Here is a 53952-nt window from a genome sequence, read left to right as displayed (position 1 = left end):
ATATTTGCCAACTGGTTTTGCTGATTTGCCTTCCATTGTATCAAGGTGGCCGATATTGTAGTGAACATTTATCTTATCAAGCACTTTTAAATTTTTATAGTCCCATTTTACGATTTGACTATCAACATAAAGTGAAGTATAAAGTACACCATCTTGTGAGTCAAATGATGTATGCAGTGGTCCAAGGCCAAGTTCGACTTGTCCGTGCATTGACTTTTCTCTATCTAAGATAGGAATTCCGTATGGGTCAGTGCCAGCATACTCTTTTTTATCAATTAGCTCTTTGATCTTTCTAAAGTCATAAACTGATGCGTGAGTATCAAGCTTACCGCCAATAATGATGTATCTACCATCTGGGCTTACGTCACAACCATGTGGGCTCTTTGACTCTGGGATCAAAAATAGTGCACCTGCTTTTACAGCAGCGTCTATTGTAACTACCTTGTGACCATTTATAACTTTGTAGTTTTTCTTGTCTTGAACAAGTTTTTCTAAAATTTTCCAGTTATAAACGTGTAAGAAGTCAGTGTCATTTCTACTTGCACCTGCTTCAAATGGAGGAAGACCTTTTTCGATACCGCCAGTATACATCTCAGTATTTATTGAGTTTGTAAAGCCCCAGCCGTAGCTTTCGCCTTTACCAGCATCACTTAAATCTTGCCAGTATGGTGGGAGCTCAAGAGAAAATGACTCTTTCTCATCGATCTTGCCTTTTGGATAGTCAAATTTCCAAAAAGTTACAGCGCCTCTATAGACTGCTTCATAGTCGTCTATTGAGTGATAGTTGTTATCAAGCGGAGCTGCATATTGGCTAGCTTCGATAACATACTCGCTATTTGGAGTGATGAAGCTACCGCCGTGCTCACTCTTCATGATAGGGTTTACAACGATTTGAGTTGTCTCAAAGTCATGCAAATTTATAACTGCGATTCTTGGGTTAGCTTTATCGTTGATAAATAGATAATCACCAACATACTCACCATTTTTCTCACTGAAATTTGGGTGGTGTGTATCGCCCCATGTTATCTCTTTGCCCCTAATGTTGCCTTGTTTCAAAACAGCTTTTGACTCATTGTCATAGCCATATCCTTGCCAAGGCTCTGGCGTGAAAACGCCGATGTATTTATAAATTCTCATCGACGGAACGCCATAAACTAGCACTTGACCGCTTTGCCCACCAGATGAAAAGACGATGAAATCATCTTTTTTACCGCTAGGCTGATAAGTTTTAGCAGCTGCAAGGACATCTTTTTCGCTTAGCCCGCGCTCTTTCATGACTTTTTCAAGGTCACTACTAGCAGCACAAGCAGTCGTTAAAGATAGCCCAAGCAAAGCAGCACTTGCGACACAAAATAACTTTTGCATTTACTCTCCTTTTTAAAATGAATTTATCTCTAAACTCTTTATCTCATTGTCTAAATTTACGCCATTTAAGACGCCTTTATCTATAAAAATTCTTTTTATCTCATTGCTAAAAAGAGCCTTTTGCCCTTTTAGCTTAAGATCTTTGTCAAATTTATAGACTACTCCATCCCCATCGCCTATAAAAATTTCATCCTCCATGCACGCAAGAGCTGAAATTTTAGATTTTAAAACTTGCTTTTTGATTCCGCTTTTAAAATCTAAAATTTCTCCATCTCTAAAGCCAAGTAAAATATCATTTCCTTTAAATTTACAGGCGCTAAGCGGAGCAAAGCCAACACGCTTTTTCTCTTTTAAATTAAGCTCTTTATCAAGCAAAAATGCTTTGCCATTAAAGCTCGTAAAAAATAGTTCATCATCAATTGGCAAAAGGCTTGAAATTTTATAAACATCTTTATAATTTTTAGTTAAAAGTTTATTTAGATTTTTATCAAAAACGCCTATGCTGACTTCATTTGCCATATCGCAAGCTACGTAAATTTTATTTTTAATTGCCACAATTTGTGAAATTTTACAGCCAACATTTGGCATAGCAAATAAGAAATTTTTCTCATTTGCCACTTCAATAATCTCATTGTTTAAATTTGCGATATAAAAGGATTCTCCATCATTTCCGCACTCTTGATTTTTATAAATCGTATCTTTTAGATCCAAATCTTTAATCTGTCCATCTTTTATAAAGACGATGCTTTGGTTGCTTTCATTAATAAAGCAGCCTAATTGCTGGGCAAAAGCTGTTATCAAAAACAAACTTATACAAAGCAGAAATCTCATAATCCAAGGCACTTTCATCATAAATTTAATAAACAAAAAAACTATACATACTTAACTCTTAAAAGCAAATTAGCGATTAATTTATTTTTTTAAGCTTTTAAAGAAAAATATCAATAAATTTTTTTAAATTTTATTATTTACATTATATAGACATTATGATTTAATCAATACTAATATGGCTTTAATAAAATTTATTATTTATTAAATCACTTATTTTTAGTGCTAATTTGTATAATAATTTAAATTTGAATTATTTCTTAAGAAAATTATTTAAATTAAATAATTATATTAAGTAATGAGAAATCTTTAGCATTTAAGTAAAAGCCAAAATTTTATGCATTTGGTATATTTTTAGCTTAAAACCATTGGTAATTTAAATTTGTTTAAATAGGCTATAATCCGCCAAAAAAGGAGAGATAATGCTAACGCATTTAGATGAGAAAGATCGTCCAAAAATGGTCGATGTGAGCCCAAAAGATCCTACAAAAAGAGTAGCAACTGCTAGCGGGATCATCAAAATGAGCAAAGAGGCCTTTAGGGCGATAAAAGAAAATACCGGCAAAAAAGGTCCAGTCATTCAAACAGCTGTCGTTGCTGCGATAATGGGTGCAAAAAAGACAAGTGAACTAATCCCGATGTGCCATCCACTAGCTATTCTAGGTGTGGATTGTGATATCGAGGAGCTATCTGAAATTTGTGCTTTTAAGCTTTATGTGAGTGTAAAAATAGAGGGTAAAACAGGCGTTGAGATGGAGGCATTAACTGGCGTTAGCGTGGGACTTTTAACCATTTATGATATGGTAAAAGCTATAGATAAAAGCATGGAAATAAGTAATATCGTATTAGTGAGTAAAACAGGAGGAAAAAGTGGCGAGTATATGCGATCTAAATAACAAAAAAGCAAAAATTGATTACCCAACACATTGGGAATATAAAATAATATTTGATGCAGATGTCAATGTAGAAGAAAAGGTAAAAGAGATAGTAAAAGATAGAGAATTTAAGCTAGTCTTTTCAAAATTTAGCAAAGATAAAAAGTACGCAAGCTATGACTTAGCCGTGCTAGTTTTGAGCGAAGAAGAGAGGCTAGAGATATTTTCTGCACTAAAACACGAAGCAAAATACGTTTTATAAGGTAAAAGATATGAATAATTTAGAACAAAATTTACATGATTATAAAAGCAGCGATGGCTTATTAATAAGCATAAAAGCTCTTTGCAATAACTTCTTTCAAGATGCTGCAAACAAAGATATAAATGCTTTGCCAGAAATTTTAAAGGCTAAAATGAATGAGCTTTATGACAAAATGAACAAAGAAGATCTCATAAATGCAAAAAATCTAAAAAGTGCCATGGAGGGAATAAATCAAGCCATTGTCGGTGCTGAAGAAAAGGCACTTTACGAGCTACTTGATAAAAAAGATGAGCTAAATCGTGCAATAGAAGCAAAACGTGAAGAGATAAAAAATAGGCTCAAAATTTCATTTGAAGCAGCTGAAGAGGTCGTAAAAGATAGAAATTTTAGTGAAAAAGAGGAAATTTTAGAGCTTTTAAATAATGCGATCATTAGAGAAACAAGGCTTCTTGGTATCTTAAAAGAAAGTGCTCAAATCGCATTTTTAACAACTCTTGAAGGTGCAAAAGATGTCGAGGAAACAGCTGGTGCGATAGCTAAAAATATGACCTATGTTGCGATCATTGGAGGAGAGTTTAGCAAAGAGCGAATACTTGAAATTTCAAAAAACATCATCATAGCAGCGGCAAATTTAGCAGACGAGGGTCATATCTTTGCAAAAGAGTTGATAAGTGGAGCGATAAGTGGTACAAGAGATGGCATTTTAAGAGCCATAGAAAAGCTCAAAGATGAGGCAAAATTTGCTCCGGATGAGCTTAGGCTAAACTCACAACTACTAAACTTAAAAAATATTGATGAAGAATTTATAACCTTGCTTAGGGAACTTGAAAAGGAATTTGAAGGTGTAGCAAGAAATGAGATCGAAAATGTGATAAATAGCGAGCTAGATACAAATCTAGCAAAATTTAAACGCATTAGCGATCAAGCAAGAGAGCAGATTATTTCAAGGATAGAAGAATTAAAATCAAACGGTATGGCAAAGCTTATGAGCGAGGCAAATAATAAATTTGAAGCCCTAAAACAAGAGCTAAATGACAAGAGTAAAAAGCTAAAACTAAATTTTGATACAAACGACAAAATCGAAGAGATCAAACAAGAGATCGCTAATCTTGAGAAAAAAGCCAACGAAAAATTTGAAGACATAAAACAAATTGATATCAAATCAGAAGCTAAGAAATTTGGAGATAGGGCTTATCAAGCTGCAAAAGATCTGCTAAATGTTATTAAAAAAGATAAAAAAGAGGATTAAATTACCAAGCTTATCTTGAAATTTTTCTTGAAAGATACTCACGCTAAATATTCTTGCCAAGTGTAAAAAATTTCTCCACACTTGGCTTTTACTTTTTAAAGCTTTAAAATCACAAAAATAGATAAAGTAAAAATGTTCCTAAAATCAAGCGGTAGATGACAAAAGGAAGCATCCTGATTCTTGAGATGATCCCCATAAATAGCTTAACGCAAACATAGGCACTAACAGCACTTATGATGACACCAAGGGCGATGTCGCTCCATGGCAGAGCATTTGGGTCTTTTATGAGCTTGATGCTCTCAAGTCCGCCGGCTAGGATGATGACTGGGATCGACATCAAAAATGAGAAATTCGCACTTCCCTTGTGGCTAAAACCTAAAAATAAGGCTGCCGTCATCGTTATACCTGATCTTGAGACGCCAGGGATAAGTGCGACAGCTTGAGCAAGGCCGATAATAAGCGCAAATTTTATGGTCATTTCATATTCGCTTTTGTTTGATGAGCGAAGATCAGCAAAGTAAAGTGCTATGCCAAAGACGATCGTAGTAATAGCGATCACAACGCCACTTCTTGCGTATTCTTCGATAATGTTGTTAAATAAAAGTCCAAAGATCCCAACTGGAATGGTAGCAAATCCCACGCACCAGACAAGCAAGCTATCGCCTACCATCTTTCGTTGTGCGATCGAGGCAAAAAAGTCGCGGAGTAGCTTAAAAATCGTATCTTTAAAATAAAAAAGTATCGCACTTAACGTACCAACATGTACTGCCACGTCAAAAGCAAGCCCTTGATCTGGCCAGCCAAGTAGCTTTGGCACCAAGATAAGATGGGCCGAGCTAGATATCGGCAAAAATTCGCTTATACCTTGCACCAAGGCCAAAACGATAACGTGAGAAATTTCCATAAAATGCCTTTTTTGATTTTAGATTGCAGTTGGGGATTTTACTCCCCAAGATTAAATTTATATAAGTTCGCTAGCAAAATTTGCAAGTTTTTGCGGAGTAAATCCAAAGTGATCAAATAGCTCGTTCGCCTTGCCACTAGCGCCAAAGCTATTCATGCCATAAACTGCGTCGGCAAATTTATACCACTCATAGCCAGTTGCAGCTTCAACTGCGATGATAGTCGTGTTTTTGTCTAAAATTCTAGCCACGTACTCACCTGGTTGCTCGCAAAGTAGGTCAAAACAAGGAGCTGACACGATATTTGCGCCAATGCCTTGTTGGCTAAGAATTTCAGCTGCTTTTACGCAGAGTGAGACCTCGCTACCGCTTGCTATAAATGTTATCTTTGCATCTTTTGCCGAGTTTAAAAGATATGCGCCGTTACTAACCTCGCCAAATTCGCCTTTTGCAAGTGGGTCAAGTCCTTGACGGCTAAGCACAAAGGCGCTTGGAGCGTTTAAATTTAGAGCCACTTGCCAGCTAGCTGCATTTTCGTTGCCATCAGCTGGGCGGAAAGTGTAGAAATTTGGCATCGCCCTAAATGTGCTAAGCTGCTCGATAGGCTGATGCGTCGGACCATCTTCGCCAACGCCGATGCTATCGTGTGTGAAGACAAAAAAGTGCTTGATACCCATGAGTGCTGCTATCCTTGCACTTGGCTTTAGATAGTCGCTAAAGATGAAAAATGTCGCTGAAAATGGCAAGAAAAGGCCGTATCTGGCGATGCCGTTGTTGATAGCTGCCATGGCGTGTTCTCTGATACCGTAGTGGATATTTTTGCCATTTGGGAAGTCGCCCATACCCTTTAGCTCGGTCTTATTTGACGGAGCAAGGTCAGCACTACCACCTATAAAGCCAGGGAGTTTTTTAGCTATCTCATTTAAAATGACATGGTTTGTATCTCTTGTGGCTAGCTTTTTGTCGCTAAAGTCTGGAAATTCGATCTTGCTAAAGTCTGGATTAAGAAGTGAGTTTAGTAAATTTTTGCCTTCAATGCTTAGCGCCTCAACCTTTTTGTTCCACATCGCCTCTTCTAGATCGCCCTTTTCAACTGCACCTCTAAATCTTAAAAGCACGTCCTCATCAATGGCAAATTTCTTCTCAGGATCAAAGCCAGCTGCAGCCTTTGCCTTTTTGATGATCTCTTCGCCAAGTGGCGCGCCGTGGCTGTGGTGTGAGCCTTCAAGCTCCATTGCACCGCGTGCTATACGTGTGTTTGCGATGATGAGATATGGCGACTCTTTCTCGTTTGCCTGCTCTAGTGCAAATTCGATCTGATCGTAGTCGTGTCCATCGATGCGCGCGACCTCCCAGCCCTGCGCCTCAAACCTGGCTTTGACATCCTCGCTAAATGCTATTGCTGTGTCGCCCTCGATCGTGATGTTGTTTGAGTCGTAAATGAGCACAAGGTTGTCTAGTCTTAAATTTCCAGCTACAGAACATGCCTCGTAGCTTATACCCTCTTCAAGATCGCCGTCGCCGCAAAGGCAGTAAATTTTATGATCGATTATTTTATTGTCCGGCTCATTTAGCACGTTTGCAGCGTATTTTTCTGCCATGGCTAGGCCAACTGCGTTTGCTACGCCTTGACCAAGCGGGCCAGTAGCAACCTCAACGCCTGGAGTGTGAATTTCTGGGTGTCCTGGGGTATTTGAGCCAAGTTGGCGAAAATTTTTAAGATCATCTAGGCTTAGATCGTAGCCACTTAGGTGCAAAAAGCTATAAACCAGACTTGATGCGTGACCACCGCTAAAAACTAGCCTATCTCTGTTTAGCCATTTTGGATTTTTTGGATTGTGTTTTAAAAAGTTGCTTAAAACCACCATAATATCAGCTAAACCCATAGGTGCACCTGGGTGTCCGCTGTTAGCGTTTTGCACCATGTCAGCGCACAAAAATCTTATAGTATCGGCTTGTTTTTTTAGCATATGATCTCCTTTTATTGCGCTAGATTATACAAAAAAGTGATTAAAACTTGCCTTGCGTTTTTGTCCAAAATGTCTAAATAATGATATAAATTTTTTAAATTTTTAGTAGTAAAAAGCTAGAATTTTCTAGCTTTTATCTAAGGTGTTTATCTGTAAGCTCTAAGATCATCTTAGCAATGCCAGTATCTATCTGTTTTAGTGCCTCTTCTATCTCGCAAATAAGCTCATCTTTTTTCTTTTTAGCGCCCTCAAGGCCAAGTAAATTTGTAAATGAGTTTTTAGCTAAGTCGTTATGCACAGGCTTTCCAGCGGCAACCTCGTCGCTTGTAAGATCGATGATGTCGTCTTGTATCTGAAAAGCAAGGCCAAGCTTTAGGCCGATATCATAAATTTTCTCGCACTCTCTTTCGCTTAAATTTACTATCACAGCGCCCATTTTTAGGCTTGCAGCGATTAGCTTTGCAGTTTTGTGGATATGTAAAAAGACTAGCTCATTAAGGCTTAGCATCTTGCCAGAGAGACCAAATTTAGCCTTTGCTCTTTTGATATCCTCTTTGTTCGTATTTTCAAAAAAACAATCCAGTGCCTGACCTAGCACCATGCCGCTAACGCCAGCATTTTCGCTTAAAATTTCTACGCATTTTATACGCGTTTCAGCTGGTAAATCGGCACGTGAAATTTCATAAAAAGCATGTGTATTTAGCGCATCTCCTGCAAGTATGGCAGTAGTCTCATCATATGTGACATGAAGCGTTGGGGTGCCGCGTCTTAGGCTTGCATTGTCCATCGAAGGCAAGTCATCATGGATAAGCGAGTATGTATGCATCATCTCAAGCCCCAAAGCCACTCTCATCGCCTTTTGCGTGAGGCTTTTATCCACATTTGCGACCACACCAAGAAGCAAAAGCGCCCTAAAGTGCTTGCCTCCAGCCTTTAGCATAACGCCAAGCGCCTCCTCGTAGTAAGGATGAAAGCTAGGCGCCTTTGGTAAATTTGCATTTAGAAATTTTACAAAGTCCTCAAGTAGGCTCATTTTGGCACTCTTGCAAAAAACTGAAAGTCATTTCTAGTAAATAAAAGCACGAAATTTTGCAGATCGCTTATCTTTTCTAAAAGCTCCTCGCGGCTATTCACACTCTCTTTGTTGTAGCCTAAAATTTTATCGCCGATCTTGATGCCAAAGATGTCGGCATTTGACTTTGGCTCGACCTTGGTAACTACTAAATTTTTATCAACCGTGATACCATAATCCACCAAAACTTTATCATCTAGCAAGCTCTCAGGCGATTTTGGCATGATGTTTAAATTTGGCAGATCAAGGCTTGAAGGGGCGTCGATGTCTAGGCTTTGGTTAAATTTCACATCCCCGCTTACTGGTACTTGAAAGAGTAGCTCCTGCCTATCACGCTTCACGATGATGTCCAGTTTTGCGCCCTTTGGAGCAAAAAGCACCATCTCGTTTAGCTCTCTTAGGCTCTTTGGCTTGATGCCATTTATCGTAACAAGCTCATCATCAACCATCATCATCTTGCCGCGGCCTAGTGGATCAACAAGACCCACAAAAAATTTATCCTCTTTTTGCAAAAATTTCACGCCGATATCACCGTAATATACGTCATCGTAAGATACAAAGTGCTTTAGATAGCGATTTGGTATAAATTTATCAGCTCCAACAGCTATGCCTATCATCTTACAACAAGGCGTGTTTATCTCGCCAGTTGCGTTATACTCGAAGCTTAGCGTGTCAAAGTCGCCTAAATTTTGCCCCAAAGACTTGATGTGTCCCATTACTGTGTTATTAGAGTCGTTTAAGATGCCAACCCAAGTGCTCTTTTTGATGCGCTCCTCGTTGGTCTCATCAGCCATCACAACAGGGCTTAGCTCCTTGCTAGAGCGCACTAAGAAAAGCTGCAAATATGGGTCAAATTTGACATATTCGCCAAGCGGAGCTCCGTCACTTTTTGGCACTGCGATCAAATTTTTAGTGATAGCCACGCCAAAGTGTTTATTTACTGAGACGATTGAGTTTTTGTTCTTTTCAAAGCAGGCGTTAAAGTCCTCTTGCGTAGGCCTAGGATCGGCGTTTAGGCAAAGCGCTGATAGCAAAAATGCAAGGGCAAATTTATATTTTAGTCTCATTTTATCCCCATCGAAGCAAGGCCGCCAAGCATCCTTGAAGCGGTGTTTTTCTTATCGGCCTCAACTGATTTTAGCACGTCATTTACGGCGCTTATTAGCAAAATTTGCATGCTCTCTTTATCTTCAAGCAAGCTATCGTCTATGCTAATATCAAGTATCTCGCCGCTGCCGTTTGCTCTCACGCTCACTAGTCCGCCGCCGCTTTTTGCGCCAAATTCTTTATTTTTGCTCTCTTCTTCCATCTGCTTGGCTTGTCTTTGCACATCCTCAAGCATCTGCCCCATCTTTGAAAAGTCAAATCCCTCAAACATCGACTACTCCTTTATGATCTCGTTTTTGTTATTTACGTGCACGATGGTTGGCTTAAATTTCTTAGCCTTTTTAAATTTCATACTAGCATAAGCTACGATGATGACCACGTCGCCAACACAGACCTTTCTAGCAGCTGCGCCGTTTAGGCAAATTTCGCCTTTTTTGCCCTTGATCACGTATGTGGCAAATCTCTCGCCGTTATTTACGTCTAAAATTTCAACCTTTTGATTTTCTATCAAATTTGCAGCCTTTATAAGCTCCTCGCCGATGCTGATTGAGCCAACATAGTTTAAATTTGCGTCTGTTACGACGGCCCTGTGGATCTTACTAGCTAAAATTTCTATATTCATTTTTACCTCTTTAAAAGCTCTTTTACTACTTCTTTGTCGCTAAATGGGTGCTTGACGCCATTTATCTCTTGATATGGCTCGTCGCCTTTGCCAAGTATGACAAGCGCCCAGCCGGGTTCTAGCTTGCTAATGGCTAGTGCGATCGCCTCTTTGCGGTTGGCGTTTCGTATCAAATTTTCATTTTGGCTCATGCCAGCACAAATTTCATCTATTATGCTCTCCGGCTCTTCGCTTCTTGGATTGTCACTTGTGACGATGCAAATTCTTGCGTATTTTTGGGCTATCGCTCCCATTTTAGGGCGCTTTGTCCTATCTCTATCGCCGCCTGCACCAAAGACCGCGATCAAATTTAGATGTCTAAGCGAGTTTAGCACCTTTTCGATGCCATCTGGCGTATGAGCAAAGTCAACGATGACTAGCGGATCGGTGCTAACTACCTCCATCCTGCCGCTCACACCTTTAAATTTACTTATCGCCTTTGAAAGTGCAGCTGCATCTGGACGCTCTAGCAGGCAAACAGCGCCGAGTGCTGCAATTAGATTATAAAGATTAAACTCGCCTTGCAAGCTTGAGTCTATCTCCACATCGCCATTTGGCGTCTTGATAACCGCGTCTATGCCACCCTTTAGCCCATAAACTACCGGCGCAAAGCTGGCTGGCTTTTTAAGCGAATACGTATAAGCGTTTTTTGGATTGAATTTAATGCCATTATCATCAGCATTTATAAGCTTCATGCAATCATCATCAAAAAAACTCGACTTTACCCTAGCGTACTCCTCCATGCTCTTGTGGTAGTCGAGGTGGTCTTGAGTCAAATTTGTAAAAATTTTTAGAGCAAATTTCAAGCTCTCTATACGCTTTTGAGCGATCGCGTGTGAGCTAACCTCCATCACGAAGTACTCGCAGCCATGCTCGCTAGCTGCTTTGAGGTAAGAAAGCGTCTTTAAAATAGCACTTGTCGTAAGCGCCTTGTCATCTATCTGCTTGCCCTCTATAAATGCCCCTCTGGTGCCACTTAGGCCGCATTTTTTGCCTAAATTTCGCAAAGTCTCATAGATAGTAGCAGCCGTTGTGGTCTTGCCATTTGTGCCCGTGATGCCAACTATCTTTAAGTTTTCGTCTATTTTTAAAAGCTTCTTGCACTCTTCAAGGCTGATTATCTTAGCGCCATTTTTTACCGCTGCCTCTGCAAATTTTGCGTTTGCAGCAGTTTGCACGAAAAATGAGCCCTCTTCGCACTCGTTTGAGTCATCCGTTATGAAGCTATTTTCTACTGATATTTTCATCGTTTTGTCTTTTTTGTATCTCTTTAAAAAGCTGATCTATGCGCTCATCACCGCCAAACATCACCGCTGCACTCTCAAGATAGTTTATACTCATTTCGATAAAGTCATTTTTTATCAAATTTCCTAAAAATTCTAAAAAATCATCTTTGTTTGAGATCATGACCTTGGTTGAGAACATGATATTTTCAAAGACCTTTTTGAAGCTCCCATCCTTATAAACAGCCTTTTTAAAGTCCTCGTAGCTGATCGCGTCTTGCTCTTCAAAATACTCATCGCTAGCCAATCTTGATTCTAAAATTTTTAAAATTTCATCCATTCCTTCATCATCTTCGCCAGCTCTTAGTTTATCCATAAAATAGTCAAATAAAAGCTTTGCTTCCTCTGCATTTTTCTCGCCAAGGGAGCAAATTTGTATCAAAAATAGTAAATTTTTATCCTGTGTCTTTTCGTAAGCTAGAGAGAAGTAAAAGATCGCTTCTTTAAATTTAGAACGTTTGAAGTGTTTAATGCCTATTTTTTTATAATCTATCAATGTCAAATTCCTCGCCGATCGGGATATTTACGACCTCAAGCTCTGGGTGAATATCCATACGAAGTTGTCTTTCGAGTCCATACTTTAGTGTAGTTGTACTAGCTGCACATCCATGGCAATGCCCTGTAAGTCTTACATAAATTTTGCCGTTTTTTATGCCAAGTAGCTCCATGCCACCGCCATCATTTTCAAGCATCGGTAATACCTTTTGCAAACTCGCACTGACTGGTTTTAAAAGTTCTTCATCGCTAAATGGGATCATATTTTTTCCTATTAAATTTTTGGGCTATTATAGCAAAATAAAAATGCAAAAAATAATGGCTATATTTTTGCTTAGTGCTAATTTTGCTTTGTAATGTAAACCCTTTTGACACACCTAGTCAGTTTTGATTATTAAATATTTGAGCTAAAATTTAGTAAATTTTTTGATTATAAGTTTTAGGATAAAAGGGCAAATTTGCCCTTTTTGTTTAATCTATTAGAAGCGATTTTATATCTACTTTTTGTTCAATCATCTTACTCTCAAGCATAAATTCTTGCGTAGCCTCAAGTGCTTTTATATCTTCAGCCGTAATCTTTGGACTAAAGTCATACTGCGGATACATACTCTTTACCGCCTCTATGCTAAGCCCGGTCTCTTCAGCTGTAAATTTTAATGCCTCTTCCTCATTTGCTTTCATAAAAGCCAAAATTTCATCTTGGGCCTTTTTAAATTTTTCAACTAGATCTTTATGCTTTTTGTAAAATTCTCCGCTTGTGGCAGTGACGATGACTGGAGTGATGACGCCCTTGCTTGTTGTTACGACACTAAGTCCTGATTTTTTAGCATTATAAGCAGCTGGGCCTGCAAGAAGTGCTGCATCAACGCTACCATTTTCAAGTGCAGCTTGTGCAGCTGGGATACCCATAGAAACGAACTCTACATCATTTATACCAAGTCCGCCAAGAGCAAGATATCTAACCAAAAGCTCATTTAATATCGTGCCTTTTGGGCCTGCTATTTTTTTACCTTTTAGGTCTTTAGCGGTTTTTATGCCTTTATCTTTAGCAAATATCGCAAAAGCTTCAGGTGCTCTTGAATAGGCACTTATGATCTTTATGTCAGCTTTGTTCGATGCAGCAAGTATGACTGAAGTTCCGCCAACACAGTTTAAAAACTGAAGTGAGTTTGAAGCTAGAGCTTGAGTCTGCTTTGCACCTGAGGTGATCTCGGAGTACTCGACCGGTACGCCAAAAGATTTAGCATAAAAGCCTTTAAATTTATCGACGATTGAGGGGACATTTAGCGGCGATTTGACGTAGGTCATGCCGATCTTATCTAGCTCGCTTGCGTTTGTGACTAGACAAAATAAAGAGGCTGCACACAAAATCTTAAAAAACTTTCTCATATTTGCTCCTTTAAAAATTTTTCAAATTATATAACTTTTTGCTTCGTTTTGGTTTTAATTATCATTTTATAAAATGCTAAATTTCGCTCAAAATTTTACGCTTTAAATTTATTAGTTTATCGCAAAGCAAATCTCTTGGCTTAGCTAGATTTGATAGATCATAGCTTGATTTCATCCCGCCTTTTTCAAGCAAAATTATCTCGTCTGCTAAATATAGGGCTTCATCGACATTATGTGTGACAAAAATGATGGTTTTACCGACTTGAAGCTTTAAAATTTCAGCCTGCATGCTGGCTCTCGTAAAAGTATCAAGTGCTGCAAATGGCTCATCCATAAGGATCAAATTTGCTTCGTATGCAAGCACTCTTGCAAGAGAAACGCGCGAACTCATGCCACCAGATAGCTGCGAAACAGCGGCGAATTTAAAGTCATTAAGCCCTATCATCGATATGAGCCTATCTATCTTTGCCTCGTCTATCTCACACTTTTTAAGCGCAAATACGATATTTTCATAGACATTTAAAAAAGGCATTAGCCTAGGCTCTTGAAATACAAAACCAATCTTTGCTTGCTCTTTAAAATTTATCTCGCCAAGGCTTACGCTCTCAAGTCCAGCAATAAGCCTTAAAAGAGTCGTTTTACCGCAACCACTTCTGCCAAGTATAACGGTGATCTTATCTTTTTTTATAGTTAAATTTAGCTCTTTTAAAACGTCGATACGCTTGTCATTAATAAAAAAATGCTTGGATAAATTTGAAATTTCTATCATTTTTCACCTCGCAAAAGGCTAAATTTAGATATCAAAAACAAAAATATCCTATCTATGAGCACGCCGCAAATTCCTATCGTAAAAATGCCTACAAATATCCTATCTGCACGCGAAAGCTCCTCAGCATCAAGTATGAGATAGCCTAGCCCGCTAGAAGCTGCGATCATCTCCGCTCCCACAATCGCTCGCATCGCGTAGCCAAAACCTATGCGCATACCTACAAAAATATCTTTTATGGCATTTTTTAGGATGATTTTGTAAAAAATTTCAAATTTACTAAAACAAAAAATTTTACCAACTTCAATAAGCTTCACATCGCAGCTAGTTAGCCCTTTTGAAATACTTAAAAACATTGGGAAAAACGATGCTAGGATGATAATAATAATTTTTGGAGTTTCGTTTATACCAAACCAAAGCACTAAAATGGCAATAAGGCTAAGTGGCGGAACATTTCTAAAAAACTCTAGTATCCACTCATAATAAATGCTAGCTTTTGGAAATAGCGCCGCCACTCCGCCAAAAATAAATGCCAAAACAAAAGCCAAAATATAACCAACAAATATACGCTTAAAGCTAATCATCACATGCGTTATTAGCTCGCCGCTTAAGCTCATATCAAACATCGTTTTAAGTGTCGTAATAGGACTTGGCAAGATATAGGGCGTGAAAATTTCTAGCTCGCAAACGACCTGCCAGAGAGCAAAGATCACTAGGATCAAAATGCTCTTTTTAAAAATTTCTATCACAGCCCATCTCCATTGTGACAGCCGTTTTCGCAGTATAAAAGCTCGATGATCTGATAGTTTTTAAGCTCGCTAAATTTATATGAAAATGCGTTTTGTATCTTTTCTTTACTGCATAAGCTTAGTGTTTTTATGCCTAAATTTTCAAAAAATCCAGGTGGGATCGGGCTTGATTCTATTTTGCTTATTTGTAAATTTATGTCGTTTAGCTCTTTAAAATTTTTCCATGTTAAAAATGTAGTTCGCTCTAATTTTAAAGAATTTCCAAGCTCAGCCAAGTCCTCACAAGGCGTTGTTATATAAAGCCACTCATTTTCTTTTAGATTTGAGCTAAGCTCGATGGCGCTTTCTATTAAAATGGGATTTAAGTTTGAAATATTGTTTGAAAATTCTTTAAAATTTGATCTTATAAAATTTACAGCTCTTGGACAGCGACTATCTAAAACCATGCCTTTAGAGCATAAATTTTTATATGAATTTTTGACATCACGAACATGATCTTTTTCGCACTCCACTATGTTAAAGTCCTTATTTTGCAAAAGCTCTTTTAACGCAGAGAAGTCATACATATTTTTTACAACGGGATTTAGCCAAAGTAGCTTTCTCACGAGTTCTCCGTAATTTTAATAATAGAAATCAAGATTCTATCATTTAAAAATTTAAACCAAGTAAAAAGAGCCTCTTATGACTAAAATCATAAAAGATAGGCGGTACAAAAATATAAATTTAGCCTATACTTTTATATCTAATTTCTGTTTTTGCTCCACTTTTTCCATTAGCTTTAGTATGTCAACTCCGTTTTTCTCAAGCTGCATTAGCTCCTTAAGATAGGCAAATTTCTCATCTTTGTTGATGTCGTAAGTAGCCAGTTTCTCGCTTCGTCCGATCACTGAAGCATAGACTTTGTTGCCATCAAGTTTGTCCGTATTTTGCACATTATAAAGCGAGAGCACGCCCTCTACCACCTCTTTAAAATCCGCCCCACTCTTCATGCCAGCTTTCATAAGCGTAAGAAATCTCTGTCTGCTCTCTTCATCAGTGAAATTTATATTTTGTAGAGTTTGATACTCAACTGGAGGCTTATTTGTACTAGTTAGCATGGAGATAGCCTTTTTACCTATTGTGATACTCTCCACACCGACTCTTTCGCCAAGATACTGCCTAAGCGCATAATCAATCCACTTATCTTTAAGCTCATCTATGCTTAGGTCTTTATCAAGTATCTCAAACCCTTCCACGTGGCTCTTGTGGCCAAGCCCAAGAAGTGTGTTACCATCAAGTTTTGATGTGTACTCTTTTGCAAAGAGATCGACATCTGTTGGATAATATCCTATGATCTCTTCGTGAGCTCTGCCAAAGCCAAGTGCTTTGGTCTGATTGATAAAATTTTTGAGATCATTTATCTCATCTTGGTTGACTTGTTTGTCATATCCCATGAGCTTGCCCCAGATGCTTATCTTGCCATTAGCAGCTATGCCTGATAACGAGAAATTGCTAGCAAATGTTAGATTCTCACTATTTTTTTGAAATTTTGTCGTATTTGTTTCATTTAAATTTATTGGCTCACCTCTAGTATCGGTATAACTTTTTCGTTCATCAACCAAACCGCTAGATAAATCATTTAAAGAATTTTTGTCTATATTGGATTTAGTATTTTTAGTATCAAGCTCTTGTGCTCTACTACTTTGTGAGCCAACATAAAAATTTGTCCCAACTCCATTTACACTACCTATCATCTCAAATCCTTTGAAATTTATAAGATATTTGAAACAAATATCGTCTTTATAAAATAAAAATTTAGTAAAGAGTTCAAAGGTAAAAATTAAATATGATTTTAGATTAAAAGATTTACAACTTTTAACTATAAAATTTTATGGTTTTGGTTAATAATTTTGATAGATAATTAAAGAAATTTATAGCTTTTGAAAACTTTTGAAAGAAAGGTCTATTTTAAAAATAGGAATTTTATATTCAAGAAATTAAAAAGAGAGCCGAAGCTCTCTAATAATTATTCAGCTACTAGCTCTATATAAGCCATCTCTGCCGCGTCGCCTCTACGAACACGAGTCTTGATGATTCTTGTATAGCCACCATTGCGCTCTTTAAATTTTGGAGCTACTTCAGTAACTAATTTATTTGTTGTTTCTTTATCTTGTAAAGAAGCAAATACTGCTCTATGAGCGTTAGAGTCACCTTTTCTAGCTCTTGTGATCAGCTTTTCAACATAGCTTCTAAGCTCTTTTGCTTTTGGTAAAGTCGTCTCTATCTTTTCGCTTTTGATGATAGCTATCGCCAAATTTTTAAGCAATGCAGATCTATGAGATGACGTTCTACCAAGTTTGCGATATCCGTGTTTATGTCTCATCTATTGTCCTTTTATTCTTTTACACTCATTTGTGCTTTAAGCTCGGTTATTTTCCTTCTTAGTTGCTCTTTGCCATCTTTTAACACATCGGCACCAACTGGATAGCCTATCTCTTCCATAACCGCTTTAATCTCTTCAAGAGATTTTTTACCTAAATTTTTAAGCTCTTTAAGCTCATTTTCGTCCATTAGCGCAAGCTCGCCGATAAATCTAATATCAGCTTTGTCAAGGCAGTTAAAACTTCTAGCACTTAAATTTAGATCTTCTACGCTAGAAAGTAACTTTGAAAACTCACCACCTGCACTTGAGCTAGCAACTGGAGTACTAACATTAATATCCAAAATTCCTTTAAATACTGACATTTGTTGATACATAGCTTCTAAACAATTTTTAAAAGCCTCTATCGGACTAACTTGACCATCAGTTGTTATAGTAAATACGATCTTTTCATAGTCTGGATCATCCTCAACCAAGACATTTTGTATATCATAAACTGCTTTTTTAACAGGTGTAAAGAAAGCATCAAGTGCGATATAGTCGTCTTCAATCTCTTCTCTGATCTCTTCACTAGGAACATATCCGATACCTTTTTGAATGATAACTGAAAAATTTAACTCAGCATCTTCGTTTATTGTAGCAAGGTATGCGTCTGGGTTAACGATCTCAACTAGATCATTATTTAGATCAGCCCCAGTTATCTCTTTTGGTCCTTTAAAGCTATACTCTATAACTTCGCGCTCGCTGGTGCTTTTTAATTTAAATCTGATCTTTTTCAAATTTATAATAAAAAAAGCTACGTCCTCTAGCATACCTCGCATACTATCAAATTCGTGACTAACGCCTTTTATCTTTACACCAATAGGAGCAAAACCTACTGTACTTGTGTAAAGAAGACGACGCAATGGGTGAGCCAAAGTAACAGCATAACCTGCTTCAAAAGGGTACGCTGTAATGTTAGCAACATTTTCACTAACACTTTTAACTTCAATTTCAGTTGGCATATAAGCTGATGTAGTAATCTTTCTCATCTTTATACCCTCTATTATTTTGAATAAAGCTCTACTATAAATCTTTCCTCAACAGGAATGATAACCTCTTCTCTTTCTGGATTTCTAGTGAAAATTCCAAATTTTTTCTCTTTTTCAACATCTACCCAAGCAACAATACCAGTTTGTGCTGTAAGATCTATCGCACGAACAATTTGTGGATTGTTTTTAGATTTTTCGATAATCTCTACTTTTGCGCCAGGTTCAACTCTGTAAGATGGTATATCTACTCTTTTGCCATTTACTAAAATATGTCCGTGAGTTACAAGCTGGCGAGCAAAACGACGAGTCGTTGCAAAGCCCATTCTATAAACAACATTATCTAATCTCTGTTCTAATAGTTGAACCAAAAGAGCACCAGTGTTGCCCTCGCGGCGTGCTGCTTCTTGGAACAATCTTCTAAATTGTTTCTCTGAAACACCATACATAAATTTAGCTTTTTGCTTCTCACGAAGTTGTAAGCCATATTCGCTTATTTTTGCTCTTCTTTGTCCGTGTTGTCCTGGCGCATAAGGTCTTTTTTCTAAAGCGCTTTTACCAGCAAGTCTTCTTTCGCCTTTTAACGCAAGAGACACACCAAGACGTCTTTCTAATTTTTCAACAGGTCCTGTATATCTAGCCATAATAATTTCTCCTAATTTTCTCTAATTATACGCGGCGGCGTTTTGGCGGTCTACAACCATTGTGTGGTAAAGGTGTAATGTCTTTAAAGAAAGATACTTTAATTCCTTCAACAGTTCCTACACTTTTAACAGCCGTTTCACGTCCGCTACCTGGACCTTGAACCTTAATACCAACTTCTTTTATACCATGCTCTTTTGCTTTATTTAGAGCATCTTCAACTGCCTGCTGAGCTGCATAAGGAGTTGATTTTTTACTACCTTTAAAGCCTAAGCCACCTGCACTACTCCATGCAATAGCATTTCCCATTTCATCAGTTACAGTTACCATAGTATTATTAAATGTTGCGCTGATATAAACGATACCTTTGGCTATACTTTTTCTAACTACTTTTTTCTTAACAATTTTTCTTTTCGCCATTTATTATCCTTTAACCCTTGCCTTACTTAGTAGCTGCACCGACAGTTTTACGTCTGCCTTTTCTGGTTCTAGCATTAGTTTTAGTCTTTTGACCACGAACAGGAAGACCTTTTCTGTGGCGAAGACCTCTATAACTTCCAAGATCCATAAGAGCTTTGATATCCATAGCAACTTGTTTTCTCAAATCACCCTCAACGATATGATGCTCTTGAATTTCTTTACGGATGGCTGCCGCTTCGTCTTCACTAAGCTCATAAACTCTCTTGTCGTAAGAAATTCCAGCTGCGTCAAGAATTTGACGAGATTTATAAAGACCTATACCATAGATATAAGTCAAACCATACTCTATTCTCTTTTTGTTTGGTAAATCTACACCTGCAATACGTGCCATGCCTTATCCTTGTCTTTGTTTATGTTTTGGATTTTCGCAGATAACACGAATTATGCCACTACGTTTGACAATTTTACATTTGTCACACATCTTCTTTACAGAAGGACGAACTTTCATTTTAGTCTCCTAAAAATTTATTCCACTTTTTTAGGGGCTGCATCAGGTCTAAAGAAAGAATCTAGACCAACTATTTTCAAAATAAGTGGGGAACTTTGAAAATAATTCTTCATACAGCTTTTCGCAAAGCTTGGATTTTATCCAAAACCAGCTTTAAATTTACTTAGCATATTTGCCAAGAGGCTAAATTTACTTATATCTATAAGTGATCCTGCCCTTATCTAGGCTATATGGCGTAAGTTCTACTTTTACGCGGTCGCCAGGCATTATCTTTATATAATGCATTCTCATTTTTCCGGCGATATGACATAAAATTATATGTTTGTTGTCAAGCTCAACTTTAAAAGTTGCATTTGGCAGTGCTTCAACAACATTTCCATCAATCTCAATGACATCGTCTTTTGCCACAAACTCTCCTTTCTTTAAATTTTTACTATAAATTTTATGCTTGGCTTAAAATTTCGGCTTTACCATTAACTATCGCCATGCAATGCTCATAATGGCTAGTTCTCAAACCATCTTTTGAGGTTACTTTCCAGTTATCACTTCCCAAAACTGGCGTGCCGTCTTTTTGGCAGATCATTGGCTCTATACAAAATACCATTCCTTCTTTTATCTTTGGTCCAGCTTTTGGGTTATGCCCCTCAAGATAGTTTGGAATTTCTGGCTCTTCGTGTGGCCTTTTTCCTATACCGTGACCGCAATATCCACGTAAAGGCACATAACCTCTACCAAGAATAAATTTCTCAAGCTCATAGCAAATTTCTTTAAAATGCATACCAGCTCTTATATAGTCAATCGCAAAATATAGTGCATCTTTTGAGCAAGCGATCAAAGCCTCGTCTTCTTTTGAAATTTTACCAACTCCAAATGTCCTAGCCGAATCACCAAAATAACCATCTAAATTTGAGCCGATATCAACGCTAACGATATCACCCTCTTTTAGCTTATACTCATTTGGGATTCCGTGGATCACCACTTCATTGACGCTTATGCAAGCTGCATTTGGAAAGCCATAAAGACCTTTAAAAGCAGGTTTTGCCCCAGCAGCCCTTATCATATCTTCACAAATTTTATCTATCTCAAGAAGGGAAATTCCAGGCTTTATAATCGTAGAAATGTGATCAAGAGTTCGAGCGACGATCTTGTTCGCCGCTCTCATTTTCTCTATCTCAACCGGTCTTTTTAGCGTGATAGCCATTTTATAGACCTACTGCACTTAGAGTTTGGTATTTGTTTGTATAAGACTGAGCTTCTATACGCCTCATAGTATCCAGAGCGACAGATACCACGATAAGTACTGACGTGCCACCAAAATAAAATGGTACACCCATAGTTTTTACAAGTACCCATGGTAAGGTTGAGATGATGCCTAGATATAAAGCACCGCCCAAAGTTAGCCTGCCAGCTACTTCATTTAGATAACTAGCTGTACTCTCGCCTGGTCTAACACCTGGGATAAATCCGCCTTGTTTCTTTAAATTTTCACTTATATCTTTTGTGTTAAATACGATCGATGCATAGAAAAACGCAAAGAAGATGATAAATAAAAATGTTAAAACGTTAAACATATAGCCATTTGGACTTAAAAAGTCGTTGATAGCTTGGATGATCGGATTTGTACTAGCTTGTAAAATAGTACTAGGAAACATCAAAATCGCACTAGCAAATATCGGTGGAATAACACCGCTCAAATTTACTTTGATCGGTATATAGTTCATTATACGTTTGTTTTGATTTTCCATTATCACTTTTCTTGAGTAAGAAATAGGGATACGCCTTTCGCCCATCTCGACAAATATAATAGCACCAATAGTAGCTAATATAATCACCAAAATAGCGATAACTGTTAGGAAATTCATCTCAGAAGTATTTACCAAATTTACAGTTCCACCGATCGCACTAGGTATACCAGAGACGATACCAGCAAAGATGATAAGACTTATACCATTGCCTATACCACGTTGTGTTATTTGCTCGCCTATCCACATAAGTAGCATAGTTCCAGTTAGCATAGACACGGCAGAGATCGCGATAAATAAATTTATATCTATCATGATAGCTTGTTCGCCACCACGTCCGCTTAAGCTTTGAAGTCCGATAGAAACACCGATTGATTGTACAAGAGTGATAACGATGGTTGCATAACGTATGATTTGCATATATTTTTGCATACCGTCACGCTCTTTTTTCATCTGACCTAATTTTGGAAATGTTGCTGCTAAAAGCTCCATAATGATCGAAGCTGTAATATAAGGCATGATACCCAGAGAGATAATACTTAAACGCTCAGCAGCTTTACCACTAAACATATTAAACAGACCCAAGGCATTGCTATTGTTTGAATTGAAGAATTCTTTAATTACGTCGACATTAACACCAGGAACTGGCACATAAGCCAGTATCCTGTATGCGAACAAAAATGCCAACGTGATTAAAATCTTGTTGGTCAGTGTTTTATCCATTATTTTGTTCCGCTAACGCTAACGTTCTCGTCTTTAATCTTTGAAGCAAGAGCTTTTGCACTTGCACCGATTAGTTTTATCTTAGTAACGCTCTTTGAAATTTTATGAACGCTAGCTATTGTTGCTATTGAAATTTCAGCAAGCTCTTTTATTGCTGCAATTTTCTCGACATTAATAACATAAGGTTTTTCAAATTTAGAAGTAAAACCTACTTTTGGAAGACGTCTTTGAAGTGGTTGCTGTCCGCCCTCAAAACCTCTTTTCTCATTGTAGCCTTTTCTTGCTCTTTGACCTTTATTACCTTTGCCAGCAGTTTTGCCATTGCCACTGCCTTGGCCACGACCTATTCTTTTGGTTGCATGAGTTGAACCTGCAGCAGGTGTTAATTTTTCTAATGCCATCTTAACTCCTTTCTCTTAGCTTTTTAGCAAACTAAGTGCTTTTATAGTAGCACGAACGACGTTTGCTGAGTTGTTTGAGCCAAGTGATTTAGTAAGGATATCCTTAATACCTGCAAGCTCGATAATAGGACGTGCACTACCACCAGCGATAACACCAGTACCCTCACTAGCTGGGCGAAGTAGCATTCTACTTGCGTTGTATTTTACCTCTACATCGTGAGGGATAGTTGTGCCTTTGATCTTAACATGGATAATATTTTTAAATGCGTCGTCAATCGCTTTTCTCATCGCATCTGGTACCTCTTTAGCTTTACCATAACCAAAGCCAACTAGACCATTTCTATTACCAACAACAACTAAAGCTGTAAATCTAAATCTACGACCACCTTTAACAACCTTTGTAACCCGACCGATATCGACGATTACTTCTTCAAATTCTTCTCTATTATATTTTTCCATCGATTTTCCTTTGGGTTATAGCTTGATGCCATTTTCTCTTAAAGCTTCAGCAAATGCTGCGATAACGCCATGGTATAAATAACCATTTCTATCAAAAACTGCAACATCTATCTTCTTAGCTTTTAAAGCCTTAGCAAATTCTTTAGCTAAAGTGACCGCACCTTCTTTATTTGCTTTTATGCCTATTTTTCTACCATCAACTGCAGCTAGTGTAGTAGCTGTAACGTCGTCAATCGCTTGAACATAAAGAGTTCTGTTTGATTTGAAAATAGAAACTCTTGGGCAAGTTGCAACACCAGAAATTTTACCTCTGATTCTTCTTTTTCTCTTAATTCTAAGAGCGATTTTTCTTTTTAATACTTTTGCTGTCATTTACCGCTCCTTACTTCTTAGATGTCTTGCCCGCTTTGCGGATGATGCGTTCTTCTAGATATTTAACGCCTTTGCCTTTATATGGCTCAGGTGGTCTAAATCCTCTAACTTGAGCAGCCACTTGACCTACTACTTGTTTGTCATCGCCTTTGATAGTAATAACGTTTTTCTCAACACTAGCTTCAACGCCTGCTGGTAGCTCATAGTTGATAAGGTGTGAAAAACCAAGAGAAAGCTCTAAAATTTTACCTTTTGCAGCTGCTTTGTAACCAACGCCGTTGATCTCAAGCTGACGAGTAAATCCCGCAGTGATACCAGTTACGATATTATTAGCAAGTGCTCTATATGTTCCCCAGTAAGCTCTACTTTGGCGATCTTCGCCTTTTGGAGCAAAAACTATATGACCATTTTCTATCTTGACATCAACGTGACCTTTTGTGTCAAGCTCTTTTATATGATTGCCCTTTTTAAATTTTAGGACATTATTTTCAACGCTAACGTCTACACCACTTGGGATAGCGATAGGCTGTTTTCCAATACGTGACATTTTTTTCCTTTACTTGTCTAGGGTGTTCCTACATTTACGAATAAACACCACAATGCCGTAAATTTTATCGTCAAATTTGACGAAACCTTCATTTGAATTTCTAAATTTAGCTTTGGCAAAATCTAAAATTTTACCAAGCTAAAGATTTAACCTTAAAATCATAAGGTTAAATAGCGTTTAATTCAGTTTATTACCAAACCGTACAAAGAACTTCGCCGCCAACTCCAGCTTTACTTGCTTCAATACCACTCATAACGCCTTTGCTTGTGCTAACGATAACTGTTCCGTAACCATTTTTAAAACGCTTAATGTCGTCTTTGCCTTGATAAACACGGCGACCAGGTTTTGAAACCCTTTTAAGCTCGTTTATAACGCTTCTGCCGTACTCATCATACTTTAAAACTACATTTATAAATTTCTTGTTACCTTCTTCGATAACGTTGTAGCTCTCTACATAGCCTTTTGCTGCAAGGATAGAAAGAGTAGCCTCAACAACCTTAGAATGAAGCAATTTCGCAGTTTCAAGCTTTCTCATACTTGCATTTCTAATGCGTGTTAATCCATCTGATATTAAATCGTTTAACATTTCTCTTCCTTACCAACTTGCTTTTTTAAGACCAGGTATTAGGCCTTCGTTAGCCATTTTTCTTAGGCAAACACGGCAAATTCCAAAATCTTTATAAACAGAGTGCGGACGACCGCAAATTTGGCATCTAGTATAGCCACGAACCGCAAATTTTGGCTTGCGTGCAGCTTTTGCTATCATTGATTTCTTTGCCATTTTACTTTCCTTTTGCAAACGGCACACCAAATAGCTCTAGCAATTTGAATGCCTCTTTATCATTTTTAGCCGTAGTAGCAATCGTAATATTCATACCATGAGTTCGTAAAATTTTATCATACTCAACCTCTGGAAACATTAGCTGCTCACTAAGACCGAAGTTATAGTTTCCACGTCCATCAAAACCATTTTTTGGAAGACCACGGAAGTCTTTAACTCTTGGAAGAGCAACGCTGATTAGCTTATCTAAGAAAGCATACATTTGCTCTTTTCTCAAAGTTACTTTGATACCAACAGGAAAACCCTCGCGAACTTTAAAGCCAGCAACTGATTTTTTAGCATCAGTGATAACCGCTTTTTGTCCAGCGATAAGTGAAATGGTATCAGCCATATTTTGAAGCACTTTCTGATCTTTCGCAGAGTCTCCAGCACCTACACTGATCACGATTTTCTCAAGCGCAGGGATAAGCATTGGATTTTTGATGTCAAATTCTTTTACGAGAGCTGGCTTGATAGTTTCGTTAAATTTATCTTTTAATCTACTCATATCTCTTATCCTTCAACTTTCGCGACATTTGATATGTCAATTGGCATCTCTTTATTTACGTGGCCACCATTTGGAGTTTTTTCGCTTGGTTTGATAGCTTTTTTAGCTATTTTGCATCCCTCAACTATAACCTGACCTTTTTTTGCAAGAACTGCTAAAATTTTACCAGTTTTGCCTTTATCGTCACCAGCGATGATCTTAACGGTATCGCCTTTTTTGACTTTAAATTTTACATTAGCCATTATAAAACCTCCGGAGCTAGCGAAACAATCTTCATAAAGTTAGCATATCTAACTTCACGTCCAACTGGTCCAAAAATACGAGTGCCGACTGGCTCTTTTTTGCTATCAAGTATAACAGCTGCGTTCTCGTCAAAGCGGATTAGCGAACCATTATCTCTTTGAACCTCTTTTTTAGTTCTTACAACAACAGCTTTTACAACCTGTCCTTTTTTGATCTTACCATTTGGAAGAGCTTTTTTAACAGAGCAAACTATGATATCGCCAAGTGTAGCGTATCTTCTTTTGCTGCCGCCAAGAACTTTTATACACATTAACTCTTTTGCACCACTATTATCAGCAACTGCAAGTCTTGTAAAACTTTGAATCATTACTCAACTCCCTTTGCCAATACAGCTTTTAAGCGAAAATTCTTGCGAGCTGAAAGTGGTCTGCACTCGATCGCAACAACCGTATCGCCTGCTCTTGTCTCATTTTTCTCATCGTGAACTAAATATTTTTTAAAGCGTTTTACAAATTTATGGTATCTTGGATGCATAACGCGTCTTTCTACCAAAATAGTAGCTGTTTTATCTCCAGCTTTTTGTAAAACAACACCTTGAATTTCTCTTTTTAATGCCATTTTACGCCCCTTGTCTTGTTGCACTAATTGCAGTGTTGATCTGAGCTATCTCTTTGCGAACAGCACTAATCTCATTAGGGTTGCTTAACTGCATAGTTTTTAGCTTTTGTCTTAAAGTAAATAAAAGCACCTTTTTCTCTTTTAGCAACGCGTTTAATTCTGCAACGCTCTTATCTTTTAACTCAGTATATTTCATTTTCACTCTCTCGCGTTACAAATTTTGATTTGAAAGGAAGTTTGTGTAAAGCCAAAGTTAGAGCTTCACGAGCTAGCTCTTCGCTAACACCAGCCATTTCAAATATTATACGACCAGGTTTGATATTCATAACCCACTCTTCAACTCCAGCCTTACCTTTACCCATACGAGTTTGTAGAGGTTTTTTAGTAAGTGGCTTATCAGGGAAAACCCTAATCCAAATTTTAGCCTGTCTTTTTACGTGACGAGTTAGAGCTTGACGAGCAGCTTCTATTTGGCGAGAATTTATTCTGCCAGCTTCAACAGCTTTAAGTGCAAATTCGCCAGTTGCTAAAGATGCTCCACGAGTCGCATAACCACGGTTGCGACCTTTCATTTGCTTACGAAATTTCGTTCTTTTAGGCATCAACATAATTATTTACCTCTTCTTGCTCTACGTGTTTTCTTAGGTGCTTCTTCTTCAGCTTTCTCAGGTTGAACACCTTTTTGAAGAACTTCACCTTTAAAAATCCATACTTTAATACCTATGTTTCCATAAGTCGTATGAGCCTCAGCTACACCGTAATCTATCTTTGCTCTAAGAGTATGAAGCGGAACGCGACCTTCTAGATACCACTCGGTTCTTGCCATCTCAGCACCACCTAAACGACCAGCAACTGAAATTTTGATACCTTTAGCGCCTGATTTTTGAGCACCTTGGATAACTTTTTTCATAGCACGTCTAAATGCGACACGCTTTTCAAGTTGCATAGCTACGTTTTCAGCAGCAAGTTGAGCTGAAGCTTGAGCTTTTCTTTCTTCTTTGATATTTACATTTACTTCTTTACCGATAAGTTTGCTAACTTCGTTCTTTAGGTTTTCAACATCTTGACCTTTTTTGCCGATGATGATACCAGGACGAGCTGCAACTACGGTTACACGAAGTTTTTTAGCCGTTCTTTCGATTAGAATTTGGCTGATTCCTGCATAGTAAAGTTTTTTCTTTAAAAATGCACGAATTTTGTAATCTTCACCGATATTTTCAGGAAGACTTTGTTTGGTTGGAAACCATCTAGATTCCCAGTTGCGGTTAATTCCTAGTCTAAGACCTATTGGATTTACTTTTTGTCCCATATTATGCTTCCTTCTTTTCAGGTTTAGATACTTCTACCATTACATGAGAAGTAGGTTTGCGAATTTTGCTCGCTGTTCCTCTTGCTCTTGGTCTAAATCTCTTTAATACAGGACCAGCATCAATGCGGCAACTAGTTACTACAACCTCTTCTGGCTCAAATCCGCCATTTGCTACTGCTGAGCTAATAGCGTTTGCTATAAATTTAGCACCACGATTTGGCATAAATTGCAAGCTTGCAAGCGCTAGCTCGGCATTCATGCCTTGAACTTCTCTTGCTATAAGTCTTGCTTTTGTAGGAGAAAGTCTTACGAATTTTATAATTGCTTTACTCATATTATCTCCCCTTACTTGCCGATTTTCTTTTGCACTGAGCCTTTGTGACCCTTAAATGTGCGTGTTGGAGCAAATTCGCCAAGTTTATAGCCTATATGATTTTCTGTAACATATACAGGAATAAAGCTCTTGCCATTATGAACGTTAAATGTTAGTCCAATCATTTCAGGTACAATCGTGCTACGTCTTGACCAAGTCTTGATTGGTTTGTTATCGTTTGCATTTTTTGCGGCAATAACTTTTTTCATTACATGATCATCTACGAAAGGACCTTTTTTGAGTGATCTTGCCATCTCTATTTTCCTTTCCTTCTTGAAATTATAAGCTTATCGCTAGCTTTTTTACGGCGAGTCTTAGCACCTTTAGTTGGTTTACCCCATGGAGTAACTGGGTGACGGCCTGAATTTTTCTTACCTTCACCACCACCGTGTGGGTGATCAACTGGGTTCATAGCAGAACCACGTGTTTGTGGGCGGATACCGCGGTGGCGATTACGTCCAGCTTTACCGATAGTGATATTAGCCCAGTCTTCGTTGCCAACTACACCAATACTTGCCATACACTCAGCTAGTACTTGTCTCATCTCGCCACTTGGCATTCTTAAGATAACATACTTCTCTTCTTTACCCATTAGCTGAGCATAACCACCAGCTGAACGAGCTATCTGAGCGCCTTTACCAGGTTTTAGCTCTACGTTATGAACGATAGTACCAACTGGGATAAATCTTAATTTCATAGCGTTGCCTGGCTTAATATCTAGTGAACCCTCATCAATAGATGCGATAACATCGCCAACATTTAGGCCATTTGGTCTAATAATATAGCGCTTTTCACCATCTTTGTAAGCTATAAGAGCGATACGGCAGTTTCTATTTGGATCGTACTCGATCGCTTCAACTTTACCTTCTATACCAAATTTACGACGTTTGAAATCAATGATACGATAAAGTTTTTTTGCACCTGCTTCTTTGTGTCTTGAAGTTATACGACCATTGTTATTTCTGCCACCAGATGCAGGTATTTTAACAAGCAAGCTTCTAACGCTTGGTTTAGCTGTTATATCTTCAGAGCTTAGTCCAGTCATATATCTACGACTAGGTGTATATGGTTTATATGATTTTATAGCCATCTTACGCCTCCGTATTTTCTAGGCTTACGCCTTCAGGTAACTTAACGTAGAATTTTTTTATCTCGTCACGCTGACCTGCTCTTCCTCTAAAACGCTTAACTTTGCCGCTAATTCTAAGTGAATTTACGCGAACAGGCGTTACTCCAAAATACTCTTGTAAAACCGCTTTTAAGCTGTTTTTTGTAACTCTTGGTGAAGTTTGGATAACAACAACGCCTTGTTCTTGAAGGCCTAGAGTTTTTTCTGTATAAATAATTGTTTTGATATCAGTTATATCCGCCATTTTAGCCCTCTTTTGTTATAGTTTTTAGTGCAGCTTTTTCAATGATAACCGAACTAAATGTAGAGACAAGATAAGCATTTACCTCATTCGCATCTACTACATAGCAGTTTGCTAAATTTCTAAAAGCAAGTAGTGTTTTATCGTCTAGTAAATCTTTAACGATAAGTGCGTCTTTTACTTTTAAATTTTTGATGATATTAGCTGCATCTTTTGTCTTTCCAGACTCGATTGAGATGCTATCTACTGCGAAAATTTTACCATCTTGTGCTTTTACTGCCAAAGCGTACTCAAGAGCTAGTCTTTTTTGTTTTTTATTGACTTTTTGAAAATAGTTTTTCTCGTTTGTTGGACCAAATGCAACTGCACCGCCTACCCAAACGTTAGTTCTAGTTGAACCCGCTCTTGCACCACCACGTCCTTTTTGTCTCCATGGTTTTTTACCACCACCGCTTACAAAAGCACGGCTTTTAGTGTGAGCCGAATTTGCTCTTATACCAGCAAGGTAAGATTTTACATAAAGATATAGGTTGTGCGGATTTACTTCAGCGTAGCTTGCAGGAAGCTCTAACTCGCCTGAATTTTCAAATTTATCGTTTAATACGTGAATTTTACTCATTTTACAATCCTTATTTTACCCATTGCACCATTGTGACCAGGAACGCAACCTTTTACAACTACGATGCCATTTTGAGCGTCAAAGCTTATTAGCTCGTTTTTAACAGTAACTTTCTCATTACCCATATGTCCTGCCATTTTCATACCTGGTTGAACACGACCTGGCCATTCGCAGTTACCAATTGAACCGTGGCGTCTGTGGAAACGTGAGCCGTGGCTTTTTGGACCACCACCAAAACCATGTCTTTTTACCACACCTTGGTAGCCTCTACCTTTTGAGTTAAAGCTAACTTTTAAAATTTTAGCCTCATTTAATGGTGTAAAGTCTAGGTTTCCAACTTCGCTATTAGCTACTTCAAGCGTAGCAAATTTGTTAAATTCTGCGGTCAGATTGTATTTTTTTTGCTGACCAGCGATAGCTTTGTTGTTTGCTTTAGTGTGGGCATACGCTACGATAGCACGTTTGTTTTCGTCGATCTCACATACTTTAGCCTCAACTAGCTTAAGTAGTGTAACTGGCGTACTCTTCGTGGCAATCGTTCTACTCATGCCTATTTTTTCTACAATATATTCCATACTCTTATCCTTTTGTCCGCTTATTTCATCGCACGAACTTCGACATTAACTTCTGGAGCTAGGTCGAGTTTTGTTAGGCTATCTACAGTTTCTGGAGTAGCAGCTACGATGTCAAGCATGCGAGCGTGTATTCTCATCTCAAACTGCTCACGTGAGTCTTTGTTGATGTGTGGAGATTTTAAGACTGTATAGCGTTTGATCTTTGTAGGCATTGGTACCGGGCCACGAACGTCGGCACCTGTTCGTTTGACAGCTTCTACGATTGCTGCAACAGTGCGGTCTAGAACTCTATGGTCGTAAGCTTTTAGCTTTAACCTGATTCTTTCCATGTGTTTTCCTTTAAAAAGAACTTGTCGCAAACTCGCGACCTCTTTACATCAAAATAACTCGCATAGGATCAAGCGATCGTACGAGCAAAGACGCTTGTCTTTTCGTAAAGAGAACGCGATTTTACAAAAAAGCTATTATAGTTGTCAAGAAAAACGCTATTTTTTGATGAATTTTGATTAATTATTTCCTTTTAATAAGGAATATATAAAATTTAAAAAGATAAGATTCCAAGAAATTAAAATTTTAAAGAGAAAAGATGCCGATCTTTAATCCAAAATTCTTACTAACCCAAGATCAAGACGAGGAGAAGCTTAAAAAGCGTTATATAAATTTGCAAATGTATCAGGCAAAAGCTAGCGACATTAAGAATTTCAAAGAAGAGAAATTTCAAACACAGTTTCTAAAAGATATCTTTGAAAACTGCCTTGGCTACACTTTGGACACTACTAATCCTACAAATTTCAATCTTGAACGTGAGAAAAAGAACGAAACTGACGGCAAAAAAGCAGATGGGGCGATACTGATAAATGGCGAAGTTAGATGCGTGATCGAGCTAAAAGATCAGACCACACAGCATCTTGATAAAACTCCGTCCAACCGCGAGCTTAGCCCGGTAGATCAAGCTTTTCGCTATTTTATCTCACATGAAAATGCCAAATATGTCGTTGTTTCAAATTTTAATGAACTGCGCTTTTACATCGGCAATAAAACAACATTTGAAAAATTTGACCTTTTTACAGCAAGCTTTGAGGAGTTTAAGAAGCTTCATTTACTGCTTAGATTTGAGAGCATTAGCACGGATCTGCCGTTAAAGCTAAAAGAGAAATTTGCCACTCACGAGCGCGAAATTTCAAATAAATTTTATAAAGACTTTAGCGCATTTAGACTTGCTCTTTTCAAAAATATTTGCAAAAACAATGCTAGTATTGATAAAAATAGGCTTTTAAGCCTGACTCAAAAACTATGTGATAGGTTTGTCTTTATACTATTTGCCGAAGACCGCGGACTACTAAGACTTCGCACGATAGCCGAGATAAAAGATAAATTTCAAAACCAAGTTACTGAGCTTAGTTTTTATGACTTTTACAAAATTTACTTTAAAGCCATTGATGAAGGCAGTGAACGTCTTGATATCAAACGCTACAATGGCGGACTTTTTGCCACAGATACTGAGCTTGATGCACTAAAGATAGACGATAGCGTGCTTGAAGCGCAGTTTTTAAGTGACTATGACTTTTTAAGCGACATCGGTGTAAATATCCTAGGGCATATCTTTGAAAGCTCACTAAACGACCTTGAAGAGCTAAATGCACAAATAAATGGTAATGAATTTGATGCTAAACAGAGCAAACGTAAAAAAGATGGCATATTTTATACGCCAGAGTTTATAACAGAATTTATAATTGAAAATTCGCTTGGTGTGCTTTGTAAAGCCAAAAAAGATGAGCTAGGGCTTGATCTAAATGAGCTACTAGCACCAAAAAATCCCAAAAAATTAACCAAAGCAGAAAGTGAGATCAAAGATAAAATTTATGCTTACCGCGAGTGGCTCTTATCTCTTAAGATACTTGATCCAGCTTGTGGCTCTGGTGCATTTTTGAACCAAGCTTTAGAATTTCTCATTAACGAGCATAGCGCATTAGACACTTACCGCAAAGTATATGAGGGCGAGGGCTTGGGACTTTACGATATAGAAAGCACTATTTTAGAAAATAACCTTTACGGCGTAGATATAAATGCCGATGCAGTTGAGATCGCCAGACTATCTCTTTGGCTCCGCACAGCTGCAAAAGGACGAGTTTTAACAGATCTTAGTAAAAATTTAGTAGCTGCAAACTCGCTTTTAGAATTTCCTTTTGACTTTAAATTTGATGTCGCTATCGGCAATCCTCCCTATGTCAGACAAGAGGCAATAAAAGAGCAAAAGCCAGCTCTACAAAAATATAAAGTTTATAGTGGCACGGCTGATTTGTTTGTCTATTTTTATGAGCTTGGCATTACGCACCTGAAAGAAGATGGGCTTTTAGGCTTTATATGTTCAAACAAATTTTTCCGTGCCAGCTATGGTGAGAATTTACGTAAATTTATATTAGAAAATACGCAAATAACACACATTATTGATTTTGCTGGGGTTAAAGTTTTCGAAGATGCGAGCGTAGATAGTGCGATTACTATTTTTAGAAAAATAAGAGCCGGTGAAAATTCAAAATTTAATTTCCTAGCTTCAAGCACCATAAATTTAAAAACGCAAAAATTTATCCAAATACCACAATCCACGCTAAACGAAACAAATTTCACTTTCCTTGATAAGAGCAAATTTGAGCTAAAAAATAAAATCGAAAAAGTCGCAAAGCCATTGAAAGATTGGGATGTGAATATTTATCGTGGAATTTTAACTGGATTAAACGAAGCTTTCATTATTGATAGCGACACTCGTGATAAAATTTTAAATAACTGCGTTGGAGAAGAAAGAGAACAGATACAAAAGCTCATTAGACCGATCTTACGAGGTCGAGATATAAAGCGTTATGACTATGAGTGGGCTGGGCTGTGGCTCATTTGCACTTTTCCGGCGTTAAAGATAGATATTGAAAATTTTCCAAGTCTTAAGGGATATTTACAAACTTTCTTGCCTTATATAGCACAAAGTGGCGAAACTATAAATGGTAAAAAATGCCGCAAAAAAACATCAAATAAATGGTTTGAGACGCAAGACAATATCGCTTATTATGAAGAATTTGAAAAAGAGAAAATTTTATGTGCAAAAATTGTGCAAAGTCCAAAATTTGCTTACGATACAAATAATAATATTCCAAACAATACTGCATATTGCATAACTGGCGAAAATCTAAAATTTTTATTAGCCTTTTTAAATTCAACAGCTGTTTATAAAATTTTCAACTTTTTCTATGCTGGAGGCGGACTTGAAGGCGAAATAACAACAAATCGCTTAGAAATTTTGCCTATCCCCCAAATAACACCACAAAATGAAAATTTAGCAAACGAGATAATAAATTTGGTCGATGAAATTTTAAAGGCAAATGAAAAAATCAAGCTTTACGAGAAGCACATGTCTACTTTGAGTCTTGATGAAAAGCTAGAAGCCAAAGAAAATATCGACGCGCTAAACGACAAAATCAAGGCAAGTGACGAAAAAATAGACAAACTTGTTTTTGAGCTTTATGAACTAACAAGCGATGAGATCGCGCTTATAGCAAGGGGGGGGGGAATTGACGGTATAGCAAAAATTTACATATACATCTTACAAAGGGGAGAAAATGAACCAATTAGAGCTTTATTACAATCAGCCGCTTAAATCAAGTAAATTTATCCCCAGAAAATACGAAATCATCTCGCCAAAGACGCTTATAATAGGCGCCATTTCAAGTGGCAAAACAGCCCTTGTTTATGAGTTCTTGAGCCATTATAAAAGCGAGGAGAGGCTTTATGTAAATTTAGATGATCTAAGGATAGACAGAGCCTTGCTTTTAGCAAATTTGAAAGAATTTTTAGAAAAAAATACCCAGATAAAGGTTCTTGCAGTTGAAAATTTACAAGCTGCTGACCTTGCAAATTTAGGCTTTTTAAAGGGCGCAACACTTGAAAATATCATCCTTACAAGCAAGGAATTTTCACTCACGATTGACGGCTTTGCTCGCATAAATTTAAACTATCTCGATTACGAGGAATTTATACTATTTTTTAAGAAAAATTTGGACCAAGACCTACTGTTTAGCTATTTTTTGGCTCACGGCAACGAGATAGCAAGTGCCTTTTTAGACTCCAGCGAGGTCACGGCACACTTGCAGCAGCTCTTAAAAGCAAATTTAAGCGAGCAAAGCATTGCGATTTTAAAAGAATGTGCTCCAAAATGCCACGATGTGCTTAGTACTTTTGGTATCTACAAAAACCTAAAAGAGCAGATGAAAATCTCAAAAGATAGTGTCTATAACGCGGTAACCAGCCTTAATGAAAATGGCTTTATAGAATTAGTACCAAATTTAGATGAGAGCAGCACGAGCAAAAAGCTCTACTTTACAAATTTTGCACTTCGTAACGCTTTATACCTAAAAAAGGATTTTTTAGCTGTCTTTGCAAATGTCGTTTTTTGCGAATTACTTAAATTTAAAGATGAAATTTACTATACAAAAGAGATTGATTTCTTCCTTAATAAAAGGAAGATCGCGATCATCTGTGTACCGTTTTCTGCACCAGAGATCATCTTTTTAAAATTTAAAAAACTCCACGCAAGCTTAAAAGAGCTGGGTGTAAGTAAGCTTCAGATAATCAGCGTCGCAAACCAAGCTGAGCTTAGCTTTGAGGGCATAAAATGCGAAATTTTGCCATTTTCTAGGTGGAGTCTAGGTTTATAAATTTAAACCTTTATTTGATTATTGTTTTAAAAGCTTAAAGTAAAGAAGCTATAATCAACAAAACTATGAAGGACGGACATGAGAGCATTTATTGGGATTTTTATACTTATAGTAAGCCTATTTGGCTATGAGATAAATCACGAAAACTGGGCAAAATTTTATAAATTTATTGGCGAGGCAAATGGTATAAAATTTGAAGTTTATATGAACTATTTTAAAGATGAATTTGAAAATTTTAAGCAAAGTAAGAGCTTTAAAGTGCCAGCCAAGATAAGCGGACATATCTTTTTTGATGGTACAAAATACGACTATGAAAAAGGTAATCTTGAGCAAAATAGTAGTGAAATTTCATTGCTAAATGCTGTATCTGATAAGATAAATTTAGACGTTAAAAATGAAAATGGTGAGCTAAAGGGCAAAATCATCGTTAAAAACAAAGCCTATAATGCGACTATCAAAAAAGAAAAAGAGTATGAAATGCTAAATATTGGCATACAAATGATCGAAGCAAATGGCACGAGATACGAAGCTATAATTAACGACATATTTGCCAAAGAATCGGCTAAAAAAAATAAAAATAAATTACTCTCGACACTTTATGACCTAAAAAGCGAACGTAAAAAATGGCCAAATAACCAATTTGAAAGCCTAGACAACATCTACTATATAAATGACAAAATAAAAAGCATCTGCACCTATAAAAATAATAAAACTAGCTGCGATGTCGTCTTACTTAAAACCAACAAAAAGCTAAAGTTAAAGCAGATTTTTAAAGATATGAACGATCCTCATCTAAAAGCAATCCTAGCAACAGCAGGTGTTAGCGAAAATTTTGTACTTTCGCCACTTGGGCTTACCTTTTTAAATGAGGAGCAAATTAGCGTGCCACTTGATGAGCTAAGACCTTACTTTAGCGATGAAATCGGACTTTAATGGCAAAAATTTGTGGCATAGATGAGGCTGGACGTGGGGCTTTAGCTGGGCCTTTAAGCATAGCAGCCTGCGTGCTAAATAAAGAAATTTCAGGCTTAAACGACTCCAAAAAACTAACCGCAAAAAAGCGCGAGGAGCTTTTTAAAGAGATTATAAAAAGCTCAAATTTTCTCATCATCTACTTCTCAAATGCGCAAATAGACGAACTTGGGCTAAGCGAGTGCTTAAGGCGAGCGCTCAAAATTTTTAAGGCGCATTTTGAGGACTTTGAGATCATTTACGATGGAAATTTAGACTATGGCGTTGGTATCACAACAATGATAAAGGCTGATAGCAAAGTCGCTGGGGTAAGCGCTGCTAGCATATTAGCAAAGGTTAGCCGTGATAGTTTGATGAAAGGCTGGGATAAAATTTACTCAAAGTATGGCTTTGCTGGGCACAAAGGATACGGCACAAAGGCACATCTAGATGCTATTGCTAAGTTTGGCTATTCAAGCCTTCATAGAAAAAGCTTTGTAGTAAAATCTTTTGAAAAATCTCTATTTGACTAAGATTAATTATCTAAGCATCAAATAGATGCTTAGATAACGCCTTTTTTTAATGGCAGCCACAACCACAACTACCGCTACTTTTAATAGCATCAAATACAGCATCGTAGTTTGGCTCTTCTGTCACTTCAGGGACGATTTGTTTGTGAATTATTACGCCATCATTGATGACAAATACCGCTCTTGCAAGTAGTCCTTTTAGTGGGCCATCGCTCATTAAAACGCCATAGTTTTTAGCAAATTCTCCGTATCTAAAGTCACTTCCGACACGTAAATTTTCTATGCCTTCAGTCGTACAAAATCTCCCCATCGCAAATGGCAAATCATTTGAGATGATGCTAAGTTTTACGCCATGTTTGCCAGCTACTTTTTCGTTAAATTTACGAGCCTCTGCTGCGCAAACGCCAGTATCAAGTGATGGCAAGCAAACAAGTACTTCTACGCCATTATTTCCGCCCACGCTAAACTCGCTAAGATCTTGCGCTACGACTTTTGCTTCAGGCGCATAAGAACCTACAAAGACCTCGTTTCCACTTAAATTTACCTCACTACCTTTAAATTTTGTAGTTGCCATATCTATCTCCTTTATTATTTTTTTGCTTTTTTAAATGCTTGATCAAGATCTGCTATTAGATCATCAGCGTTTTCGATACCGATGGCTAGGCGAAGCAAGTTTTGCTTTATGCCGATCTTATCTAGCACCTCTTTTGGATATGCCTCATGTGTCATCGTCGCAGGCCTGCAAATGAGGCTTTCTACGCCACCAAGACTTACCGCTAGATCAAAAATTTCTAGCGATTTTACAAATTTATTTACATCATATTTTTCATCGAGCTCAAATGAGATGAGAGCACCGATGTCGCTTGCTTGAGCTTCTTGTATCTTTGCCTCTTGCTCGCTATATGAGCCGGCAAAATGCACAACGCTAACAGCGTCATTATTCTGCAAAAATTTAATTATTTTATGTGTATTTTGCGTTTGTCTATCAAACCTAACGCTAAGCGTTTTAAGACCACGTATTAGGTAGTATGCGTCCATCGGGCTGATGATGCCACCAAGAGTGTTTTTAGCAAATTTTATCTTCTCAGCCAAAGCATCATCGTTTAGCGTGACGATACCAGCGATCACATCAGCGTGTCCACCGATATATTTTGTAGCGCTATAAACCACGATATCAGCTCCATGGTCAAGTACTCTTTGATAATAAGGCGTTAAAAATGTGTTATCCACGATGACTAGAGCGCCTTTTTTGTGAGCGATCTTTGAAATTCTAGCGATGTCTGTCACTCTTAAGAGGGGATTTGACGGAGTTTCGATAAATATCGCTGCTACATCGTCACTTATATCATCTTCGCTTAAAAAATTTAGATCATCTATAAATTCGCTCTTTATGCCGTGGCTTTCAAAAACAGTCGTGACATATCTATAAGTGCCACCATAGACATTGCTATTTAGTAGGACCTTTTGCCCTGTTTTTATAAGGCTAAGTGCGGCTGCTGTTGCTGCCATGCCTGAGCCAAAGCTAAAAGCGTATTTGCTACCTTCAACCTTTGCAAAAATTTCATCAAATGCTTTTTTGGTTGGGTTGCTACCACGCGAATATGCAAATTCTTGAAAATTTTCAAGATCATCTTGCACAAATGTACTTGTTAAAAAAACAGGCGGAATGACCGCTTTATTTGGATTATTTTTAGCTTCAATGCCCTTTACGATCAAGGTGTCAAGTTTCATAAATTTCCTTTTAAAATTTTATGAAATCTTACATAATAAAGATTAATCTTCCCCAAACCCACCCAAAACGTAGCTAAATCAGTAAGTGGTAGTAACATTTATTTTAAGAATGCATTTTTTAAATTGCTGGGATAAATTTAAGCTTTTGCTCTCTCCCCGCAAGCCTAATAAATTTTTCTTTTTACTCGCCTTTAACTACATTTTCACCATAAATTTTACTCTACAAGATCAACTTGCCAGTTTGCCTCTTGTAGTTTCATATCTAGCTCTCTGATCTCTTTAGAAAGCTCGTCTATTTGCTTTTGAAGCATAGCCACATCAACACTACTTAAAATTTTTATCTCGCTATTTGAGTAAAGATCGACCTTTTGGCTTGCGCTTTTGGCAAAATCCCTAAGCACGCTTGCTTTTTGGCTTAGTGTATCTTTTTTAGCGATCATTTCAGTTAGGCTCACGCCTTCAAATTTTGCACTCGAGTTTGTTAAATTTATAGCCAAGATTAGCCTAAATAGCTCATCGCTTAGCCTATCAAGCTCTTTTAAAAGAAGCTTTGGATCTTCGCTAGGTCTTTCATTTTCTTGCATTTTTGCATTATCGAGCAACCTACCTTTTAGCTGCTCTAAACGTTTTTGTGTATCGGCTCTTAAAATGAGAGCCTGAGCTAATTTCATCATTTTTCCTTTTGAAATATTAAATTGAGAGAAAATTTCAAATTATATTAGTATCTTTTGGGTTATAATTGATTTAAAATTTTATTTTAAGGAAAAGCTATGAAGTACGATTTTGATACGCTTATTAGCAGAGATGGCACCAACTCATCGAAGTGGCGAATGAAAAACGATGTTTTGCCAATGTGGGTTGCTGATATGGATTTTAAGGCTGCACCTGAAATTTTAAATGCCCTGCAAAAGCGTCTTGATAATGGCGTCTTTGGCTACTCATTTATCCCAAAAGAGTGGAACGAAGCGATTAAAGGCTGGTGGAAAAGGCGTCATGACGTTAGCTTTGAAAACGATTGGATGTGCTTTTGCACTGGCGTTATACCAGCGATTTCAACTGCGATTAGAAGATTTAGTAATCCAGGAGATCAAATTTTAGTTCAAGCTCCCGTCTATCACGTATTTTTTAACTGCATTAAAAATAATGGTCGTGAAATTTTATCAAACGACCTTGTCTATAAAGATGGCTCTTATGAGATCGATTTTGACGACCTCGAGGCAAAGCTAGCTCAACCACTAACAACTATGATGCTTCTTTGTAATCCTCACAATCCAATAGGAAAAATTTGGGACAAAGAGACACTTAAAAAAATAGGCGAGCTTTGCTACAAACATGATGTTTTGGTTATCAGCGATGAGATCCACTGCGACATAACAGATCCTGGATTAAGCTATGTACCATTTATCAGCGTTAGTGAAGAGTGTAAAAATAACTCAATCACATGCATCTCACCTACAAAAGCCTTTAATATCGCAGGACTTCAAAGCTCAGCTATCGTCACGCCAAATGAGCAGATACGCGCCAGAATAAATGCGGCTGTAAATTATGATGAGATAGGTGAAGCAAACGCATTTGCGATAACTGCAACAATAGCGGCATTTAACGATAGTCAAACATGGCTTGATGAGCTTAGGGATTATCTCTTTGAAAACAAAAAAATTGTTATAAATTTCATAAAAGAGCAAAATTTACCAGTAAAACTTCTACCTTCAAATGCGACTTATCTTTTGTGGCTTGATTGCAGCACGTTTTGTGAGGATTCGAGCGACTTTATGAATTTCTTGCGTGACAAAGCTGGACTATGGCTAAATGACGGCAATGCTTACAGGGGAGATAGATTTTTCCTCCGTATGAATATAGCAACCCAAAGAGCCAGAGTGCTTGAGGGGCTAAAACGCTTACAAAATGGTATAAATTTATACACTTCAAAAAGATAAATTGAGTAAATTTGGCTGGGTAGCTTTAAAATTTAAAGCTGCCCATACCTGATATTGATACAGCTCGGGTATTTTTTAAAGCAGTGAATATTGCCCCAATATTTTTAAATATCAAATCAAGTTTTGCTAATAAATTTAAAGGCAAGTGACCTACGCTAGTTTTTGTTTAGTTGCTTTAAATTTAAGCATAAAACCGCTTAGCCATAATAGGGCAGATAGATAAAACGAGTAATTTGTACCTTTTTGAATTGGTAAAGATCATGTTCATAGCTCATAAATTTAGCAGTGGCTTTAAAATTTTCAACAAAGTAGAAATTTGAAGTTAAGATAGCTCACACTGGCTTTAAATTTAAGAGAAATTGTTTGCTAAAACAAAATTTTGAGCCATTTTTGAAGTTACACTTTCTTTTAAAACAAGGTAATTTTTGCTGATAAATTTGATGATTTTAAAAATTAGATAAAAGTAGAAATTTAAAGGCGGGAAAGCCCCGCCAGATATTATTTGTGAAGTTCTTTTGTATAAAACTCAACTGAGCCAAGACTCTCTTTTAGCGCCCACTCGTAAGCTTTGCTTACAAATTCCCAGTTTATGTTCTCATAAAATGTCTCTAGGTATTTTGGACGGGCGTTGAAGTTATCGATGTAGTAAGCGTGCTCCCAAACATCAACTACTAGAAGTGGCACTTTGCCATCGCTCACTGGAGTTTTTGCATTGCTAGTTTGTACGATCTCTAGCTTTTTGCTGCTTGGATCAAATACAAGCCACGCCCAGCCTGAGCCAAAAAGCGTTGTAGCTGCTTTTAAAAATTCCTCTTTAAAATTAGCAAAATTTGCTTCGATTGCAGCTTTTAGCTCGCTTGACATCTCACTTTTTTTAGCGATGCAGTCCCAGTAAAAGTCGTGGTTATAAACTTGAGCGACATTGTTGTAAAGCCCACCTTCGCTATTTGTTAGAATTTCATAAAAAGATGCGTTGGCAAATTTTGTATCTTTTATAAGATTGTTTAAATTTGCTACGTAAGTTGCATGATGCTTGCCGTAGTGGTATTCACAGGTTTTTGCGCTAACTACTGCATTGCTATTTGCATCAAATGGAAGTTTTCTAAGTTCAAACATAATAATTCCTTAATAATAAAATTTGTTGTTTCGTATTATAGCCATAAAAAATTAATAAACAAAAATCTTTTAAATTTAGCCACAAAATATAGGCTAAATTTAAGCAAGACTAAACTCACATTTTTTGGCTGGCTTTTAAGCTTATGAAAAAGCAAACTTAGAGCAAAGTATCCCGTGCATTTGGTTAAATAGATTCAAAAAATTTATTAAAAGTAAAAATAAAATAAATTTTATGTGTAAAAAAGTAACAAATATACTTTAAAAGTTTAGTTATAGAAAAATTATAAAAATTTTTCAAAAATATAAATTATCTTTTTGAAGTATATTTGTTACTAAAATACACATATAAAAATAAATAGCTGTGAATTTACGAAACAAAATTTCTAAATTTTTATTTTTGAAATTTATAATGCGTTTAACAAAACCATTACAAAGGATAAAAGATGAAATTCTTACAAGCTTTACTTTTTACTTGTGCCATCAGTGGCTTAGCATTTGGTGCTGACAAAGTATATACGATCAAATTTGCGCACGTTGTCGCAGCTTCTACGCCAAAGGGCAAGGCGGCAGACTTTTTTGCAAAGCGTGCTGAGGAGCTAAGCGGCGGCAAGATAAAAGTTCAAGTCTTCCCATCAGCTCAGCTACTTGATGACGATAGAGTTTTTGGCGCGTTAAAACTTGGTAACGTTCAAATGGCAGCTCCAAGCTTTTCTAAATTTACACCTATCGTGCCGCAGTTTCAGCTATTTGATCTGCCTTTCATCTTTAAAGATGCAGACCACCTTCACAAAGTTCAAGATGGCGTAGTTGGCGAGGAGCTAAAAGGTCTTGTGACCAAGAAGGGCTTTGTAGCGCTTGATTATTGGGATGCTGGATTTAAGCACTTTAGCTCAAGCAAAAAACCGATCCTTGTGCCAGAAGATGCAAAAGGACAAAAATTTAGAATCCAAAGCTCAAAAGTGCTTGAAGAGCAGATCAAAGCGATCGGTGGCAACCCGCAAGTTCTGCCATTTTCAGAGGTTTATTCTGCGCTTCAACAAGGCGTAGTTGATGCGACTGAAAACCCACTATCAAATTTCTATAACTCTAAATTTCACGAGGTTCAAAGCTCTCTTACGCTTTCACACCACGGATATCTAGGCTATCTAGTTGTTATGAGTGATAAATTTTGGAACAAACTACCAGATGATCTAAAAGCAAATGTAAAACAAGCTCTAAGCGAAGCTACAGCTTACGAGAGAGAAGAGACAGCTAAAGAGGACGCTCACGTTATAGCCGAGCTTGAAAAATATATAGCAGACACCAAAAAGCTAGAAATTTTCAAGATAGACGACGCACAAAAAGCTGAGTGGGAGAAGACTATGCAGGCTATCTATCCTAAATTTTACGACGTCATCGGCAAAGAGCTTATAGAAAAAACAATCGAGACAAAATAATGAAAAATTTCATTAACGCTCTTGATATATTGATAGTCTCGCTCAATAAGACTATCGCCGTTTTAGGGCTAGCTAGTGGAACGCTACTAGCCTTTGCCAACGTCGTGGCTAGATACTTTTTTGACAAAAGCTGGTCATGGGCGAGCGAGCTATCAAACTACCTCTTCATTTGGTCGGCGTTTTTTGCCGCAGCGTATGGCTTTAACAAGGGCATCCACGTGAGCGTAACTATCTTGGTGGAGAAATTTCCACCAGCGCTTGCGAAAGCGTGCCTGCTCTTTTCGCACATCTTAACAACTGTCTTTTTGATATTTATCGCGGTTTATTCGGTGGATTATCTTAAAATTTTGCACGAGATCGAGCAGATGATAATAGACCTTGGCATACCTCAATGGGTCCCTATGCTAGTGCTTCCAATAGCCTTTGTCACAGCTAGCTACCGCTCGGCTGAAAAGGCTATCAAAGTAGCTCTAACTCCAGCAGCAAAGGTCGTAAGCAACGAAGCGCACGAGCTAGCTCATGGTAGCGTAGTCAAAGACTAAGGAGAAAAAAGATGACAATAGCATTTTTATTTATCCTGCTTTTTGCGCTAATGCTAATAGGCGTGCCAGTCGCGGTTTCGCTAGGTACAAGCACCGTTTTAACGATGATATTTTTTACAGATATCGACATCGCTACGATCCCACAGCTAATTTTTGATGGTATCAATAAATTTTCGCTAATGGCGATACCGATGTTTATCTTGGCTGGAAATTTACTAAGTAAAGGTGGCTCAGCAAGGCGTATCATTGACTTTGCAAAGTCTATGGTCGGACACTTACCAGGTGGTTTGCCTATGAGTGCGATATTTGCCTGCATCATCTTTGCAGCAGTCTCTGGAAGCTCACCTGCGACGGTTGTAGCTATTGGCTCGATTATGTTTGCAGCGATAAAAGAGGCTGGCTATCCAAAAGAGTACGCAGTGGGCGGCATAACTACGGCTGGCTCACTTGGAATTTTGATCCCACCTTCAGTTGTTATGATAGTTTATGGCGTAACTGCTGAGGTAAGTATCGGTAAGCTCTTTATGGCTGGTGTTGTGCCTGGTCTTATGCTTGGAGCTTTTATGCTCGTTCAAACCTATGTTGGCGCAAAAAAGCTTGGCTTTAAAGCAACTAAGGCTGAGCCATTTAAAGTAAGAGTGCAGAAATTTGCCAAAGCATTTTGGGCGCTTTTAATCGTTGTCGTGGTCATCGGCGGAATTTATGGAGGAATTTTTACTCCAACTGAAGCTGCTGCGGCAAGTGCGGTCTATGCGCTATTTATCTCGCTTTTTATCTATAGAGATATAAAGATAAAAGATCTTTGGGATATCTGCTTAGACTCAGCCCTTACAACAGCTATGATATTTTTCATCATCGCAAACGCCGTTGTTTTTGCATATTTGCTAACTAGCGAGCAGATCCCTCAAGCTATCGCTTCGATGATACTTGATGCAAATATCGGTATGATAGGATTTTTGATATTTGTAAATATCTTGCTCTTTATCATGGGTCAGTTTATGGAGCCTTCAAGCGTCATCATGATCATGGTTCCACTTTTGCTTCCGATTTCAACGCAACTTGGCATAGATCCGATACACTTTGGCATTATCTTAGTTGTAAATATGGAGATAGGTATGGTGACTCCGCCTGTTGGACTAAATTTATTTGTCGCAAGCGGTCTTACAAATATGAATCTAAAAGAGGTCATCATGGCATGCTTGCCGTGGACACTTACTTTATTCTTTGGCCTTATCTTGGTTACTTATATACCACAAATTTCTCTTTGGTTGCCAAACATAATGTATGGACATTAAAATTTAGAGGCTCTTGCCTCTAAATTTATACTTTTGGATCGTAATCCGCACTCATAACGATATTTTTACCACTTCGCTTACCAGCATAAAGTAGATTATCAGCTTGTTTTATCATCTTTTCTAAGCTAAATTCTCCAGTACCATCATGAGCAACTACTCCAAAAGTCATAGTTGCGTTGATCTTTATGTTTTCAAACTCAACTATATTTTTACTCAAAGTCTCCCTCACACGCTCTACGATACTTATAGCTGCATCTTTTTTTACGCCCAAGACAACTGCTAAAAATTCTTCTCCGCCAAACCTAGCTACTCTATCTTTATCTCTAAATGTGTTTTTAAATATGCCTGATAAGCTTCTTAAAACAGCATCTCCTGCGCCGTGTCCATAGGTATCGTTTATCTTTTTAAAATTATCAATATCGCACATAACGATAGCAAAGTCCCTATTTTTATAAAGATCATTTTGACTTAAAATTTTCTGCATCGAAGTACGATTTAAAAGCCCTGTTAATGGATCGTGATTTAAGATATTTTCAGCCATCTCTTTTTCCTCTAAGATGCTTAAAAATATAAATAAATTTGAGCTTTCCAAAAGGTACGAAATAACAACCGAAAATATGCAAACCATACTTAAGTTAAAAACAAAAAGTAGATCTTTAAAGCCGTCAAAATCTTTTACAGGCTGGCCATCTAAATATACATAGCAGGCTATAGATAAAATTATTTGCGTTGCAACTATTATGTAGTTAAAAAATTTATAGGTAAATGAAGTAAAAAATAGTATTAGCGACGATGCTAAAAACAATAACCCAAATCCGTATCCCCATCCAAGTGTTAGCATACAAACTAATGCATGAAATAAAATTTCAAGCTGGACTACTACCATTGTTATCTTGTTATTTTCAGGGCTATCGTAAATAAGCCTTAAAAGAAAAAGATAGGTTGCTACTGAAAATACATTCGTAACTGCTAGAATTTCTTCTTTCATAAATAAAAAGATAAAAAAATAACAGACGTGAGTTGATAATATTGAAAGCATGATAAGTTTTTGAGCCGTATAGAGTGAAATTCTACGCATCCGAGCCCTTTTTTAAAATTTCCAATTCGATACGGTCTTTGCCATTTAGCTTGCCTTCGTAAAGCAGCTTATCTACTAAAGTTATGGCTTGCTCAAAATCCACCTCAACACCATTTGCGCATATTAGCATTCCAAAGGTCATAGTAACTGGAGTTTTATCTGGAAGTTTTGCGTTGTTTATCTGTTTTTTAAGCCTTTTGCTCACTTCATGGATAAATTCTATCTTTGTATCGGGCAAGATTATCAAAAATTCTTCTCCGCCCCAGCGGCAAACATAGTCTTTACCTCTAAATGATTTCTTCAAGGCACTGGCTACATCTTTTAAGACCTCATCACCGCAGTCATGCCCGTATGTATCGTTTATTTTTTTAAAATTATCAATATCGCCTAGCATTATGACTAAATTTGTATTACCACTTCTTTCCTTGTTGGCAATTAGTTCAAATCTTAAAGTTTTTTCTATTGTTCTTCTATTTAAAAGCTGCGTTAAAAAATCATGCTTTGAGTCCTTTTCAAGCTCTTCCGTCTCTTTTCTTATTTGCTGATATCCACTAGAAGTGATGATATCTGCAAACATTGAAAGTCTTAAAACAATAAAAAAAGCAAAAACAATACTGCACACGACTATCGTCCCTCGTATAGCTGATGGGATCAGCGGCGCCTCATCTTTATGAATAAAATAAAGAAGTATAAGCAAGATTAATTCTAAAAATGCCATTATATAAGTAAGGCTCTTTGAATCAAACGCTAGGAAGTAGTTTATAAAAATTACACCAACAAGTATTATCCAAATTCCAGTATTCCAACCCATAGTAGTAACAATAATAGTAACAAGCAATATAATATTTAGGTGAAATGCAAGGGATATTAATACTCTATATTTTATGTCAAATTTTATTCTAAGCAATATTCCAGCTGCTATAAATAATAAGCACATAAAAAGTAGTGGTGTAGCTATGATCATAAAAAGCAACAAGGATAGTGCATTTGCAGCTATCATAACGTCTAATATCGTTTTATAGATATCATCGATAGCTTTATAACTACTTTGATCTACAAAATCGTGTGTCAAACAAAACTCCCTGTAAATTTATTCCATTAAATTTCATTAAGTCATTCTAATAAGAGTCGTAACTATCTTCGTCCTCGTCACTATCTTCGTAGTTGTAGTCATTTTCATCGTAATTATAGTCATAACTATCGCTACTATCGTCCTCATCGTCATTAAATTCAGAGTAGTCTTCTTCTACTTCTTCATAGTCAAAATCATCACTCATTGTTTTCTCCTTAAATTTTATCTTTGACGCTTTCAATATACAAGCTTTGGCTTGGGAATGCGAAATTTAGACCATTTTGCTTTAAAATATCCATAATCTTTAACATTACATCTTGTTTGACATCTAAAAATTCTCCCCAAACGATAGTTTTTGCAAAGCAACAAACTAGGATATTTATCGAGCTATCAGCAAAGTCATCAACCACGACAAATAAATTTGACTTATATCCAGCGTAGTCATCAACTGAGACTATGTTTTGTCTATATTTTAGTCCTCTTTTATTAGCCGCGATATCTTCGCTTTTAGCGATATCAGGGTGATTTATCAGCATATTTTTGATGTCATTTACACATTTTTTGATCTCTTCTGTAGTTGGCCCATACTCGATGCCAATAACCATTCTTATACGTCTGCCGACCTTTCTTCTGCTCCAGTTTCTAACAGGATCGCTTGCTAGCTTTGAGTTTGGCACGAAGATAAGGGCGTTATCAAAGCTTCTAACAGTTGTTTTTCTAAATCCTATCTCAACGACTGTGCCCTCGATATCACCACAGACTATCCAGTCGCCTTGTGAAAATGAGTTGTCAAAGAGCATCATAACAGAGGCAAAGAAGTTTGCGATGATGTCTTTAGCAGCGAAGGCAACGGCAAGACCACCGATACCAAGTGAGGCGATGAGTGCTGAGATATCAAAGCCAAGCTTTTGAAGGATTAGTAAAAGTGTGATAATTAGCACGATCACGTAGATGACTTTCAGTGCTAGGTTTATCACCTCTTTACGCTTGCTTTTTTGCGCGATCTTATCGATTATAGCGATGCCGTAGCCATTTAGTATGGTTAGGACAAGCCATGAAAATGCGACTATATATATGATAGAAAAGATATTTGCTACCGTTAGAGGTACTGGCACTGGGTAAAATCCAACGCCGATACAGATGTTTAGCGCGTAGATGATAAGAAGTGCTGAAATCGGCTTTTTGATGATATCAACGATTTGATTTTTAGCCTCTTTTACCCCTTCGCCTGAAGCGATGAGCGACATTAGCCAGTAGGTTAGTTTGGCTAGAATTCTAGTTAGCGAAACGAAAAATAAAAATATCGCAACGATAACAACGATCTTGCCGATGTTAAATTTACTTGAATTTATATCAGTTGCTCTGTTTATGTATTCGACTGCATCGACTAAATTTAGCTCAGACAAGAGCATGCTTGAGCTTAGAAGATCGGCGTTATTTTTAAGATAGGTTAAAATTTCTTCTTCACTCTCTTTTTTTAGCTCAAGGTCAAAAAAGGCGTTGTCATAAGAACCTGAAGTGTCATTTAGTGAATCCTTTAGGTCTTTTATGCTCACATAAGAATTTGTCTGTAAATTTAAAAGGCCATTATCTATCACTTCTTTTATGGAATTTGCCTTAGCGCCCTTTTTAAAGATCTCTTCAAGGCTAATAAGCGCCGAGTAGTAAGCGTAATCAACCTTCATCTTCTCAAGCTCGATGGCGCTTTGGATGTAGGCATCTTTGTTTGACTGCTTCTCTAGTCTAGCTACCTTTTTTTCTAGCACCTCTTTTTGCAGATTAAATTTATTGATATCGCTTTGGGTTAATTCGATCTGCATGATATAGTTTGGTATCTTTTCTAAAAGATCGCTCTTTTTTTTGTGGAGGCTGGCTAAATTTGAGTTGTCAGCCTTTGAGTTATTTGCATCTTTTTGCTGTGCTTTTAAAATTTTTATCTGGCTGTTTAGGGTTTGGATTTGATTTGTTATGCTTATTATGTCTTCTTCTTGAGTTTTGTTGCTCTCAGCCGCAAAAGCAAAGGTAAAGCAAAGCAAGATAATGGCTAGAAATTTACGCATTTTCGCCTCTTTTGTCCGCTAGAAGCTTAAACGTGCCCTCTTTTAAATCGTAGCTAAAAATTTCGCCAGTTTCTATGATGTAGTGCCAGCCATAAATTTGAAGCTTGCCACTTTCATACTCATCTTTTATATTTGGATAGGTCATTATGTTTTCGATCGAATTTATCACGTTTAGCCTCTCGGTTAGCCATGCCATTTTGGCTGGATCGTCGCTTGTAAATTTAAGCACTTCTCGCTTGATCGGCTCGATCAGTTTTATCCAGTTCTTAACGTTTGGGGTGTTTTTTAGCTTCTTTTCATCAACATAAAGTGCTGCGCATCCGCCACAATCAGAGTGTCCGCAGATGATGATGTTTTTAATGTTTAAAACTTCAAGCGCATACTCAATCGCCGAAGTGGTCGCCAAAAACTCTTCGCTCACTCTATATGGTGGCACGATATTTGCGATATTTCGCACCATGAAAAGCTCGCCTGGCAGGCAGTTTGTTATCAAATTTGGCACGACCCTTGAGTCCACGCATGATATGAAAAGTGTGTGAGGATCTTGTTTGCTTTGCAGACTTTTAAAGAGCTCTTCATGCTCTAAAAAGCCATCTTCCATAAATTTTACTGCACCTTCAAGTATTGAATCATCCATAAAATTTATCTCCATTTTTTATATTTTTATCGCGATTATAGCAACTTTTATTTAATCAAAAAAATGCCCTCTAAAACGGACTTTAAACTAATATTTTTTATTAAACTTCTTTTTATTTATTGTTTAATTATTTTAGGCTAAACTCACCACAAAAATTCATAAGGAGAAAAAATGAGTTTGTATGATAGAAACTACGCTAAGCAAAATCAAGAAGAGCTTGCGTATTCTCAAAGCTCACTAAGCACTTTTATAAAACAAACTTATCAACTTTTTGCAGCATCACTGCTTTCAGCAACAGCTGGCGCTTATGTAGGTATTAGCATCGCTGGCGTTTTTGCGGCAAATAGATTTTTGTTTTGGGGGCTTGTTATAGTCGAATTTGCACTACTTTTTGGCTTAATGGCAGCTAAACGTAAAGAGGGATTAAATTTAATACTTCTATTTGCATTTACTTTTATAAGTGGCCTTACGCTAACTCCGCTACTTTCAGCAATCCTTGCCATGCCAAGTGGAGCTGGTATCGTAGCTCAAGCATTTGGACTAACAACAGTTGCTTTTGGTGCGTTAAGCGTCTTTGCGATGAATACAAAACGTGACTTTACAACAATGGGTAAAATGTTATTCATAACCTTAATTGTTATCATTGCAGCAGCTATTATCAATATCTTTGTTAAAAGTACAATGTTTCAACTTGTAATCGCAAGTATTTCATCGATCTTATTTAGCGCATATATACTTTTTGATACGCAAAATATTATCCGTGGAAACTATGAAACACCAGTTGAAGGCGCAGTTGCTTTGTATCTTGATTTTGTAAATCTATTTACATCATTACTACAAATTTTAGGAATTTTTAATAGAAATGACTAAAGATGAGCGCATCTACCGAGTAATAGATGCGAATCTAAATAGGCTAAAAGAAGGGCTTCGCGTTGTTGAAGATATGAAAAGATATGTCTTTGATGACGCCAAGCTCGCCTATAAGATAAAATCCCTCCGCCACAAGGCAAAGATCCCGCAAAAAGAATTTTTAAAATTTAGAAATTCTCAAGACGACGTTTTAAAAACTAGCACAAAAAGCGAGCAAGCTAGAGAAAATTTAGATGAGATAATCACTGCAAATTTCAAGCGCGCCCAGGAGAGTGCTCGCGTGCTTGAAGAGTGCTTTAAGCTCATAAATTTAGAACAAGCCGAGCTTTTTAAAGGCATAAGATACGAGCTTTATGAGCTTGAAAAAGAACTTTAACTAAAAATTTAAATCTTTTCTTGTATAATCGCAAACAATTATTTTTAAAAATTTAAAGGAAATTTCGTGAGTTTAATATTTTTGATCTTACAGTTTGCTCTAGCTGTCATCATAACTATCGCTGTTTTACTTCAAAAAAGCTCATCTATCGGACTTGGGGCATATAGCGGAAGTAACGAGAGTCTTTTTGGAGCAAAAGGACCAGCTGGATTTTTAGCTAAATTTACTTTTATCGTAGGTATTTTATTTATCTTAAATACACTTGCACTTGGATACTTCTACAATAAAGATCTAAAACGCTCTATCGTTGATAGCGTCGATAGTAAATCTCTAGTCATACCAAAGTCAAACGACGTACCATCAGCTCCTAGTGCACCACAAACTCCAGCAAAATAACAATGATAAAAACACTTTTAGCGTCATTTTTGACGCTAACATTTGCTTTAGCAGACGCTCATATTTTAGTCTATCATCGCTTTGATGATCCAAGACATACAAGCACTGATATTTCTATTAAAAATTTAAGAGAGCAGTTTGAATATTTCAAAAATAATGGCTATGAAGTCGTTAAACTCTCAAAGCTAGTCGATGCTGTAAATGCCGGCGAAAAAATACCTGATAACTGGATCGTTATCACTGTAGATGATGGTTATAAAAGTTTCTATGACAAGGCCCTTAGTGTATTTAAAGAGTATAACTATCCATTTGCACTAATGCTTTATGTGGAAGCCAGTGCAAATAAATATGGCGATTATTTGGATTTTGATCAGATTAAGGAACTTGAGGCCTACGGCGAGATCGGCTACCACTCATACGCGCACCCAAGGATGACGAAGCTTAGCGACGAGGCACTAAGAGAGGATTTTCAAAAAGGCGTAGAGACCTTTGAAAAACATATGGGTTATAAGCCAAAATTTTTTGCAGTGCCATACGGCGAGATCGATAGTCGAGTCGTAAAACTTGCAAAAGAATTTGGTTTTTTAGCGCTTTTAAATCAAAACTCAGGTGCAGTTTCAGACAAGAGTGATGTTTACGATCTTTATAGAACACCAGTAATGAACGGTACCAAAATAGCACTGACTTTTAATAGCAAATTTCTAAATGCCCAGTGGATATTTCCGGATAGCTATCCACAAAATAATGCAATAGACAAACTCATTATAAAAACTGATACAAATGCTAGCGAGGGTAGTTTTTTTATGACTGGCTTTAATGGCTTTAAAAAGGTACCTATGACAAATGGTGTTTTTGAGTGTAAATTTAACCCACCTCTCGATAAACGCAAAGTTTTAATATCACTAAAAGTAGATCATCAACGAAGTACAAAACTTCTAATAAAGGACATCAATGCTAAATAGAATTTACGAAACACAAAAAGAAGGCTGCGAAAAAGCAATAGCTTCATTAAAACGTGACTTTACAACGCTTAGAACGGGCAAGGTAAACATTAATATCGTAGATCATGTAATGGTTGATTATTATGGTTCGCCAACTCCACTTAACCAAGTAGCCACTGTGCTTACAAGCGACGCTTCAACTATCGCTATCACGCCTTGGGAAAAAAGTATGATAAAAGCCATATCATCGGCTATCCAAGCAGCAAATATCGGTGTCAATCCAAATAGTGATGGTGAGAGTGTTAAGCTATTTTTCCCACCTATGACCGTCGAGCAACGCCAAGAAAATGCAAAACATGCAAAATCAATGGGGGAAAAAGCCAAAGTTAGTATAAGAAACGTAAGAAAAGATGCAAATGATGAAGTCAAAAAGCTTGAAAAAGACAAAGCTATAACTGAGGACGAGAGCAAAAAGGGACAGGATGAGGTTCAAAAGATAACTGACACCTACACTGCAAAAATCGATACTCTTGTAAAAGAAAAAGAAGCCGAGCTTTTAAAAATCTAAAATTTTTAGAAATTTTCCTTATCTAGCTACTTTTATGTAGCTAGATATTCTCTCAAAATAATATTTCAAAAAAATATTTATCAGCAAGTAGTTTAATTTTTTGTCTGTTGTACTTTTATCTATTAAATATAAATAGAACCTAGACTACATAAAACATAACCACTACTTTGTCTTTAAACTATTTTCATGGATTGCTTTAATTTAAATTTTTATTTTGGATTCGTCTTAAATTCTTTATTCAACATTATTAATTTTATTTATATTTATACATAGGAGTATGACCTATTATATATTTTGGATGTGCTACTACAAATATTATTTTTAGAATTTAAGATAGCCAAAAATAAAATATAAAAACTCTTAAACTTTCCATTATCTTACAGTATCTTACTTTGAATAAGTAATTTTATACTATTTTTAGTTTTAGTAAATTTTAGACTAAATTTTTATAAAAATTTTCTTATAGCCATTATGAACAATAAATCTAGGTAACGCTTTATAAACTATACAAGGAATTAGATAGGTGGCCGGGAGATAGGGATTCGAACCCCAGGAGGCTTTCACACCTCAACGGTTTTCAAGACCGCCGCTTTCGACCGCTCAGCCATCTCCCGAATTAAGGATTTGTGATTATAACCAACTTTGCTTAAAATTTACTATAATCTCTAAATTTTACTCTGTTTTTTCTTTAATATATGTAGCTCCATCATTTATCTTTTCTTTGGTCCATTCTTTAGCATTATGAGTATCTTCTTTTACGCCATGCCAAGTATTTGAACAACCAGCTACAAAAAATGCTATACAAGCTGCTAAAAGTAAATTTCTCACTGTTATTCCTTCGAGTAGTTATTTTTGAAGTTTGGAGGCGACACCCGGATTCGAACCGGGGATCAAAGCTTTGCAGGCTCATGCCTTACCACTTGGCCATGTCGCCATATCGTGGTGCCCGAGACCGGACTTGAACCGGTACGGTAAAAACTACCGAGGGATTTTAAGTCCCTTGCGTCTACCATTCCGCCACTCGGGCTAAGTTAATGGAGCGGGAAACGAGATTCGAACTCGCGACCCCAACCTTGGCAAGGTTGTGCTCTACCCCTGAGCTAT

71 protein-coding genes and 3 tRNA genes (1 of these 74 only partly in view) are annotated in these 53952 nt (G+C 37.2%); 16 read left to right on the top strand and 58 right to left on the bottom strand.

The annotated features are described in order from the left end of the window. Positions 1-1365: the 5' portion of a Sec-dependent nitrous-oxide reductase gene (nosZ, locus tag ATCC51562_RS05000; RefSeq protein ID WP_021091082.1), read on the bottom strand. 1224 nt of this gene lie to the left of the window's left edge; the window shows 1365 of its 2589 coding nt (coding positions 1-1365); it begins with the start codon at positions 1363-1365; the stop codon falls past the left edge of the window. A gap of 12 nt (positions 1366-1377) precedes the next feature. After that, complete coding sequence (locus ATCC51562_RS04995; RefSeq protein WP_021091091.1) at positions 1378-2196, bottom strand: hypothetical protein; 819 nt, start codon at positions 2194-2196, stop codon at positions 1378-1380. Positions 2197-2612: 416 nt separating this feature from the next. Here ATCC51562_RS04995 and moaC point away from each other — a divergent pair, with 416 nt between their 5' ends. From moaC to ATCC51562_RS04980, 3 genes are read left to right on the top strand one after another with little or no spacing between them, the layout of a single operon-like run. Then, positions 2613-3089 carry a cyclic pyranopterin monophosphate synthase MoaC gene (gene moaC / locus ATCC51562_RS04990; RefSeq protein ID WP_200862426.1) on the top strand — a complete coding sequence of 159 codons (477 nt, stop codon included), beginning with the start codon at positions 2613-2615 and terminating at the stop codon, positions 3087-3089. Beyond that, positions 3064-3330 (top strand): DUF493 domain-containing protein, encoded by a 267-nt coding sequence (locus ATCC51562_RS04985; RefSeq protein ID WP_021091143.1) that lies wholly within the window; start codon positions 3064-3066, stop codon positions 3328-3330. Before moaC ends, ATCC51562_RS04985 begins: the two co-directional genes overlap by 26 nt. 10 nt (positions 3331-3340) lie before the next feature. Next, positions 3341-4579, top strand: coding sequence for a hypothetical protein (locus tag ATCC51562_RS04980; RefSeq protein WP_021091078.1), 1239 nt, complete (start codon positions 3341-3343; stop codon positions 4577-4579). A gap of 109 nt (positions 4580-4688) precedes the next feature. Here ATCC51562_RS04980 and ATCC51562_RS04975 read toward each other — a convergent pair whose 3' ends face one another. From ATCC51562_RS04975 to rpsJ, 43 genes are all read right to left on the bottom strand, one after another. Then, on the bottom strand, positions 4689-5483 hold the full coding sequence (locus ATCC51562_RS04975; RefSeq protein WP_021091144.1) for an undecaprenyl-diphosphate phosphatase: 795 nt from the start codon (positions 5481-5483) through the stop codon (positions 4689-4691). Positions 5484-5540: 57 nt separating this feature from the next. Further along, a complete protein-coding gene (gene tkt / locus ATCC51562_RS04970) occupies positions 5541-7451 on the bottom strand; it encodes a transketolase (RefSeq protein WP_021091073.1) in 1911 nt (636 codons plus the stop codon). Positions 7452-7584: 133 nt separating this feature from the next. Then, positions 7585-8484, bottom strand: coding sequence for a polyprenyl synthetase family protein (locus ATCC51562_RS04965; RefSeq protein WP_021091077.1), 900 nt, complete (start codon positions 8482-8484; stop codon positions 7585-7587). Continuing rightward, positions 8481-9590, bottom strand: coding sequence for a PDZ domain-containing protein (locus ATCC51562_RS04960; protein WP_021091079.1), 1110 nt, complete (start codon positions 9588-9590; stop codon positions 8481-8483). The genes ATCC51562_RS04965 and ATCC51562_RS04960 overlap by 4 nt, the downstream gene beginning before the upstream one ends. Beyond that, positions 9587-9901 (bottom strand): YbaB/EbfC family nucleoid-associated protein, encoded by a 315-nt coding sequence (locus ATCC51562_RS04955; RefSeq protein WP_021091096.1) that lies wholly within the window; start codon positions 9899-9901, stop codon positions 9587-9589. The genes ATCC51562_RS04960 and ATCC51562_RS04955 overlap by 4 nt, the downstream gene beginning before the upstream one ends. Positions 9902-9904: 3 nt before the next feature. Then, positions 9905-10252: an aspartate 1-decarboxylase gene (panD, locus tag ATCC51562_RS04950; protein ID WP_002941539.1), complete on the bottom strand. Its 348-nt coding sequence runs from the start codon at positions 10250-10252 to the stop codon at positions 9905-9907. A gap of 2 nt (positions 10253-10254) precedes the next feature. Further along, the gene (locus ATCC51562_RS04945) at positions 10255-11538 is read right to left on the bottom strand and encodes a UDP-N-acetylmuramoyl-L-alanyl-D-glutamate--2,6-diaminopimelate ligase (RefSeq protein WP_021091103.1); all 1284 of its coding nucleotides are present in this window, start codon (positions 11536-11538) and stop codon (positions 10255-10257) included. Further along, positions 11516-12070 (bottom strand): hypothetical protein, encoded by a 555-nt coding sequence (locus ATCC51562_RS04940; protein ID WP_021091130.1) that lies wholly within the window; start codon positions 12068-12070, stop codon positions 11516-11518. Before ATCC51562_RS04940 ends, ATCC51562_RS04945 begins: the two co-directional genes overlap by 23 nt. Beyond that, positions 12057-12332: a NifU family protein gene (locus ATCC51562_RS04935; RefSeq protein WP_021091089.1), complete on the bottom strand. Its 276-nt coding sequence runs from the start codon at positions 12330-12332 to the stop codon at positions 12057-12059. Before ATCC51562_RS04935 ends, ATCC51562_RS04940 begins: the two co-directional genes overlap by 14 nt. 208 nt (positions 12333-12540) lie before the next feature. Further along, positions 12541-13458: an NrtA/SsuA/CpmA family ABC transporter substrate-binding protein gene (locus tag ATCC51562_RS04930; RefSeq protein WP_021091142.1), complete on the bottom strand. Its 918-nt coding sequence runs from the start codon at positions 13456-13458 to the stop codon at positions 12541-12543. Between the two features lie 76 nt (positions 13459-13534). Beyond that, entirely contained in the window at positions 13535-14227 is a 693-nt protein-coding gene (locus tag ATCC51562_RS04925; protein WP_021091083.1) for an ABC transporter ATP-binding protein, read from the bottom strand. After that, on the bottom strand, positions 14224-14973 hold the full coding sequence (locus tag ATCC51562_RS04920; protein WP_021091098.1) for an ABC transporter permease: 750 nt from the start codon (positions 14971-14973) through the stop codon (positions 14224-14226). The genes ATCC51562_RS04925 and ATCC51562_RS04920 overlap by 4 nt, the downstream gene beginning before the upstream one ends. Next, on the bottom strand, positions 14970-15578 hold the full coding sequence (locus tag ATCC51562_RS04915) for a hypothetical protein (protein WP_021091128.1): 609 nt from the start codon (positions 15576-15578) through the stop codon (positions 14970-14972). Before ATCC51562_RS04915 ends, ATCC51562_RS04920 begins: the two co-directional genes overlap by 4 nt. 123 nt (positions 15579-15701) lie before the next feature. After that, positions 15702-16706 (bottom strand): hypothetical protein, encoded by a 1005-nt coding sequence (locus ATCC51562_RS04910; protein WP_021091092.1) that lies wholly within the window; start codon positions 16704-16706, stop codon positions 15702-15704. A 272-nt stretch (positions 16707-16978) separates the two neighbouring features. Beyond that, positions 16979-17335, bottom strand: coding sequence for a 50S ribosomal protein L17 (rplQ, locus tag ATCC51562_RS04905; RefSeq protein WP_002941584.1), 357 nt, complete (start codon positions 17333-17335; stop codon positions 16979-16981). Positions 17336-17346: 11 nt separating this feature from the next. Beyond that, positions 17347-18363, bottom strand: coding sequence for a DNA-directed RNA polymerase subunit alpha (locus ATCC51562_RS04900; protein WP_021091119.1), 1017 nt, complete (start codon positions 18361-18363; stop codon positions 17347-17349). Positions 18364-18377: 14 nt separating this feature from the next. After that, positions 18378-19004, bottom strand: a complete 627-nt coding sequence (gene rpsD, locus ATCC51562_RS04895) for a 30S ribosomal protein S4 (RefSeq protein ID WP_021091074.1) — start codon at positions 19002-19004, stop codon at positions 18378-18380. A 25-nt stretch (positions 19005-19029) separates the two neighbouring features. After that, complete coding sequence (gene rpsK / locus ATCC51562_RS04890) at positions 19030-19422, bottom strand: 30S ribosomal protein S11 (RefSeq protein WP_021091081.1); 393 nt, start codon at positions 19420-19422, stop codon at positions 19030-19032. A gap of 22 nt (positions 19423-19444) precedes the next feature. Beyond that, entirely contained in the window at positions 19445-19813 is a 369-nt protein-coding gene (rpsM, locus tag ATCC51562_RS04885; RefSeq protein ID WP_002941610.1) for a 30S ribosomal protein S13, read from the bottom strand. 3 nt (positions 19814-19816) lie between these two features. Further along, positions 19817-19930, bottom strand: coding sequence for a 50S ribosomal protein L36 (gene rpmJ / locus ATCC51562_RS04880; protein WP_002941545.1), 114 nt, complete (start codon positions 19928-19930; stop codon positions 19817-19819). 189 nt (positions 19931-20119) lie between these two features. Further along, positions 20120-20338: a translation initiation factor IF-1 gene (gene infA / locus ATCC51562_RS04875; protein ID WP_002848031.1), complete on the bottom strand. Its 219-nt coding sequence runs from the start codon at positions 20336-20338 to the stop codon at positions 20120-20122. A 34-nt stretch (positions 20339-20372) separates the two neighbouring features. Continuing rightward, positions 20373-21131: a type I methionyl aminopeptidase gene (gene map / locus ATCC51562_RS04870; protein ID WP_021091100.1), complete on the bottom strand. Its 759-nt coding sequence runs from the start codon at positions 21129-21131 to the stop codon at positions 20373-20375. A gap of 1 nt (position 21132) precedes the next feature. Beyond that, positions 21133-22395 (bottom strand): preprotein translocase subunit SecY, encoded by a 1263-nt coding sequence (secY, locus tag ATCC51562_RS04865; RefSeq protein ID WP_035167388.1) that lies wholly within the window; start codon positions 22393-22395, stop codon positions 21133-21135. Beyond that, the gene (rplO, locus tag ATCC51562_RS04860) at positions 22395-22796 is read right to left on the bottom strand and encodes a 50S ribosomal protein L15 (RefSeq protein WP_021089212.1); all 402 of its coding nucleotides are present in this window, start codon (positions 22794-22796) and stop codon (positions 22395-22397) included. The genes secY and rplO overlap by 1 nt, the downstream gene beginning before the upstream one ends. Positions 22797-22811: 15 nt before the next feature. Beyond that, entirely contained in the window at positions 22812-23255 is a 444-nt protein-coding gene (gene rpsE, locus ATCC51562_RS04855; RefSeq protein ID WP_002941646.1) for a 30S ribosomal protein S5, read from the bottom strand. Between the two features lie 15 nt (positions 23256-23270). Beyond that, entirely contained in the window at positions 23271-23627 is a 357-nt protein-coding gene (gene rplR / locus ATCC51562_RS04850; protein WP_021091120.1) for a 50S ribosomal protein L18, read from the bottom strand. Between the two features lie 10 nt (positions 23628-23637). Then, the gene (gene rplF, locus ATCC51562_RS04845) at positions 23638-24174 is read right to left on the bottom strand and encodes a 50S ribosomal protein L6 (RefSeq protein WP_021091127.1); all 537 of its coding nucleotides are present in this window, start codon (positions 24172-24174) and stop codon (positions 23638-23640) included. A 190-nt stretch (positions 24175-24364) separates the two neighbouring features. Further along, on the bottom strand, positions 24365-24760 hold the full coding sequence (gene rpsH, locus ATCC51562_RS04840; protein ID WP_021091129.1) for a 30S ribosomal protein S8: 396 nt from the start codon (positions 24758-24760) through the stop codon (positions 24365-24367). Positions 24761-24769: 9 nt separating this feature from the next. Beyond that, positions 24770-24955 (bottom strand): type Z 30S ribosomal protein S14, encoded by a 186-nt coding sequence (locus ATCC51562_RS04835; protein ID WP_002941532.1) that lies wholly within the window; start codon positions 24953-24955, stop codon positions 24770-24772. A 1-nt stretch (position 24956) separates the two neighbouring features. Beyond that, entirely contained in the window at positions 24957-25502 is a 546-nt protein-coding gene (gene rplE, locus ATCC51562_RS04830; RefSeq protein WP_002941643.1) for a 50S ribosomal protein L5, read from the bottom strand. A gap of 5 nt (positions 25503-25507) precedes the next feature. Beyond that, complete coding sequence (gene rplX / locus ATCC51562_RS04825; protein ID WP_002941666.1) at positions 25508-25744, bottom strand: 50S ribosomal protein L24; 237 nt, start codon at positions 25742-25744, stop codon at positions 25508-25510. Further along, positions 25744-26112: a 50S ribosomal protein L14 gene (gene rplN / locus ATCC51562_RS04820; RefSeq protein ID WP_021091075.1), complete on the bottom strand. Its 369-nt coding sequence runs from the start codon at positions 26110-26112 to the stop codon at positions 25744-25746. Before rplN ends, rplX begins: the two co-directional genes overlap by 1 nt. Beyond that, positions 26112-26363 (bottom strand): 30S ribosomal protein S17, encoded by a 252-nt coding sequence (gene rpsQ, locus ATCC51562_RS04815; protein WP_021091107.1) that lies wholly within the window; start codon positions 26361-26363, stop codon positions 26112-26114. Before rpsQ ends, rplN begins: the two co-directional genes overlap by 1 nt. A gap of 1 nt (position 26364) precedes the next feature. Continuing rightward, positions 26365-26559: a 50S ribosomal protein L29 gene (rpmC, locus tag ATCC51562_RS04810; protein ID WP_002941625.1), complete on the bottom strand. Its 195-nt coding sequence runs from the start codon at positions 26557-26559 to the stop codon at positions 26365-26367. Beyond that, on the bottom strand, positions 26546-26971 hold the full coding sequence (gene rplP / locus ATCC51562_RS04805) for a 50S ribosomal protein L16 (protein WP_021091116.1): 426 nt from the start codon (positions 26969-26971) through the stop codon (positions 26546-26548). Before rplP ends, rpmC begins: the two co-directional genes overlap by 14 nt. Before the next feature lie 2 nt (positions 26972-26973). Further along, positions 26974-27672 (bottom strand): 30S ribosomal protein S3, encoded by a 699-nt coding sequence (gene rpsC / locus ATCC51562_RS04800; RefSeq protein WP_021091105.1) that lies wholly within the window; start codon positions 27670-27672, stop codon positions 26974-26976. Position 27673: 1 nt separating this feature from the next. Next, positions 27674-28006, bottom strand: coding sequence for a 50S ribosomal protein L22 (rplV, locus tag ATCC51562_RS04795; protein WP_021091093.1), 333 nt, complete (start codon positions 28004-28006; stop codon positions 27674-27676). Positions 28007-28017: 11 nt separating this feature from the next. Next, entirely contained in the window at positions 28018-28299 is a 282-nt protein-coding gene (gene rpsS, locus ATCC51562_RS04790; RefSeq protein ID WP_002941639.1) for a 30S ribosomal protein S19, read from the bottom strand. Between the two features lie 2 nt (positions 28300-28301). After that, positions 28302-29135: a 50S ribosomal protein L2 gene (rplB, locus tag ATCC51562_RS04785; RefSeq protein WP_021091121.1), complete on the bottom strand. Its 834-nt coding sequence runs from the start codon at positions 29133-29135 to the stop codon at positions 28302-28304. Position 29136: 1 nt separating this feature from the next. Beyond that, positions 29137-29418, bottom strand: a complete 282-nt coding sequence (locus ATCC51562_RS04780; RefSeq protein WP_002941535.1) for a 50S ribosomal protein L23 — start codon at positions 29416-29418, stop codon at positions 29137-29139. 1 nt (position 29419) lies between these two features. Beyond that, positions 29420-30034, bottom strand: coding sequence for a 50S ribosomal protein L4 (gene rplD / locus ATCC51562_RS04775; RefSeq protein WP_012140561.1), 615 nt, complete (start codon positions 30032-30034; stop codon positions 29420-29422). Continuing rightward, positions 30031-30609 carry a 50S ribosomal protein L3 gene (gene rplC / locus ATCC51562_RS04770; protein WP_002941563.1) on the bottom strand — a complete coding sequence of 193 codons (579 nt, stop codon included), beginning with the start codon at positions 30607-30609 and terminating at the stop codon, positions 30031-30033. The genes rplD and rplC overlap by 4 nt, the downstream gene beginning before the upstream one ends. A gap of 20 nt (positions 30610-30629) precedes the next feature. Then, positions 30630-30938 (bottom strand): 30S ribosomal protein S10, encoded by a 309-nt coding sequence (rpsJ, locus tag ATCC51562_RS04765; RefSeq protein ID WP_009295257.1) that lies wholly within the window; start codon positions 30936-30938, stop codon positions 30630-30632. Between the two features lie 257 nt (positions 30939-31195). Here rpsJ and ATCC51562_RS09420 point away from each other — a divergent pair, with 257 nt between their 5' ends. The 4 genes from ATCC51562_RS09420 (at position 31196) to ATCC51562_RS04745 (ending at position 36796) form a co-directional block, all read left to right on the top strand. Continuing rightward, the gene (locus ATCC51562_RS09420; protein ID WP_021091122.1) at positions 31196-34255 is read left to right on the top strand and encodes an Eco57I restriction-modification methylase domain-containing protein; all 3060 of its coding nucleotides are present in this window, start codon (positions 31196-31198) and stop codon (positions 34253-34255) included. Continuing rightward, on the top strand, positions 34218-35312 hold the full coding sequence (locus tag ATCC51562_RS04755) for an ATP-binding protein (RefSeq protein ID WP_021091132.1): 1095 nt from the start codon (positions 34218-34220) through the stop codon (positions 35310-35312). The genes ATCC51562_RS09420 and ATCC51562_RS04755 overlap by 38 nt, the downstream gene beginning before the upstream one ends. Before the next feature lie 78 nt (positions 35313-35390). Next, positions 35391-36245: a hypothetical protein gene (locus ATCC51562_RS04750; protein ID WP_021091131.1), complete on the top strand. Its 855-nt coding sequence runs from the start codon at positions 35391-35393 to the stop codon at positions 36243-36245. Beyond that, positions 36245-36796: a ribonuclease HII gene (locus ATCC51562_RS04745; protein ID WP_021091115.1), complete on the top strand. Its 552-nt coding sequence runs from the start codon at positions 36245-36247 to the stop codon at positions 36794-36796. Before ATCC51562_RS04750 ends, ATCC51562_RS04745 begins: the two co-directional genes overlap by 1 nt. Before the next feature lie 46 nt (positions 36797-36842). On the opposite strand, the gene tpx is transcribed toward ATCC51562_RS04745, so the two are convergent. The 3 genes from tpx to ATCC51562_RS04730 form a co-directional block, all read right to left on the bottom strand. Then, positions 36843-37367 carry a thiol peroxidase gene (gene tpx, locus ATCC51562_RS04740; RefSeq protein ID WP_021091125.1) on the bottom strand — a complete coding sequence of 175 codons (525 nt, stop codon included), beginning with the start codon at positions 37365-37367 and terminating at the stop codon, positions 36843-36845. Positions 37368-37381: 14 nt separating this feature from the next. Next, positions 37382-38524 (bottom strand): trans-sulfuration enzyme family protein, encoded by a 1143-nt coding sequence (locus ATCC51562_RS04735; protein WP_021091106.1) that lies wholly within the window; start codon positions 38522-38524, stop codon positions 37382-37384. Positions 38525-38739: 215 nt separating this feature from the next. Continuing rightward, positions 38740-39195, bottom strand: a complete 456-nt coding sequence (locus ATCC51562_RS04730; RefSeq protein ID WP_021091135.1) for a DIP1984 family protein — start codon at positions 39193-39195, stop codon at positions 38740-38742. 99 nt (positions 39196-39294) lie between these two features. On the opposite strand from ATCC51562_RS04730, the gene ATCC51562_RS04725 reads away from it, so the two are divergent. Continuing rightward, entirely contained in the window at positions 39295-40461 is a 1167-nt protein-coding gene (locus ATCC51562_RS04725) for a MalY/PatB family protein (RefSeq protein WP_021091072.1), read from the top strand. A 498-nt stretch (positions 40462-40959) separates the two neighbouring features. Here ATCC51562_RS04725 and sodB read toward each other — a convergent pair whose 3' ends face one another. After that, positions 40960-41577, bottom strand: coding sequence for a superoxide dismutase [Fe] (gene sodB / locus ATCC51562_RS04720; protein WP_021091088.1), 618 nt, complete (start codon positions 41575-41577; stop codon positions 40960-40962). A gap of 443 nt (positions 41578-42020) precedes the next feature. Here sodB and ATCC51562_RS04715 point away from each other — a divergent pair, with 443 nt between their 5' ends. From ATCC51562_RS04715 to ATCC51562_RS04705, 3 genes are read left to right on the top strand one after another with little or no spacing between them, the layout of a single operon-like run. Continuing rightward, positions 42021-43013, top strand: a complete 993-nt coding sequence (locus ATCC51562_RS04715; protein ID WP_021091080.1) for a DctP family TRAP transporter solute-binding subunit — start codon at positions 42021-42023, stop codon at positions 43011-43013. Further along, positions 43013-43555: a TRAP transporter small permease gene (locus ATCC51562_RS04710; RefSeq protein ID WP_021084026.1), complete on the top strand. Its 543-nt coding sequence runs from the start codon at positions 43013-43015 to the stop codon at positions 43553-43555. The genes ATCC51562_RS04715 and ATCC51562_RS04710 overlap by 1 nt, the downstream gene beginning before the upstream one ends. Before the next feature lie 11 nt (positions 43556-43566). Next, positions 43567-44850, top strand: coding sequence for a TRAP transporter large permease (locus ATCC51562_RS04705; protein WP_021091123.1), 1284 nt, complete (start codon positions 43567-43569; stop codon positions 44848-44850). Between the two features lie 25 nt (positions 44851-44875). Here ATCC51562_RS04705 and ATCC51562_RS04700 read toward each other — a convergent pair whose 3' ends face one another. Genes ATCC51562_RS04700 through ATCC51562_RS04680 form a run of 5 tightly spaced genes read right to left on the bottom strand, consistent with a single transcriptional unit; the run spans position 44876 to position 49697 of the window. After that, a complete protein-coding gene (locus ATCC51562_RS04700) occupies positions 44876-45928 on the bottom strand; it encodes a GGDEF domain-containing protein (protein ID WP_021091104.1) in 1053 nt (350 codons plus the stop codon). Further along, positions 45921-47000: a GGDEF domain-containing protein gene (locus ATCC51562_RS04695; protein WP_235044185.1), complete on the bottom strand. Its 1080-nt coding sequence runs from the start codon at positions 46998-47000 to the stop codon at positions 45921-45923. Before ATCC51562_RS04695 ends, ATCC51562_RS04700 begins: the two co-directional genes overlap by 8 nt. A 46-nt stretch (positions 47001-47046) precedes the next feature. Then, entirely contained in the window at positions 47047-47205 is a 159-nt protein-coding gene (locus ATCC51562_RS09705; protein ID WP_021091126.1) for a hypothetical protein, read from the bottom strand. A 10-nt stretch (positions 47206-47215) separates the two neighbouring features. Then, a complete protein-coding gene (locus ATCC51562_RS04685; protein WP_021091124.1) occupies positions 47216-49060 on the bottom strand; it encodes a mechanosensitive ion channel family protein in 1845 nt (614 codons plus the stop codon). After that, positions 49053-49697, bottom strand: coding sequence for a carbonic anhydrase (locus ATCC51562_RS04680; RefSeq protein ID WP_021091139.1), 645 nt, complete (start codon positions 49695-49697; stop codon positions 49053-49055). The genes ATCC51562_RS04685 and ATCC51562_RS04680 overlap by 8 nt, the downstream gene beginning before the upstream one ends. A gap of 171 nt (positions 49698-49868) precedes the next feature. Here ATCC51562_RS04680 and ATCC51562_RS04675 point away from each other — a divergent pair, with 171 nt between their 5' ends. The 5 genes from ATCC51562_RS04675 to frr all read left to right on the top strand — a co-directional run bounded on the left by ATCC51562_RS04675 (position 49869) and on the right by frr (position 52848). Continuing rightward, positions 49869-50567, top strand: a complete 699-nt coding sequence (locus tag ATCC51562_RS04675; RefSeq protein WP_021091071.1) for a Bax inhibitor-1/YccA family protein — start codon at positions 49869-49871, stop codon at positions 50565-50567. After that, on the top strand, positions 50560-50943 hold the full coding sequence (locus ATCC51562_RS04670) for a hypothetical protein (protein WP_021091111.1): 384 nt from the start codon (positions 50560-50562) through the stop codon (positions 50941-50943). The genes ATCC51562_RS04675 and ATCC51562_RS04670 overlap by 8 nt, the downstream gene beginning before the upstream one ends. Positions 50944-51009: 66 nt before the next feature. Continuing rightward, positions 51010-51339 (top strand): preprotein translocase subunit SecG, encoded by a 330-nt coding sequence (secG, locus tag ATCC51562_RS04665; RefSeq protein ID WP_021091090.1) that lies wholly within the window; start codon positions 51010-51012, stop codon positions 51337-51339. A 2-nt stretch (positions 51340-51341) separates the two neighbouring features. Continuing rightward, positions 51342-52301 (top strand): polysaccharide deacetylase family protein, encoded by a 960-nt coding sequence (locus tag ATCC51562_RS04660; protein ID WP_021091141.1) that lies wholly within the window; start codon positions 51342-51344, stop codon positions 52299-52301. After that, positions 52291-52848, top strand: coding sequence for a ribosome recycling factor (gene frr / locus ATCC51562_RS04655; protein WP_021091094.1), 558 nt, complete (start codon positions 52291-52293; stop codon positions 52846-52848). The genes ATCC51562_RS04660 and frr overlap by 11 nt, the downstream gene beginning before the upstream one ends. Positions 52849-53372: 524 nt before the next feature. On the opposite strand, the gene ATCC51562_RS04650 is transcribed toward frr, so the two are convergent. The 4 genes from ATCC51562_RS04650 to ATCC51562_RS04640 form a co-directional block, all read right to left on the bottom strand. Beyond that, positions 53373-53462 (bottom strand) — tRNA-Ser (locus ATCC51562_RS04650). Positions 53463-53520: 58 nt separating this feature from the next. Further along, positions 53521-53676, bottom strand: coding sequence for a hypothetical protein (locus ATCC51562_RS09700; RefSeq protein ID WP_021091097.1), 156 nt, complete (start codon positions 53674-53676; stop codon positions 53521-53523). 32 nt (positions 53677-53708) lie between these two features. Further along, a tRNA-Cys gene (locus ATCC51562_RS04645) sits at positions 53709-53782 on the bottom strand. A 6-nt stretch (positions 53783-53788) separates the two neighbouring features. Then, positions 53789-53875, bottom strand: a tRNA-Leu gene (locus ATCC51562_RS04640). Positions 53876-53952: the final 77 nt, after the last annotated feature.

This window comes from Campylobacter concisus ATCC 51562, assembly GCF_000466745.1.
GTDB classification, from domain to species: domain Bacteria; phylum Campylobacterota; class Campylobacteria; order Campylobacterales; family Campylobacteraceae; genus Campylobacter_A; species Campylobacter_A concisus_B.
Note: the sequence above shows the minus strand (reverse complement) of the source record. Positions and strands in the feature narration are given on the sequence as shown.

What these genes read in the sequence shown, in the direction of transcription:
- ATCC51562_RS04685 (WP_021091124.1), bottom strand. Translation starts at nt 49,060, where the DNA reads ATGCGTAAATTTCTAGCCATTATCTTGCTTTGCTTTACCTTTGCTTTT.
- ATCC51562_RS04780 (WP_002941535.1), bottom strand. Translation starts at nt 29,418, where the DNA reads ATGGCGGATATAACTGATATCAAAACAATTATTTATACAGAAAAAACT.
- rpsC (WP_021091105.1), bottom strand. Translation starts at nt 27,672, where the DNA reads ATGGGACAAAAAGTAAATCCAATAGGTCTTAGACTAGGAATTAACCGC.
- ATCC51562_RS04945 (WP_021091103.1), bottom strand. Translation starts at nt 11,538, where the DNA reads ATGAAAATATCAGTAGAAAATAGCTTCATAACGGATGACTCAAACGAG.
- rplP (WP_021091116.1), bottom strand. Translation starts at nt 26,971, where the DNA reads ATGTTGATGCCTAAAAGAACGAAATTTCGTAAGCAAATGAAAGGTCGC.
- rplR (WP_021091120.1), bottom strand. Translation starts at nt 23,627, where the DNA reads ATGACAGCAAAAGTATTAAAAAGAAAAATCGCTCTTAGAATTAAGAGA.
- ATCC51562_RS04960 (WP_021091079.1), bottom strand. Translation starts at nt 9,590, where the DNA reads ATGAGACTAAAATATAAATTTGCCCTTGCATTTTTGCTATCAGCGCTT.
- ATCC51562_RS04975 (WP_021091144.1), bottom strand. Translation starts at nt 5,483, where the DNA reads ATGGAAATTTCTCACGTTATCGTTTTGGCCTTGGTGCAAGGTATAAGC.
- ATCC51562_RS04675 (WP_021091071.1), top strand. Translation starts at nt 49,869, where the DNA reads ATGAGTTTGTATGATAGAAACTACGCTAAGCAAAATCAAGAAGAGCTT.
- ATCC51562_RS04755 (WP_021091132.1), top strand. Translation starts at nt 34,218, where the DNA reads ATGAACCAATTAGAGCTTTATTACAATCAGCCGCTTAAATCAAGTAAA.
- ATCC51562_RS04730 (WP_021091135.1), bottom strand. Translation starts at nt 39,195, where the DNA reads ATGAAATTAGCTCAGGCTCTCATTTTAAGAGCCGATACACAAAAACGT.
- frr (WP_021091094.1), top strand. Translation starts at nt 52,291, where the DNA reads ATGCTAAATAGAATTTACGAAACACAAAAAGAAGGCTGCGAAAAAGCA.
- rplD (WP_012140561.1), bottom strand. Translation starts at nt 30,034, where the DNA reads ATGAGTAAAATTCACGTATTAAACGATAAATTTGAAAATTCAGGCGAG.
- ATCC51562_RS09705 (WP_021091126.1), bottom strand. Translation starts at nt 47,205, where the DNA reads ATGAGTGATGATTTTGACTATGAAGAAGTAGAAGAAGACTACTCTGAA.
- rplN (WP_021091075.1), bottom strand. Translation starts at nt 26,112, where the DNA reads ATGATTCAAAGTTTTACAAGACTTGCAGTTGCTGATAATAGTGGTGCA.
- rpsE (WP_002941646.1), bottom strand. Translation starts at nt 23,255, where the DNA reads ATGGAAAAATATAATAGAGAAGAATTTGAAGAAGTAATCGTCGATATC.
- rplX (WP_002941666.1), bottom strand. Translation starts at nt 25,744, where the DNA reads ATGGCTAATGTAAAATTTAAAGTCAAAAAAGGCGATACCGTTAAGATC.
- rpmC (WP_002941625.1), bottom strand. Translation starts at nt 26,559, where the DNA reads ATGAAATATACTGAGTTAAAAGATAAGAGCGTTGCAGAATTAAACGCG.
- rpsD (WP_021091074.1), bottom strand. Translation starts at nt 19,004, where the DNA reads ATGGCTAGATATACAGGACCTGTTGAAAAATTAGAAAGACGTCTTGGT.
- rplE (WP_002941643.1), bottom strand. Translation starts at nt 25,502, where the DNA reads ATGAGTAGATTAAAAGATAAATTTAACGAAACTATCAAGCCAGCTCTC.
- ATCC51562_RS04980 (WP_021091078.1), top strand. Translation starts at nt 3,341, where the DNA reads ATGAATAATTTAGAACAAAATTTACATGATTATAAAAGCAGCGATGGC.
- ATCC51562_RS04910 (WP_021091092.1), bottom strand. Translation starts at nt 16,706, where the DNA reads ATGATAGGTAGTGTAAATGGAGTTGGGACAAATTTTTATGTTGGCTCA.
- ATCC51562_RS04995 (WP_021091091.1), bottom strand. Translation starts at nt 2,196, where the DNA reads ATGAGATTTCTGCTTTGTATAAGTTTGTTTTTGATAACAGCTTTTGCC.
- ATCC51562_RS04965 (WP_021091077.1), bottom strand. Translation starts at nt 8,484, where the DNA reads ATGAGCCTACTTGAGGACTTTGTAAAATTTCTAAATGCAAATTTACCA.
- panD (WP_002941539.1), bottom strand. Translation starts at nt 10,252, where the DNA reads ATGAATATAGAAATTTTAGCTAGTAAGATCCACAGGGCCGTCGTAACA.
- rplQ (WP_002941584.1), bottom strand. Translation starts at nt 17,335, where the DNA reads ATGAGACATAAACACGGATATCGCAAACTTGGTAGAACGTCATCTCAT.
- rplO (WP_021089212.1), bottom strand. Translation starts at nt 22,796, where the DNA reads ATGGCATTAGAAAAATTAACACCTGCTGCAGGTTCAACTCATGCAACC.
- rplC (WP_002941563.1), bottom strand. Translation starts at nt 30,609, where the DNA reads ATGGAATATATTGTAGAAAAAATAGGCATGAGTAGAACGATTGCCACG.
- ATCC51562_RS04745 (WP_021091115.1), top strand. Translation starts at nt 36,245, where the DNA reads ATGGCAAAAATTTGTGGCATAGATGAGGCTGGACGTGGGGCTTTAGCT.
- ATCC51562_RS04680 (WP_021091139.1), bottom strand. Translation starts at nt 49,697, where the DNA reads ATGGATGATTCAATACTTGAAGGTGCAGTAAAATTTATGGAAGATGGC.
- ATCC51562_RS04930 (WP_021091142.1), bottom strand. Translation starts at nt 13,458, where the DNA reads ATGAGAAAGTTTTTTAAGATTTTGTGTGCAGCCTCTTTATTTTGTCTA.
- rplB (WP_021091121.1), bottom strand. Translation starts at nt 29,135, where the DNA reads ATGGCTATAAAATCATATAAACCATATACACCTAGTCGTAGATATATG.
- ATCC51562_RS04955 (WP_021091096.1), bottom strand. Translation starts at nt 9,901, where the DNA reads ATGTTTGAGGGATTTGACTTTTCAAAGATGGGGCAGATGCTTGAGGAT.
- ATCC51562_RS04715 (WP_021091080.1), top strand. Translation starts at nt 42,021, where the DNA reads ATGAAATTCTTACAAGCTTTACTTTTTACTTGTGCCATCAGTGGCTTA.
- ATCC51562_RS09420 (WP_021091122.1), top strand. Translation starts at nt 31,196, where the DNA reads ATGCCGATCTTTAATCCAAAATTCTTACTAACCCAAGATCAAGACGAG.
- rpsM (WP_002941610.1), bottom strand. Translation starts at nt 19,813, where the DNA reads ATGGCACGTATTGCAGGTGTAGATTTACCAAACAAAAAGAGAATAGAG.
- map (WP_021091100.1), bottom strand. Translation starts at nt 21,131, where the DNA reads ATGGCTATCACGCTAAAAAGACCGGTTGAGATAGAGAAAATGAGAGCG.
- tpx (WP_021091125.1), bottom strand. Translation starts at nt 37,367, where the DNA reads ATGGCAACTACAAAATTTAAAGGTAGTGAGGTAAATTTAAGTGGAAAC.
- rpsQ (WP_021091107.1), bottom strand. Translation starts at nt 26,363, where the DNA reads ATGGCATTAAAAAGAGAAATTCAAGGTGTTGTTTTACAAAAAGCTGGA.
- ATCC51562_RS04705 (WP_021091123.1), top strand. Translation starts at nt 43,567, where the DNA reads ATGACAATAGCATTTTTATTTATCCTGCTTTTTGCGCTAATGCTAATA.
- ATCC51562_RS04935 (WP_021091089.1), bottom strand. Translation starts at nt 12,332, where the DNA reads ATGATCCCATTTAGCGATGAAGAACTTTTAAAACCAGTCAGTGCGAGT.
- secY (WP_035167388.1), bottom strand. Translation starts at nt 22,395, where the DNA reads ATGGATAAAACACTGACCAACAAGATTTTAATCACGTTGGCATTTTTG.
- rpsJ (WP_009295257.1), bottom strand. Translation starts at nt 30,938, where the DNA reads ATGGAAAGAATCAGGTTAAAGCTAAAAGCTTACGACCATAGAGTTCTA.
- rpsK (WP_021091081.1), bottom strand. Translation starts at nt 19,422, where the DNA reads ATGGCGAAAAGAAAAATTGTTAAGAAAAAAGTAGTTAGAAAAAGTATA.
- rplV (WP_021091093.1), bottom strand. Translation starts at nt 28,006, where the DNA reads ATGAGTAAAGCAATTATAAAATTCGTAAGACTTTCTCCTACAAAAGCA.
- tkt (WP_021091073.1), bottom strand. Translation starts at nt 7,451, where the DNA reads ATGCTAAAAAAACAAGCCGATACTATAAGATTTTTGTGCGCTGACATG.
- ATCC51562_RS04900 (WP_021091119.1), bottom strand. Translation starts at nt 18,363, where the DNA reads ATGAGAAAGATTACTACATCAGCTTATATGCCAACTGAAATTGAAGTT.
- ATCC51562_RS04725 (WP_021091072.1), top strand. Translation starts at nt 39,295, where the DNA reads ATGAAGTACGATTTTGATACGCTTATTAGCAGAGATGGCACCAACTCA.
- ATCC51562_RS04835 (WP_002941532.1), bottom strand. Translation starts at nt 24,955, where the DNA reads ATGGCAAAGAAATCAATGATAGCAAAAGCTGCACGCAAGCCAAAATTT.
- rpsH (WP_021091129.1), bottom strand. Translation starts at nt 24,760, where the DNA reads ATGTTAAACGATTTAATATCAGATGGATTAACACGCATTAGAAATGCA.
- rplF (WP_021091127.1), bottom strand. Translation starts at nt 24,174, where the DNA reads ATGTCACGTATTGGAAAACAGCCTATCGCTATCCCAAGTGGTGTAGAC.
- sodB (WP_021091088.1), bottom strand. Translation starts at nt 41,577, where the DNA reads ATGTTTGAACTTAGAAAACTTCCATTTGATGCAAATAGCAATGCAGTA.
- ATCC51562_RS04660 (WP_021091141.1), top strand. Translation starts at nt 51,342, where the DNA reads ATGATAAAAACACTTTTAGCGTCATTTTTGACGCTAACATTTGCTTTA.
- ATCC51562_RS04735 (WP_021091106.1), bottom strand. Translation starts at nt 38,524, where the DNA reads ATGAAACTTGACACCTTGATCGTAAAGGGCATTGAAGCTAAAAATAAT.
- ATCC51562_RS04925 (WP_021091083.1), bottom strand. Translation starts at nt 14,227, where the DNA reads ATGATAGAAATTTCAAATTTATCCAAGCATTTTTTTATTAATGACAAG.
- ATCC51562_RS04670 (WP_021091111.1), top strand. Translation starts at nt 50,560, where the DNA reads ATGACTAAAGATGAGCGCATCTACCGAGTAATAGATGCGAATCTAAAT.
- ATCC51562_RS04700 (WP_021091104.1), bottom strand. Translation starts at nt 45,928, where the DNA reads ATGCGTAGAATTTCACTCTATACGGCTCAAAAACTTATCATGCTTTCA.
- ATCC51562_RS04710 (WP_021084026.1), top strand. Translation starts at nt 43,013, where the DNA reads ATGAAAAATTTCATTAACGCTCTTGATATATTGATAGTCTCGCTCAAT.
- rpsS (WP_002941639.1), bottom strand. Translation starts at nt 28,299, where the DNA reads ATGGCAAGATCACTCAAAAAAGGTCCTTTCGTAGATGATCATGTAATG.
- ATCC51562_RS04750 (WP_021091131.1), top strand. Translation starts at nt 35,391, where the DNA reads ATGAGAGCATTTATTGGGATTTTTATACTTATAGTAAGCCTATTTGGC.
- rpmJ (WP_002941545.1), bottom strand. Translation starts at nt 19,930, where the DNA reads ATGAAAGTTCGTCCTTCTGTAAAGAAGATGTGTGACAAATGTAAAATT.